Origin of the sequence: Bordetella petrii (genome assembly GCF_000067205.1) — a bacterium.
GTDB classification, from domain to species: Bacteria; Pseudomonadota; Gammaproteobacteria; order Burkholderiales; family Burkholderiaceae_B; genus Bordetella_A; species Bordetella_A petrii.
Map to the genome: position 1 here is coordinate 5,192,234 of NC_010170.1, position 54,581 is coordinate 5,246,814.

Here is a 54,581-nt window from a genome sequence, read left to right on the forward strand (position 1 = left end):
TGTTCCCGGTAATCGACCCCGCCCTCAAGACGCCCGACGGCGCCGAGGCGGCCAATCCCGACGGCCTGATCCCGCGCGTGGTTGCCGCGCTGAAGCAGCGCTTCCCCGAGCTGGGCGTGCTGACCGACGTGGCGCTCGATCCGTACACCAGCCACGGCCAGGACGGCGTCATCGACGCAGACGGCTACGTGCTCAACGAACCCACGGTGCAGATCCTGATTCGCCAGGCCCTGGTGCAGGCCGGCGCCGGCGTCGACATCGTCGCGCCCAGCGACATGATGGATGGCCGCATCGGCGCCATCCGCGAAGCGCTCGAGGCCAACCAGCACATCCATACCCGCATCATGGCCTATTCGGCCAAGTACGCCAGCGCGTTCTATGGTCCGTTCCGCGACGCCGTGGGGTCGGCCTCGAACCTGGGCAAGTCCAACAAAATGGCCTACCAGATGGATCCGGGCAACCTCGACGAAGCCCTGCGCGAAGTGGCGGCCGACCTGCAAGAAGGCGCCGACATGGTCATGGTCAAGCCCGGCATGCCGTACCTGGACGTGCTGCGCCGCGTCAAGGACGCTTTCAGGGTTCCCACTTTTGCGTACCAGGTCAGCGGCGAGTACGCCATGATCAAGGCCGCCGCCGCCAACGGCTGGCTCGACCATGACAAGGTCATGATGGAAGCCCTGCTCGGCTTCAAGCGCGCCGGAGCCGACGGCATCCTGACCTACTTCGCGGTAGAAGCGGCCAAGCTGCTCAAGCAGCAATAAGGCAAGCGCAGGGCGCGTGCCAGACCTGCCAGGGGTGGGGCTCCCGCCCGGGCGCCTGGCTTGGTCTCAGGCTTGCGCTAGCGCGCCAGCACGCGGTCGAGTACCGCCGCGAAACGCGGCGCATCCTGGAAACCGATCACGCGCGCATCGGCGATGGGTGCCCCGCCCGGCGCGAAAAACAGAATGCCCGGTGGGCCGAACAGCCTGAAACGCTTCAATAGCTCGCGGTCGTCGGCATTATTCGCGGTGACGTCGGCCTGCAACAGCAGCATGCGCGACATCCGGCTGGCCACGGCCGGATCGGAAAACGTGAAACGCTCCATTTCACGGCACGACACGCACCAGTCGGCATAGAAGTCCAGCATGACGGGCCGCGTGCTCTGGGCCAGCAGGGCATCCAGCTCGGCGCTGGTGCGCACCCGCTTGAATTCCACCGGCCCCGCCGCCGCGAGCGGGGCCGGGCCGCCGCCACGTTGTGCCAGGTGCGACAAGGGCTGCAAGACATCGCGGCCGCCGCTGGCGGCCCCCACCAACCACACCAGCCCAGCCAAGGCCAGCAGCAGGCCCAGGCCCTTGGCGAACATGCGCGGCGCGCCCGCACCGGCGGGCAAGGCGTCGAAGGCGCGCAACATCACTGCCGCCACGATGGCAAGGAAAGCCCAACCCGCCATTTGCAGCCAGGTCGGCACGACAGGAACCAGCATCCACCAGGCGGTGGCCAATAGCAACATGCCGAACAGGCGCTTGACGCCGTCCATCCACGGCCCCGCCTTGGGCAATAGGGCGCCCGACGAGGCCCCCACCACCAGCAGCGGCACGCCCATGCCCCAGGCCATCGCGAACAACGCTGCGCCCCCCAGCACCACATCGCCTGTTTGCGAGATATACAGCAGCGCGCCCGCCAGTGGCGCCGCCACGCAAGGCCCCAGGATCAGCGCCGACACGGCCCCCATGGCCAGTGCGCCGGTGGCGCGGCCACCGGGTATGCGTGCCGAACGAGCCGACAGCCAGCTTTGCACCGAACCCGGCACCTGAAAATCGAAGGCCCCGAAGGTGGCCAGCGCCAACAGCGCCAGAATGACGGCAAAGGCCGCCAGCACCCAGGGCGTCTGCAACCAGGCGGCCAGGCCCGCGCCGCTCAGGCCTGCGGCCACGCCCAGGGCGGTGTAGACCACCGACATGCCCAGTACATAGGCCGCCGCCAGCCCCAGGCCGCGCCATCGGCCGGGCCGCGCGCCATCCGTGCCGCCCACGACGATGGACGACAGGATGGGAATCATGGGCAACACGCAGGGCGTGAACGCCAGCAGCAACCCCAGCACCCAGAACACGCCCGCGGTCTTGAGCCAGCCCAACCCGCCGATGGCGTCGGCCAACCCCAAGTCGCCCGCGGCCAGCAGCGAACCCAGCCCGGTAGCCGTGGCCGAGGAACCCGCCACGGCCGCGCTGCCCGCATCGGCGCTCGCGAGCGACGCACCGTCGACGGCATAGCCGCCCGCCACGGGCACCAGCCTGACGGTGTGGTCGGCGGGCGGATAACACAGTCCCGCATCCGCGCAGCCCTGGCTGGTGACGGTAAGCGAGAAAGGCTGCTGCCCGGTTACCGGCACGGTAATCGACACCTGCTGGTGATAGACCTCCATGTTTTTTTCAAACGTGGGGTCGTACTTCACGTCGCCCTGCGGATACACGGGCGTACCCAGCGTGGCCGCGCCCAGCGGGCTGATCGACAGGCCAAAACGCTCGCGGTACATGTAATACCCCGGCGCGATGCGATAGCGCAGCTCGATGGTTCCTGGGTCCGCCATGGCGGCGCTGAAGACAAAGGCCTGCTCGGGTGGCAGGAAATCGGCCTCGGTCAGCGCGGCAGCAGGGCGCCAGGCCAGCACGGCCCACGCCAGAAGGGCCAGGCAGCCCAGCCACCAGACTCGCCAGGCGGGCCGCGCATGAACCATGAACTGATGCATCGGATTCTTCTCTTTGTGAAAGCCGCCCCGCCAGGCTGCGGGAACGCTAATGCGCCGCTTTGCCATTTGCCTGCTCGCGCACCCAATCCAGGTAGGGCGCACTGCCGCCAATGACGGGCACAACAATAATCTCGGGAACCTCGTACGGGTGCAGGCGAGCCAATGCCCGCACCACGGCCTGTTGCTGCCCTGCCGTGGTCTTGATCCACATCGGGATCTCGTCGGCCCCTTCGATTTCACCCTGCCAGCGATAGATGGACAGGACAGGCGCGCCAAGGTTCACGCAGGCCGCCAGGCCGTCTTCGACCAGCACATGGGCAATGCGCTTGGCCAGCAACAGATCGGGCGCATTGCTGATGACCAATACGATATCGTCGTCTGACGACATGGCTGCTCCTGGGAAACGGCCGGCAGGGCTGCGGCGATATAGGGTATTTTATCGGGACTGCCCGCGGCGCCGCGCGCCCGCCCCAGCCGAGACCCTTCTGCCATGTCGGACACCTGCCTGTTCTGCCGCATCGCGCGGCGCCAGATCCCCGCCCATGTCGTGCATGAAGACGACGAAATACTGGCTTTCCTCGACATCCAGCCGGTCCGGCCGGGCCATGCGCTCATCATCCCCAAGCAGCACTACCCATACTTCGAAGACCTGCCCCCCACGCTCGCCTACCGCATCCTGGGGCTGGGCCAGCAACTGGCGCGCGCCATGAAAACCCTGTACCGGGTCGAGCGCGTGGGCTTCATGTTCACGGGTATCCATGTGGCCCACGCCCATGCACACCTGGTCCCGATGCATCATCCGCAGGACATCACGTCCACGCAGTACATCGCCCAGAAAGACCTGCAGTTCGTCATGCCGCCGCAATGCCCCGCCGAACAACTCGCCGACACGGCGGCGCAGTTACGCCAGGCGCTGGCAGGTAGCTGACCGGCGGTTTCGGCTGGACCAGGTGCCCCCGGCACCGCCGTGGTACAAAAAACAAGGGCGGGCCATAGGCCCGCCCTTGCGCTTATCCACTGGCCGGATTACTCGGCAGCGTTGTCGGCCTCGGTTTCCTCGACTTCAGGACGATCAACCAGTTCCATGTAGGCCATGGGAGCGTTGTCGCCTTGACGGAAACCCATCTTCAGCACGCGGGTGTAGCCGCCGTTACGGGCCGCGTAGCGCGGGCCGATTTCGGCAAACAGCTTGACCACGGCGGCGCGGTCGCGCAGGCGGGCAAACGCCAGGCGCTTGTTCGCCAGAGTGGGTTCTTTGCCCAGGGTGATCAGAGGCTCGACGACGCGGCGCAGTTCTTTCGCCTTGGGCAGCGTGGTCTTGATCGCTTCGTGGGTGATCAACGAAACGGCCATGTTGCGAAACATGGCAAGACGGTGGCTGCTCGTGCGATTGAGCTTACGCAAACCATTTCCGTGACGCATGATAAGTTCCTTATGAATCTAAAGACGGCGCTTGCGCCGCCAGGTTGCCCGGATCTTCTATCGGCCTGTCGCCAGGCCGCGGTCCGGTGGAAAACGGGCTAGTGATTACGGACGTTCCAGGCCCAGCGGCGGCCAGTTCTCGAGCTTCATGCCCAAGGTCAGGCCACGTGCAGCCAGCACTTCCTTGATTTCGTTGAGCGACTTGCGACCCAGGTTCGGGGTCTTGAGCAGCTCGTTTTCAGTACGCTGGATCAGGTCGCCGATGTAGTAGATGTTTTCGGCCTTCAGGCAGTTGGCCGAACGCACCGTCAGCTCCAGGTCGTCGACCGGGCGCAGCAGCACGGGGTCGATCTGCGGCGTACCGCGCACCGGCGCTTCGTACGAATCGCCCGCGCCTTCCAGGGCGGCGAATACCGAGATCTGGTCCATCAGGATGCGAGCCGACTGGCGCACAGCTTCCTCGGGCGAAATCACGCCGTTGGTTTCGATGTCCAGCACCAGCTTGTCCAGGTCGGTGCGCTGCTCGACGCGGGCGCTTTCAACGGCATAGCTGACACGGCGCACGGGGCTGAACGAGGCGTCCAGCACGATGCGGCCAATGGTGTGCGTGCGGTCTTCGGACAGCGCGCGCACGTTACCCGGCACATAGCCGCGGCCTTTCTCGACCTTGATCTGCATTTCCACCTTGCCGGCTTCGGTCAGGTTGCAGATGAGGTGGTCGGGGTTGATGATCTCGACGTCGTGCGGCAGCTCGATGTCGCTGGCCACGACCGTGCCGGCGCCATTCTTGCGCAGCACCAGGGTTACTTCGTCGCGATTGTGCAGCTTGAAGACCACGCCCTTCAGGTTCAGCAGGATGTCGACGACATCTTCACGCACACCAGGGATGGTCGAGTATTCGTGCACCACGCCGGTCATCTGCACTTCGGTGGGGGCATAACCCGTCATCGACGACAGCAGGATGCGGCGCAGGGCGTTGCCCAGCGTATGGCCGTAGCCGCGCTCGAACGGCTCCATCACGATCTTGGCGTGGTGGGTGCCGACCGGTTCGACTTCAATGGAACGCGGCTTCAGAAAACCTTGAGTGGACATGTACAGTATTCCTTTTCAATACCCTCGGCTCGTTACACCGATAAGGCTGATGGAAACAAGAAAAAAGCACGGCAAAAATGCCGCTTGTTACTTACCGCAAAGCCCGCCCCGCGAAAATTGCGGAAGCGGGCTGTTGCGAGGCCTGCATTCAGGTAGCCGACGCAAGCGGCACGGCCGGGGTGGCCGCGCCTGCGCCAATTAACGCGAGTACAGTTCGACGACCATCGATTCGTTGATGTCGCGAGCGACGTCAGCGCGGTCGGGCATCGATTTGAAGGTGCCAGCCATCTTGTTGGTGTCGACTTCCACCCATTGGGGGATGCCGATGCTCGAAGCCAGGTCGAGCGCTTCGCGGATACGGCCTTGCTTCTTGGCCTTTTCACGCACGGTGATCACGTCGCCGGCCTTCACGATCAGCGAAGCGATGTCGGCGGTATGACCGTTGACTTCGATGGCGCGGTGGCTGACCAGCTGGCGAGCCTCGGCACGCGTCGAGCCGAAGCCCATGCGGTACACGACGTTGTCCAGGCGCGATTCGAGCAGCTGGATCAGCGTTTCGCCGGTGTTGCCACGGCGGCGCTCGGCTTCAGCGAAGTACTTGCGAAATTGCTTTTCCAGCACGCCGTACATGCGCTTGAGCTTCTGCTTTTCGCGCAGCTGCAGGCCGTAGTCGGAAGTGCGGGCACCCGAAGTGCGGCCATGCTGGCCAGGCTTGGAATCCAGCTTGCACTTGGAATCCAGCGAGCGGCGGGCGCTCTTCAGGAACAGGTCGGTGCCCTCGCGGCGCGAGAGCTTGCATTTGGGTCCAGTATAACGAGCCATGTGGATTCCCTTTAGATACGACGACGCTTCGGCGGACGGCAGCCGTTGTGCGGCACGGGCGTGATATCGGCAATGCTCGAAATCTTGATGCCCAGGGCATTCAGAGCACGCACCGACGACTCACGGCCGGGGCCGGGGCCCTTGATGCGCACTTCGAGGGTCTTGATGCCGTATTCCAGCGCGACGCGGCCGGCGGTCTCGGCGGCCACCTGCGCGGCGAACGGCGTCGATTTGCGCGAGCCCTTGAAGCCCGCGCCACCCGAAGTCGCCCACGACAGGGCGTTGCCCTGGCGGTCGGTGATGGTGATGATGGTGTTGTTGAACGACGCGTGAACGTGCGCAATGCCGTCCGAGACGTTCTTCTTGACCTTTTTGCGCACGCGCGAAGCGCCGCTGGTGGAAGCTTTCGCCATAATCCTGTTCCTCGATTATTTCTTCAGGGACGCAGCAGCACGACGCGGTCCCTTGCGGGTGCGGGCGTTGGTGCGAGTGCGCTGGCCGCGCACGGGCAAACCGCGCTTGTGACGCATGCCGCGGTACGTGCCCAGGTCGATCAAGCGCTTGATCGACAGTTGCACTTCGCGGCGCAGGTCACCTTCGACCGTGAACACGCCCACGTGTTCGCGGATGCGTTCCAATTCAGCGTCGGTCAGGTCCTTGACCTTTTTGGAAAGGGGTACATTTGCTGCTTCGCAGATCTTGCGAGCGCGCGTACGACCGATGCCAAAAATGGCGGTCAGGCCGATTTCGGCGTGCTGTTGCGGCGGAATGTTAATGCCAGCAATACGGGCCATGACTGTTCCTTGAATAAATCCGTTGCGTGTCGCTAACCAGGGTTAGCCTTGACGCTGCTTGTGACGCGGGTCGGTGCAGATAACGCGCACCACGCCGTGACGTTTGATAACTTTGCAGTTGCGGCAGATCCGCTTAACCGATGCCATTACTTTCATGGTTGACTCCTAATTTTCCGTAATCCGGTCCGTTCACTTCGAGCGGAAGACAATTCTTGCCCGCGTCAGGTCATAGGGCGTGAGCTCCACAGTGACCTTGTCGCCCGGCAAGATCCGGATGTAATGCATACGCATCTTGCCGGAAATATGGCCTAGCACCACGTGGCCGTTTTCGAGCTTGACGCGAAAAGTCGCGTTGGGAAGGTTCTCGAGAACCTCGCCTTGCATCTGGATGACGTCGTCCTTAGACATTCTCTTTTGCTATCGCATCGGCAAACCCGAGGAACCCTTGAAGTTCGCCTTCTTCAGCAGCGAATCGTACTGGTGCGACATCATGTAGGCCTGAACCTGCGCCATGAAGTCCATCGTCACCACCACGATAATCAACAAGGACGTGCCACCAAAATAAAACGGTACATTCCAGCGCATCACCAGGAATTCCGGCAACAGGCAAACCAGCGTGATGTACAGCGCTCCCACCAGCGTCAAGCGCATCAGGATCCTGTCGATGTAGCGCGCCGTCTGCTCGCCCGGGCGGATGCCAGGGACGAAAGCACCGCTTTTCTTCAAGTTGTCTGCCGTCTCACGGCTGTTGAACACCAGGGCCGTGTAGAAAAAGCAGAAGAAAATGATCGCGGCCGAGTACAGCGTGATGTAGAGCGGCTGGCGCGGCTCGAGCGCCGCAGCCAGGTCACGCAGCCACAGCATGCTGTTGCCCGTCGAGAACCAGCTCGTGATCGTGGCCGGGAACAGAATGATCGACGATGCGAAGATCGGCGGAATCACCCCGGACATGTTCAGCTTCAGCGGCAGGTGCGAACTCTGGCCGCCGTAGATCTTGTTGCCCACCTGACGCTTGGCGTAGTTGACAGTGATCTTGCGCTGTCCACGCTCCACGAACACCACGAAAGCCGTCACCAGCACCACCAGCGCCACGATGAACAGCGCCGACGGCACCGACATCGCATTGGTGCGCACCAGGTCGAGCAACCCGGCCAGCGCCGAGGGCAGGCCGGCCACGATCCCCGCGAAAATCAGGATCGAGATGCCGTTGCCCAGGCCGCGTTCGGTGATCTGCTCGCCCAGCCACATGATGAACATGGTGCCGGTCAGCAGGGTCACGACGGTCGTGAAGCGGAACAACATGCCCGGATCGATCACCAGGCCCGGCTGGGACTCCAGCGCCACCGAAATGCCCACCGCTTGCACCAGCGCCAGCACGACCGTGCCGTAGCGGGTGTATTGGGTGATCTTGCGGCGGCCGGCCTCGCCCTCTTTCTTGAGGGCTTCCAGCGACGGCACCACCACCGACATCAGCTGCATGATGATCGATGCAGAGATGTACGGCATGATGCCCAGGGCGAAGATCGAGAAGCGCGACAGCGCGCCGCCCGAGAACATGTTGAACAGGCCCAGGATCCCGCCCTGGTTCTGGCGGAACAGGTCAGCCAGCGCGTCCGGGTTGATGCCGGGGACGGGAATGTGCGTACCCAAGCGGTAAACCACAAGGGCGAGCACCAGGAACACGAGCCGGCGCTTCAAGTCGCCGTATCGCGCTCCGGTTTTGCCCAGTGCCTGTGCGTTAGCCACGTGTTACCTCGTAATCAGGCAAGCGAGCCGCCCGCGGCTTCGATGGCGGCGCGTGCGCCGGCCGTCGCAGTGAGGCCCTTGAGCGTCACTTTGCGCGAGAGTTCGCCCGACTTGATGACCTTGGCGTAGCGAACCGCCTGGCCCACGACACCGGCAGCCTTCAGCGTTTGCACGTCGATTTCGTCGACGGGCAGGGCTTGCAGGTCCGACAGGCGAACCTCGGCGTACAGGTGCTGGCCCAGCGGCGTGAAGCCGCGCTTGGGCAGGCGACGCTGCAGCGGCATCTGGCCGCCTTCGAAGCCAACCTTGTGGAAGCCGCCCGAACGCGACTTCTGACCCTTGTGGCCACGGCCGGCGGTTTTACCCAGACCGGAGCCGATGCCACGGCCGACGCGGCGCTTGGCGTGCTTGGCGCCCTCGGCGGGCTTCAGCGTATTGAGTTGAATATCCGACATCGTGATTCCTTAGGCTTCCGAGACGGAGACGAGATAATCCACCTTGCGGATCATCCCGCGCACCTCGGGCGTGTCGACCAGAACGCGGCTGCTGTTGATACGGCGCAGGCCCAGGCCGCGCACGGTGTCGCGATGGGACTGCTTGGTGCCGATCACCGAGCGCACGAGGGTAACTTTGATCTGCTTCTGAGCCATGATTTACCCCAGGATCTCTTCGACGGTCTTGCCGCGCTTGGCAGCAACTTCCGACGGAGTCAGGGAAGCGCGCAGGCCATTCAGCGTGGCACGGACCATGTTGTAGGGATTGCTCGAGCCGAGGCTCTTGGCAACCACGTTACGCACACCCATCACTTCGAAGATGGCGCGCATCGGGCCACCGGCGATCACGCCGGTACCTTCGGCGGCGGGCGAAATCAGCACGGTGGAAGCGCCATGCTTGCCCACCACGGTGTGATGCAGCGTACCGTTCTTCAGGGCAACCTTGAACATGCCGCGACGGGCCTGTTCCATGGCTTTCTGGACGGACACCGGCACTTCGCGCGCCTTGCCCTTGCCCATGCCGATACGGCCGTCGCCGTCGCCCACCACGGTCAGCGCGGCGAAGCTCATGGTGCGACCACCCTTGACCACCTTGCTGACGCGGTTGACCGCGATCATCTTTTCGCGCAGGCCGTCGTCGTTCTCTTTTTCCGCGGCGCCTTTGCCTTGTACTTTAGCCATTTGACAGATCCTCGCTTAGAACTTCAGGCCGGCTTCACGCGCGGCATCGGCCAGCGCCTTGACGCGGCCATGGTAACGAAAGCCCGAGCGATCGAAAGCCACCAGTTCGATACCGGCTGCCTTGGCCTTTTCGGCAACGCGCTTGCCCACCAGCGTCGCAGCGGCGGTGTTGCCGCCCTGGCCGCTTTGGCCGGCCAGTTGCGCACGCACTTCGGGTTCCAGCGTGGAAGCGCTGACCAGCACGCGATCGCCTTCCGGCGAAATAATATTGGCGTAGATGTGCAGGTTCGAGCGGAAAATCGAGAGGCGATGAACGCGCAGCTCGGAGATTTTCCGGCGGGTCGGAACCGCACGACGCAAACGGGAAACTTTTTTGTCCATGATTCGTCCTTGCGTGCGCCGTTATTTCTTCTTGGTTTCTTTGATGACGACGCGCTCGTCCGCGTAGCGCACGCCCTTGCCCTTGTAGGGTTCGGGTTCGCGATAGGCGCGGAGTTCTGCGGCCACCTGACCGACGACTTGCTTGTTGGAGCCCTTGATGACGATTTCCGTCTGGGTGGGGCACTCAGCCTTCACGCCGGCGGGCAGCTTGTGCACGATGTCGTGCGAGAAGCCCAGCTGCAGCTTGACGGCGTCGCCTTGAACCTGGGCGCGATAACCCACGCCGACCAGGGTCAGCTTGCGTTCGAAGCCCTTGCTCACGCCGGTGACCATATTGGCCACCAGGGCGCGCACGGTGCCCGACATGGCGCCGGCATGGCGCGATTCGTTGGCGGCGACAAACGTCAGCTTGCCGTTGTCCAGCGCGACGGTAACGTCGCCGGTCAACGCCTGGCTCAGGGTGCCCAGCGGGCCCTTGACGGTGATCTGGTCCTGTTGGATGTTGGCTTCAACACCCTTGGGCAGCTCGACCGGATATTTAGCGATACGTGACATTCGAGTTTCTCCTTAGGCCACGTAGCACAGCACTTCGCCGCCGACGCCGTTGGCACGGGCCTTGCGGTCGGTCATGACGCCGCGCGAGGTCGAAACGATGGCCACGCCCAGGCCGTTCATGACCTGAGGAATGTTGCTGCGGCCCTTGTAGATGCGCAGGCCGGGGCGCGAGACGCGTTCGATGCGCTCGATGACCGGACGGCCGGCGTAGTACTTCAGGGTGATTTCAAGCTCAGGCTTGGCCTGCGTACCCTTGACTTCAAAGCCGTCGATGTAGCCTTCATCCTGCAGCACAGCGGCAATAGCCGCCTTCAGCTTCGAGGAGGGCATGCTCACCGTAACTTTGTCAACTTGCTGCGCATTGCGAATGCGAGTCAGCATATCGGCGATGGGATCGCTCATGCTCATGTTTTTTCTCCTACCAGCTGGCCTTGGTGATGCCGGGGATTTCCCCCTTCATCGCCATTTCACGCAGTTTGTGGCGAGTCAGCCCAAACTTGCGGAAGACGCCGCGCGGACGACCCGTGACGACGCAGCGGTTGCGCTGGCGCGTGGGGTTGGCATTGCGCGGCAGTTGTTGCAGCTTCAGCCGAGCCTGGTAACGTTCTTCGTCGGTCTTCGACTGGTCGTCGATGATCGCCTTCAGTTCGGCGCGCTTGGCGGCGTACTTGTCGGCCAGCTTGGCGCGCTTGATGTCGCGATTGATGAGGGAAAGTTTAGCCACGTCATCAGCCTCTTAGTTACGGAACGGGAAGCTGAAGGCGGTCAGCAGCGCCTTGGCTTCGTCGTCGGTCTTGGCGGTAGTGGTGATGCTGATGTTCAGCCCACGCAGCGCGTCGATCTTGTCGTACTCGATTTCGGGGAAAATGATCTGCTCTTTCACCCCGATGTTGTAGTTGCCACGGCCGTCGAAGGCACGACCCGAGATACCGCGGAAGTCGCGCACGCGGGGCAGCGCAACCGCCACCAGGCGATCCAGGAATTCGTACATGCGCTGGCCGCGCAGCGTGACCATGCAACCGATCGGGTAGTTTTCGCGGATCTTGAAACCGGCGATAGCCTTACGGGTCTTGGTCACGACCGGCTTCTGGCCGGCGATCTTGGTCAGGTCGGACACGGCGTGCTCGATGACCTTCTTGTCGGCAACCGCTTCCGAGACACCCATGTTCAGGGTGACCTTGGTGATGCGCGGCACTTCCATCGTGCTTTTGTAGCCGAACTTGGCCTGCAGGTCGGGAGCAACCTTGCTCTTGTAGAAATCTTGCAAACGAGACATGTCTGTCGCCCCTTACGCCTTGGCGCCGACAACGGCACCATTGGAACGGAACACACGGACCTTGCGGCCGTCGACTTCTTTGACGCCGACGCGATCGCCCTTGCCCGTGGCCGGATTGAACAGCGCCACGTTGGAGATGTGGATCGGCAGGGTCTTCTCGACGATGCCGCCGGGATTATTGGCCATGGGATTGGCCTTGACGTGCTTCTTGACGACGTTGACGCCCTCGACCAGAACGTGGTCGGCGTCGACGCGAGCCAGCACGGTGCCGCGGCGCTTCTTGTCGCGGCCGGTCAGGACGATGACTTCGTCGCCTTTACGGATGTTGTTCATCGAGGGCTCCTTACAGCACTTCGGGGGCCAACGACACGATCTTCATGAAGCGCTCGGTACGCAGTTCGCGCGTAACGGGTCCGAAGATGCGGGTGCCGATGGGCTCCAGCTTGGCGTTGAGCAACACGGCGGCGTTGCCACCGAAACGGATCAGCGAACCGTCTTTGCGGCGCACGCCCTTGGCGGTGCGAACCACCACGGCGTTGTAGATTTCGCCTTTCTTGACGCGCCCGCGCGGGGCCGCATCTTTGACGCTCACCTTGATGATGTCGCCGATACCGGCATAACGGCGCTTGGAGCCACCGAGCACCTTGATGCACATGACTGCACGCGCACCGGTGTTGTCGGCCACGTCCAGCGTGGTCTGCATTTGGATCATGATTTTTCCTGTTCCAACTTAACTGGAATTGCAGCTTTCCACCTGGAAACACCGCGCTTCCCGCCAGTTTTGGTCCCGTCAGGTCCGCCGCCCGCTTCGAAGACGATCTTCAAAGGCAATGCCGCGACCCTGGGTTGAAATCCTGCGGATACTTTTCCCCCGAAACCCTCGTCGACCTCAGCTGCCGGCAACCCCTGCCACACAGGGCAGGCCAGCCAGCGCCGCATTGCGCTGCGCACAATACTTATGCTGTGAAGACCGAAATGCTGCGAAAACCGATGACGGCAATTCGGGAAAGCTGTCAATTCTACCCCGGCTCGCCAAAAGGTGCAAGTGTGATGTGGGCCTGGGTGCATCGGCACCAGGAAAGCCGCTGCCGCGATTGCATCTGGAGGCGCCAAGCGATGCCCTACCGGGGTTTCAGCAATGTGTCACTATTTTTGCTGAATAAGGGTGCCCAGGCGCCGGCTGGCCATGGGTTCCGATTGGCCCCCGCCTGGCGCACCCCGGTGGACCAAGCGTCGGCATCCAAGCTGGTTTAGACTGATAAATATTCGCATGTATTGCGGCTTTCACCTCTTTCGCAAGGAAATCTGGCATGTATGAACAGTTGGCGCTGTATATCGACGGCGAATTCCTGACCGGCGACGGCCGCCGTACCCAGGATGTCATCAACCCGGCCACGCTGGAAGTACTCGGGCAGCTGCCCCACGCCACCGAGGCCGACCTCGATCGCGCCCTGGCGGCCGCGCAGCGCGCTTTTGAATCCTGGAAACACAGCTCGCCCATGGAACGCTCGGCCATCCTGCGCAAGGTGGCTTCGCTGTCGCGCGAGCACGCCAAGGAAATCGGCCGCAACATGACCCTGGACCAGGGCAAGCCCCTGGCGGAATCGGTAGGCGAAATCACCGCCTGCGCCGAACATGCAGACTGGCATGCCGAAGAATGCCGCCGCATTTACGGCCGCGTCATTCCGCCGCGCAACCCCGATGTACGGCAGTTCGTGGTGCGCGAGCCCATCGGCGTGTGCGCTGCCTTCACACCCTGGAACTTCCCGTACAACCAGGCTATCCGCAAGATCGCCGCGGCGCTCGGCGCCGGATGCACGGTCATCCTGAAGGGCCCCGAAGACTCGCCCAGCGCGGTCATGGCAATTGCCCGCATGTTCCACGAAGCCGGCCTGCCCAAGGGTTGCCTGAATATCGTCTGGGGCGAGCCCGGCAAGATTTCCGACTACCTGATTCGCTCGCCCATCGTGCGCAAAGTGTCGTTCACCGGCTCGGTGCCGGTGGGCAAGCAACTAGCCGCACTTGCCGGGGCGCACATGAAACGCGTCACCATGGAACTGGGCGGCCATTCGCCGGTGTTGGTATTCGACGACGCCGACGTGAACCGCGCCGCCGAAATGCTGGCCAAGTTCAAGATCCGCAACGCCGGCCAGGTGTGCGTGTCGCCGACCCGGTTCTACGTGCAAGAAGGCGCGTACGAGCAGTTCCTGGCTCGCTTTACCGAAGTGCTCAAGGGCATCAAGGTTGGCGACGGCCTGGAAGAAGGCACGCAAATGGGCCCGCTGGCGCATGAACGCCGCGTTCCCACCATGACCAAGTTCGTGGAAGATGCCAAGAAGCACGGCGGCAAGATCGCCCTGGGCGGCGAACCGCTTGATCGCAAGGGCTTTTTCTTTTCGCCCACGGTGGTCACCGACCTTCCCGACAATTCCATGCTGATGACCGAAGAACCGTTCGGCCCCGTGGCCCCGGTAGTGCGTTTCAAAGATACCGACGAAGTGCTGCGCCGAGCCAACAGCCTGCCGTTCGGTTTGTCGTCATACGTGTTCACCAACTCGCTGCAGACGGCCACCAAGGTCAGCAACGGGCTGGAGGCGGGCATGGTGAACATCAACCACTTCGGCAGCGCCCTGGCCGAAACCCCGTTCGGTGGTATCAAGGACAGCGGCATTGGCAGCGAAGGCGGCCTGGAAACCTTCGATGGGTACCTGGTCACCAAGTTCATCACCCATGTCTGACCTCCGGAGGCGCTGCGCCACCGCTTTGGCCTAGCTCAGGTGTCTGACTCCGAAGGCGTCAGACACCGAAGATCAAACAGGACGCCTGCACATCACGAAGCCTGGTACAACTTCGGCCAGACTGCCTGACAATCGCGGCAGGCAAAAAAAACGGCAAGGAATGATCCTTGCCGTTTTCACGACAGGGCGGCGGGCCGCCCTGCTTGCATCATTTAGATGATGCGCACCGCTTCGACCAGACGCACCACGTTCCAGGACTTGGAACGCGAGATGGGACGGCCTTCCGCGATTTCGACAGTGTCGCCTTCGTTGTACTGGTTCGACTCGTCGTGCGCCTTGTACTTCGCCGAACGCATGACGATCTTGCCGTAGATGGGGTGCTTGACGCGACGTTCGACCAGAACGACGACAGTCTTGTCCATCTTGTTGCTGACGACCTTGCCGACCAGCGTACGCTGGCGCTTGGTTTGGGTGTTTTGAGTTTCGCTCATGATTATTTCCCTGCCTTCTCGGTCAGCAAGGTACGCACGCGCGCGATGTCGCGGCGCACGTTACGCAGCTGGCTGGTGTTGGCAAGCTGCTGCGTGGCCTTCTGCATACGCAGACCGAATTGTGCCTTCAGCAGGCTCTCGAGCTCTTGGCCGAGCTCGGCGGCGTCTTTCGAACGGAGTTCGCTGGCTTTCATTGTGTACTCCTTAAGCACCGATATGACGCGCGACGAACGTGGTCGAGATCGGCAGCTTGGCGGCAGCCAGGCGGAACGCCTCGCGCGCGAGCTCTTCGCTGACGCCTTCCATTTCGTAGAGCACCTTGCCGGGTTGGATTTCGGCGACCCAGTATTCCGGGTTGCCCTTACCGTTACCCATCCGGACTTCGGCAGGCTTCTGCGAGATCGGCTTATCCGGGAAAATGCGAATCCAGATACGGCCGCCACGCTTGATGTGACGGTTGATGGCACGACGCGCCGCCTCGATCTGGCGAGCGGTCAGGCGGCCACGGCCGGTGGCCTTCAGGCCGAATTCGCCGAACGACACATGCGTGCCGCGCGTGGCCAGACCGGTGTTGCGGCCCTTTTGCTCTTTGCGATATTTTCTGCGAGAGGGTTGCAGCATGGTTATTCTCCTTCAGGCGCCGGAGCTGCGTCCGCCTTGCGGGGACCACGGCCACGGCCACCCGGACGACCGGGACGGCCGCCATCAGGGCGGTCGCCACGCGGCGCGCGACGCGGACGGCGCTCTTCTTCACGCGGGGTAGCGGCTTCGGGCGGCAGTTCGCCGTTGGCCAGCATGTCGCCCTTGTAGACCCAGACCTTGATGCCGATCACACCATAGGTGGTGTGGGCTTCGGAGGTGCCGTAGTCGATATTGGCTTTCAGCGTGTGAAGCGGCACACGACCTTCGCGATACCACTCGGTGCGTGCGATTTCGATACCGTTCAGGCGGCCCGAGCTCATGATCTTGATGCCCTGGGCGCCCAGGCGCATCGCGTTCTGCATGGCGCGCTTCATGGCGCGGCGGAACATGATGCGCTTTTCGAGCTGCTGGGAGATCGAATCGGCGATCAGTTGAGCGTCGGTTTCCGGCTTGCGGATTTCCTCGATGTTGACGTGCACGGGCACGCCCATCAGGCGCTGCAGGTCGGCCTTCAGGCTTTCGATGTCTTCGCCGCGCTTGCCGATCACCACGCCCGGACGAGCCGAGTAGACGGTGATGCGGGCGTTCTTGGCGGGACGCTCGATGATGACTCGGCCAACCGAGGCGCTCTTGAGCTTCTTCTTCAGGTACTCGCGAACGCGGATGTCTTCGGCCAGCATGCTGCCGAAAGCTTTGTCATCGGCGAACCAGCGCGAGGACCAATTACGGGTGACCGCGAGACGGAACCCAGTGGGGTGAATTTTCTGACCCATCGTGACTCCTTAGGCTCCGACCTTGACCGTGATGTGGCAGGTCTGCTTCTCGATGCGGTTACCGCGGCCCTTGGCACGAGCCGAGAAACGCTTCATCGATTGCGCCTTGTCGACGAAGATCGTGGTGATCTTCAGCTCGTCGATGTCGGCGCCGTCGTTGTGTTCGGCATTGGCGATGGCGGACTCGACAGCCTTCTTCAGGATGCCGGCAGCCTTCTTGGGGGAAAAGGTGAGGATGTTCAGCGCCTGAGCAACCGACTTGCCGCGGATCAGGTCCGCAACCAGACGGGTTTTCTGGGCCGAGATGTGAACCCCACGGATAATGGCAGTAGTTTCCATCGCTTACCTCTTCGCCTTCTTGTCCGCGGCGTGGCCCTTGAACGTACGGGTCAGCGCGAACTCGCCGAGCTTGTGACCGACCATGTTCTCGTTGATGTACACGGGAACGTGCTGGCGGCCGTTGTGCACAGCGATCGTGAGGCCGATGAACTCGGGCAGGATCGTGGAACGGCGCGACCAGGTCTTGATCGGCTTCTTGTCTTTGCCCGCGACGGCCGTGTCCACCTTCTTGATGAGGTGGGCGTCGACAAACGGGCCTTTCTTGATCGAACGTGACATAGTGTTCGCCTCTTACTTGCGCTTGCGCCGTTGGACGATCATGTTGTTCGTCCGCTTGTTGCGACGGGTCTTGAAACCCTTCGAGGGCGTGCCCCACGGGCTGACCGGTTCGCGTGCTTCGCCGGTGCGGCCTTCGCCGCCGCCGTGCGGGTGATCGACCGGGTTCATGGCCACGCCACGAACCGTCGGGCGGACACCGCGCCAACGCATTGCACCGGCCTTGCCGATCTGGCGCAGGCTGTGTTCTTCGTTACCGACCTCACCGATGGTGGCACGGCACTCGATGTGGACGCGACGGACTTCGCCCGAACGCAGACGCACTTGAGCGTAGGTGCCTTCGCGAGCCAGCAGCACCGCCGACGCGCCAGCCGAACGCGCCATCTGGGCGCCCTTGCCGGGGATCATTTCGATGCAGTGGATCGTGGTACCCACCGGGATGTTGCGGATAGGCAGCGTGTTGCCGGCGCGGATCGGGGCTTCAATGCCCGAGACCAGCGTGGCGCCCACTTCCAGGCCGCGCGGCGCGATGATGTAGCGACGCTCGCCGTCGGCGTAGCACAGCAGAGCGATGTGCGCCGTACGGTTGGGGTCGTACTCGAGGCGTTCCACCTTGGCCGGGATGCCGTCTTTGTTGCGACGGAAATCAACGACGCGGTAGTGCTGCTTGTGACCACCGCCACGGTGACGGATCGTGATGTGGCCGTTGTTGTTACGGCCCGAACCACGGGTCTTCTTTTCGAGCAGGGCAGCGTGCGGGGCGCCTTTGTGCAGGTTCGGGCTGACAACCTTCACCATGCCACGGCGGCCAGCCGAGGTCGGTTTTACTTTGACGAGGGCCATTTACTTCACCTCCGCAAAGTCGATTTCCTGGCCTTCCTTGAGCGCGACGTAGGCCTTGCGCTCGCTGCGGCGGCGACCCACGAAGCGGCCAAAGCGCTTGACTTTGCCCTTACGGTTGAGGACCTGCACGGACTCGACCTGCACTTTGAACAGCAGTTCGACGGCAGCCTTGATTTCCGGCTTGGTAGCATCAGCCACGACACGGAAAGCGATTTGCTGATTCTTTTCGGCGACGAAGGTGGCCTTTTCGGTCACCACCGGAGCCAGAATGACTTGCATCAAGCGTTCGGCGTTCATCCCAGCATCTCCTCGAGTTGAGCGATGGCCGGCTTGGTGATCAGCACTTTCTTGTAGTGGATCAGCGACAACGGATCGGCATAACGGGGCTCGACCACGGCAACATGCGGCAGGTTGCGGGTGGCGAGGTAGACATTTTCATCGACGGCGTCGGTGATGATCAGCACCGAATCCAGCCCCAGGCTCTTGAGCTTGGCCACGGCCAGCTTGGTCTTGGGCGATTCGAGGCCGAACGTGTCGACGACGGCGATGCGGTCTTCGCGGGCCAACTGCGACAGGATCGAACGGATGCCTGCGCGGTACATCTTCTTGTTGACCTTCTGGCTGAAGTTTTCTTCAGGCGAATTCGGGAAGGTGCGACCACCCCCACGCCACAGCGGCGACGAGGTCATACCGGCGCGAGCGCGGCCGGTACCCTTCTGGCGCCAGGGCTTCTTGGTGGTGTGCTTGACTTCGGCACGGTCTTTCTGGGCGCGGTTGCCACTGCGCGCGTTGGCCTGGTAGGCCACCACGACTTGGTGAACCAGCGCTTCGTTGAAGTCGCGACCGAAGATGGTGTCGGGCGCGCTGAACGTAGCGGCCTGACCTTGGTCGTTCAGGAGCTTGAGATCCATGATGCTTACGCCCCCTTCTTGGCCGGCGCCTTGATGGCCGGACGCACGACGACATCGCCGCCAGCGTGGCCGGGAACAGCGCCCTTGACCAGCAGCAGGCCGCGTTCGGCGTCGACACGAACGACGTCGAGGTTTTGAACGGTACGGGTCACATCGCCCAGGTGGCCGGACATGCGCTTGCCGGGGAAGATGCGGCCCGGGTCTTGCGCCTGGCCGATCGAGCCGGGCACGCGGTGCGAACGCGAGTTACCGTGCGACGCGCGCTGCGAGCCGAAGTGGTGACGCTTGATCGTACCGGCAAAGCCCTTACCGATGGTGGTGCCGGTAACGTCGACCTGCTGGCCGGCTTCGAACACGGATTCCACGGCAATGACGGCGCCCGGGGTGAATTCGGCCAGACGGGCCGGATCCAGGCGGAATTCTTTCAGGATGCTGCCGGCTTCGGTGCCGGCTTTGGCGTAGTGGCCGGTTTGCGGCTGGGCCACACGCGAGGCACGACGGGTGCCATAAGCCACCTGGACCGCGGCGTAGCCGTCGGCTTCCAGCGACTTGATCTGGGTCACGCGGTTGTTCGACACGTCCAGCACGGTCACCGGGATGGATTCACCTTCCTCGGTAAAAATGCGGGTCATGCCGACCTTGCGACCCACCAGACCCAGCCGGTGCGCGGCGGGCGTGGACGTCGAATTCGACATTGTTTTCTCCATTCCCGACTGCGATTGGTCGGGGCTAATCGGGTAGAAGGTAAAGGCATCTACCCTACGGGTTGCTCTCGCCACAAAATGGCAAGCTTCGCATATTAGCACGGTTTTCCCAGGCAGCACAAGCACTTAACTGCTAGGCCCGAAGCAAAATGGCCGCACCCTGGGGATGCGGCCATTTCGTGCGAGCCCGGTGGGCCCGGCAAGCTTATTGCAGCGCGATCTCGACGTCGACACCGGCCGGCAGATCCAGGCGCATCAGGGCGTCCACGGTCTTGTCGGTGGGGTCCACGATGTCCATCAGGCGCTGATGGGTGCGGATCTCGAACTGGTCGCGCGACGACTTGTTCACGTGAGGCGAACGCAGCACATCGTAGCGACGGATACGCGTGGGCAGCGGCACCGGACCGCGAACCACGGCGCCAGTGCGCTTGGCGGTGTCGACGATTTCGGCCGCGGACTGATCGATCAGCTTGTAGTCGAAGGCTTTCAAGCGGATGCGGATCTTCTGGTTTTTCATGGTGTTTCCTAAAGAACGATAAGCGAAGGCGGTGAAAGAGGACCTGCCGCCTTCGCTGGTTGGTGTGCGCCTTAGGCGATGATTTTGGCGACGACGCCGGCGCCGACGGTACGGCCGCCTTCACGGATGGCGAAGCGCAGGCCTTCTTCCATGGCGATCGGCGCCAGCAGCTTGACCGTCATCGACACGTTGTCGCCCGGCAGCACCATTTCCTTGTCCTTGGGCAGCTCGATCGAGCCCGTCACGTCCGTCGTGCGGAAGTAGAACTGCGGACGATACCCGTTGAAGAACGGCGTATGACGACCGCCTTCTTCCTTGGACAGAATGTACACCTCGGCCGTGAACTCCGTGTGCGGCGTGATCGAACCCGGCTTGGCCAGCACCTGGCCACGCTCGACGTCTTCACGCTTGGTGCCGCGCAGCAGAATCCCCACGTTGTCGCCCGCCTGACCTTGGTCCAGCAGCTTGCGGAACATTTCCACGCCCGTGCAGGTCGTCTTCACCGTCGGCTTGATGCCCACGATTTCGATTTCCTCGCCCACCTTGATGATCCCGCGCTCGACGCGGCCCGTCACCACCGTGCCACGACCCGAGATCGAGAACACGTCTTCGACCGGCATCAGGAACGCACCGTCGACCGCGCGCTCAGGCGTCGGGATGTACGTGTCCAGCGCTTCGGCCAGCTTCAGAATCGCCTGCTCGCCCAGCTCGCCCTTGTCGCCTTCGAGCGCCAGCTTGGCCGAACCCTTCACGATCGGCGTGTCGTCGCCCGGGAAGTCGTACTTCGACAGCAGCTCGCGAACTTCCATTTCCACCAGCTCGAGCAGCTCCGCGTCATCGACCATGTCCGCCTTGTTCAGGAACACGATGATGTACGGCACGCCAACCTGGCGGCTCAGCAGAATGTGCTCGCGCGTCTGCGGCATCGGGCCGTCCGCGGCCGACACCACCAGAATCGCGCCGTCCATCTGCGCCGCGCCCGTGATCATGTTCTTCACATAGTCAGCGTGCCCCGGGCAGTCAACGTGCGCATAGTGACGGCTTTCCGTCTCGTATTCCACGTGCGCCGTGTTGATCGTGATGCCGCGCGCCTTCTCTTCCGGCGCCGCGTCGATCTGGTCGTAGCCACGGGCTTCCCCGCCGAACTTCGTCGACAGCACCGTCGTGATCGCCGCCGTCAACGTCGTTTTGCCGTGGTCAACGTGACCAATCGTACCCACGTTCACGTGCGGCTTGGTACGTTCAAACTTGCCTTTTGCCATGATCTCTATCCTTTGACTTTCAAGGAAACTGGGATGATTTGCCGCGCCCCCGGATCACGGAGGCGCGGCGACGGTTATTTACTTGGCCCGAGCGGCGATGACTTCGTCAGCGACGTTCTTGGGAGCCTCGGAGTAATGCTTGAATTCCATCGTGTACGTGGCACGACCTTGCGTCAGCGAGCGCAGGTTGGTGGCGTAACCGAACATCTCGGCCAGGGGAACCTCGGCCTTGATGGTCTTGCCGCCGCCGACCATGTCTTCCATGCCCTGCACCATACCGCGCCGCGAGGACAGGTCGCCCATGACGGTACCAGCGTAGTCTTCGGGCGTCTCGACTTCAACAGCCATCATGGGCTCAAGCAGCACGGGGCTGGCCTTGCGCATGCCTTCCTTGAAGGCCATCGAAGCAGCCATCTTGAAGGCGTTTTCGTTCGAGTCGACGTCGTGGTACGAACCGAAGAACAGCGTGGCCTTGACGTCAACGACCGGGTAGCCAGCCAGAATACCGGCCGGCAGCGTTTCCTGGATACCCTTGTCGACCGCGGGGATGTACTCGCGCGGCACCACGCCACCCTTGATGGCATCCACGAATTCGTAGCCACCGCCCGGCTCGAGCGGTTCGAGCTTGAGCACCACGTGACCGTACTGGCCACGGCCGCCCGACTGCTTGACGAACTTGCCTTCGACTTCTTCGCAGGTCTTGCGGATGGTTTCGCGGTAGGCCACTTGCGGCTTGCCGACGTTGGCTTCCACGCCGAATTCGCGCTTCATGCGATCGACCAGAATTTCCAGGTGCAGCTCGCCCATGCCCGAGATGATGGTCTGGCCGGATTCTTCGTCGCTGCGCACGCGGAACGACGGGTCTTCCTGGGCCAGGCGCGACAGGGCCAGGCCCATTTTTTCCTGGTCAGCCTTCGACTTGGGTTCGACGGCCTGCGAAATCACGGGCTCGGGGAACTCCATGCGCTCGAGCAGGATGTGCGAATCCACATCGCACAGCGTTTCGCCGGTGGTGACGTCTTTCAGGCCCACCACGGCGGCGATGTCGCCCGCCAGAACTTCCTTGATTTCTTCGCGGTTGTTGGCGTGCATCTGCAGCAGACGGCCCACGCGTTCCTTCTTGCCCTTGATGGGGTTGTAGACGGTGTCGCCCGACTTCAGGATGCCCGAATACACGCGCACGAACGTGAGCTGGCCCACGAAGGGGTCGCTCATCAGCTTGAACGCCAGTGCCGACATCTTTTCGCCGTCATCGGCTTTGCGCGAGATCTCGTTGCCTTCGTCATCCTGGCCGGCCACCGGCGGGATGTCGATCGGCGAGGGCAGGTAGTCGATGACCGCGTCGAGCATGCGCTGCACGCCCTTGTTCTTGAAGGCGGTACCGCACAGCATGGGCTGGATTTCGCCGGCGATGGTGCGCTGGCGGATCGCGGTGTTGATCTCGGCTTCGTCGAGCGAACCCGTTTCGAGGTACTTGTTCATCAGTTCCTCGGTGGATTCGGCGGCGGCCTCGACCAGCTTTTCACGCCATTCGTTGGCAGCGCCTTCGAGTTCGGCCGGGATGTCGACGTAATCGAACTTGGTGCCTTGGCTGGCTTCGTCCCAGATGATGGCTTTCATCTTGACCAGGTCGATGACGCCCTTGAAGGAGTCTTCGGCGCCGATCGGGATCACGATGGGCACGGGATTGGCGCGCAGGCGCGTCTTCAGTTGGTCGTAGACCTTGAAGAAGTTGGCGCCGGTGCGGTCCATCTTGTTGACGAAGGCCAGACGCGGCACGCCGTACTTGTTGGCTTGGCGCCACACGGTTTCGGACTGCGGCTGCACGCCGCCCACGGCGCAGTACACCATGCAGGCGCCGTCGAGCACGCGCATGGAACGCTCCACCTCGATGGTGAAGTCCACGTGTCCCGGGGTGTCGATGATGTTGATGCGGTGTTCGGGATAGTTGCCGGCCATGCCGCGCCAAAACGCCGTCGTAGCGGCCGACGTGATGGTAATGCCGCGCTCTTGCTCTTGCTCCATCCAGTCCATGGTGGCAGCGCCATCATGCACTTCGCCAATTTTGTGGTTGACGCCGGTATAGAACAGGATGCGTTCGGTCGTGGTGGTTTTCCCTGCATCGATGTGCGCAGAGATACCAATGTTGCGATAGCGCTCGATCGGGGTTTTGCGGGCCATGGTGGGTTGATCCTTAAATTACCAGCGGAAATGGCTGAAGGCCTTGTTGGCCTCGGCCATCTTGTGCGTGTCTTCGCGTTTCTTCATCGCGGCGCCGCGGCCTTCCGAGGCGTCGATCAGTTCGCCAGCCAGGCGCAGATCCATCGATTTTTCGCCGCGCTTCTTGGCGGCTTCGCGCAGCCAACGCATGGCCAAGGCCAGGCGGCGCACGGGGCGCACTTCAACCGGCACTTGGTAGTTGGCGCCGCCCACGCGGCGGCTTTTCACTTCGACGATCGGCTTGATGTTGTTGATCGCCAGGCTGAAGACTTCGATCGGCTCTTTGCCGGTCTTGGCCTGCACTTGCTCGAGCGCGCCGTAGACGATGCGCTCGGCGACGGCTTTCTTGCCGTCCAGCATGACGACGTTCATGAATTTGGCGAGCTCGACGCTGCCGAACTTGGGATCGGGCAGGATCTCGCGCTTGGGTACTTCGCGACGACGGGGCATGTTGCTTCCTTGTGTCAGTTCAGTTGAACCGCGCCAGGTGGCACGGCCATGGCCGCCCATCGGGACGGCCCCTTACGTACCACGCACGGCTTTTTCGAGAAGGCTGGCGTGGTCGCACTGTGGCCGCGCGGATGCGCGGCCGGGCACTGCAAAAACTACGGTTGAAGAGCCTATCAGGCCTTCTTCGGGCGCTTGGCGCCGTACTTCGAGCGAGCCTGCTTGCGGTCTTTCACGCCTTGCAGGTCGAGCGAGCCACGCACGATGTGGTAGCGCACACCCGGAAGGTCTTTCACACGACCGCCGCGCACCAGAACCACCGAGTGCTCTTGCAGGTTGTGGCCTTCGCCGCCGATATACGAAATGACTTCGTAGCCGTTGGTGAGGCGCACCTTGGCAACCTTACGCAGGGCGGAGTTCGGCTTCTTGGGGGTGGTGGTGTACACACGGGTGCACACGCCGCGACGCTGCGGGCAGTTTTCGAGCGCGGGGCTCTTGCTCTTGATGACGCTGACTTCGCGCGGCTTGCGCACGAGCTGGCTAATGGTAGGCATGACCTTTTAAATCCCTTTTACGTACCACTGGTAAGTACTTTGTGTACTCGTGTCCCTGGCGGCTGCCCTGACAAGGGGCCGGTACACCAGCGAGAGGCAGTTCACGCAAAACCGCCTCAAACGTTCCTTACGTAAAAGAGCGGGTCTTGCAGACAAAACGCACAAAGGCCAGCAGCCGACAGGCTTGGTCGATACGGGGGTTGAGCCCCCGCGGAGGGTTGGACCCCGCCCGCGCCCGTTTTGGCTGGCTTCTTTATGCGCAAATAACGCAGTAAGCCCGTCAGCATAACCCAGAACCCCAGGCATGTCAAAGCAGAAAACGGCGCGAAGGCTGGCGTCCCAAATGCCGTCGCGCGCCGGGGCGGAAGGAGGCGAAAGGGCAACAAGCCGCTCGGCCCGCTGCACGGTTGGGCAAAACTATTGCGCGAGGCTACTGATTGGCGAACAGATAACCGCTGCCGTACACCGTACGGATAGGCAGGATGACGCCGGCCACTTCGGCTTTGCGGCGCAGGCGGCTGACGATGACGTCGATGCTGCGCGCCCCCCCGCTGCGGCCGACATTGCTGTCTGCTTCGAGCTGCTGGTTGAGTTCGGCGCGGCCGACAGCCCGGCCAGCAACATCTAGTAACGTTCGCACGACCAAGCGCTCGTTGGCCGACAGCGAAATGGCCACCCCGGCTGGCGACACCAGGGTCCAGTTTTGGTCGCGCAACTCCCAGCGGCCGGCGTTTTCGGGGGCACTCTCGGCCTGTGCGATTTCTTCGGACGCGCGACCCGGCAGTCGGCGCGCCAACGCCAGCAGCACGCAAGCCAGTTCACGGCTATCGACCGGATCAGGCAGGCAGATATCGGCCCCGCTCTGCAGACAACGCAAACGGTTTTCAATACCGAGCCCGGCGCCGATGACGACGATACCCAACACGGGCGAGGCGCGCAGGCGCGACAGCAACGCATAACCGATTTCGCCGAGTTCTCCGATGTCGAGCACAACCGCGTCGTATTGGTCTTCGCCGAGCAGCTTAAACAGCTCGAGCGGCGTGCCGCATGCTTCTGCAGCGATGCCTGCCTGCAACATCGTCATGACCGAGTGTCCACGGACTGTTGCGTCGGGCACCATGATGAGTACTTTCAATTGCTTCATTGCATTGTCCCGGAAGCTATCACCAAGCGAGCAACGCCTTGTATTTCATGCGTTGTGCATAGCGACATATCTGAGACAGTGTGACTTCATCTTGCACGAAGTCGTAGTCAATCTTTGTCAACTTGACATTGCTTGACGTTCACAATGTTGCGGGATTCAAGAAGTGGCAACCGCGAGTTATTATCGCAGTGCAGTATCGCGTCGCGAGCCTCGCGCGAGGCTTTGAAAATCCGAGCGGCGAGCACTCTATTCAATTAAAGAATTCATTATGCAGATAGCCTCGCTGGAAGACGACCTTGACCAAGCCCGGCATATCAAACAGGTTTTGGATTCCGCCGGTTATACCTGCCACAGCTATCAACGCAGCCGCGATCTGCTGGCTGCCGTGCGCAACCAATCGTTCGATCTCATCATGCTCGATTGGCAATTGCCGGACATGGATGGCGACGAAGTGCTGCGGCGCCTGCGCAGCACACTCGGCATGCAGGTTCCCATTATTTTCCTGACCAGCCGCAGCCAGGAAATTGATCTGGTGCAGGGGCTGCATGCCGGCGCCGACGATTATGTCGTAAAGCCGTTGCGGTCGGCCGAATTGCTGGCGCGGATCGCGGCATTGCTACGCCGCAGCCAGGCGGCGCAACCCGACCATGCACCTTTTTCGGTGGCTGGGTATGACATCGATCCCACCGCGCGCACGATCGCGCTAAACGGCACGGCCATTGCGCTGGCACCCAAAGAATTCGAACTTGCGCAATTATTCTTTCGCAACGCAGGCCGTCTGCTGTCGCGTGACGTGCTGGCTGAAAGCGTATGGAGCCGCGAGATTCCCGCTACCTCACGCACACTGGACACGCATTTGTCCAATATTCGCCAGAAGCTGCAACTACGCCCCGAAAACGGCGTGCGTCTGGCATCCTCGTATGCCCTGGGCTATCGGCTTGAAATCGTGAACAGCGACACGGGCGCAGATAAGACATAACGCTGTTAATACTGGAGACTTCGTAAATGATCCTGCGTTTCGTGCGCAACGTCCTCTGTCTCGGCGCGGCTGTCGCCAGCCCGCTGGTGTCCGCGCAACCGGCGGGCACGCTTGGGGACGATTTCATCTATCGCGTACGCCAGGGGGATACGCTGATCCAACTGGCGGAAACATACACACGCAATGAAGCAAACTGGGGTGTACTGCAGCGCTTGAACGCCATCGACGATCCTTATCGCATGATGATCGGTAAGGAGCTGCGTATTCCTCTCGCCTTGATTCCCGAAGTGCCGGCGCAAACTACGGCGGTGCACGTCAGCGGCGCGGCCAGCATGGATGGCGCGCCGTTGCGCGAGGGCACCCCGGTAGCCGAAGGCGCAACTATCACAACGTCGGCCAACGGCTTTGTCACCCTGCGGTTGGCCGATGGCACCAAGGTCACGCTGCCGCAGAATGGGAGCACGCACCTGGAGCGGCTGCGGCAGTTCGAAGGCACCGCACTGACCGATTCGATCTTGCGCGTGCAGCGCGGCGCCGTCGACTCGCACGTGGCCCCCGACGGGCAAGGCGTGGGCCGCTTCGAAGTGCGTACGCCGGTGGCGGTGACTGGCGTGCGCGGCACCCGTTTCCGTGTGCAGGCCAGTGCGCAGGGATCTCGCAGCGAAGTCATAGAAGGCAGCGTGCGGCTGCAGCCGCATGCGCGAGACAGTGCGCCAGGCCGGCCGGTTGCCGTGGCCACGGGCTATGGGGCCTCGATCGGCGCCGACGGCGTGCTGTCCGGGGTGCGGCCGTTGCTGCCCGCGCCGCAGCTCGGCGCGCCGCAGCGGGCCGGCTCGGGCCAGTGGACCGCGTCTGTTTCGCCGGTGCCCGGCGCGGTGGCCTACCTGGTACAAGTATCGCGCGATGCCGATGGCCTCGAGTTGACCTCGTCCACTCGGTTCGACAGCACGGACATCCACTTTTCTGCGCCGGGAGCCGGCACCTACTATGTGGCGGTACGCGCCATTGACGCCACCGGCCTGGAAGGCCGCGATGGCCGCCTGACCTTCATGGGAGCCAACGTCCTCATGACCGCGTCGGGCCTGCCCGTCTCGCTGTCGGATAGCGGCGTCGTTACGCTGGCTGACTACTGAGCCTGGCTGCGTCCGTCATGGCCGACCGCCGCCGCACCTACCCACACTCGCGGCTGCTGCTGACCATCCTGTTGGCGGCCCTGACGGCCTTGCTGGGGTCGGTCAACGGCCTGGGGCGTATCGACCAGATAGTCTACGACCGCGCCGTCTCGGTGGCGCAACGGCCGGCGCCGGCCGACGTGGTGATCGTCGCGATCGACGACGCCTCGTTGGCCGGACTGGGCCGCTGGCCGTGGCCGCGCGCCATACATGCGGCCCTGCTCGACCACTTGGGTGGCGCGCGCGCCGTGGGGCTGGACATCATTTTTGCTGAGGCCGACCAGGACCGTCCCCAGGGCGACCGCGTCCTGGCCGAAGCCATACGCCGGCAAGGGCATGTCGTGCTGCCGGTAGTGCTGGATAATCTTGAACGGCCCACGCACGCGGACCTGCCCCTGGCGCCGCTGGCCGCCGCGGCCGCGGGCCTGGGTTACATCAATATTGATCTGGACGACGACGGTGTAGCGCGACGCGCCGTCTGGACGCGCGGACTGAATAATGACTCGTGGAGTCATTTTGCGCTGGCCATGCTGCGCACAGGCGGCCAGGAGGCCCAGGTGAGCAGCTTCCTGCAACAGGTGCCGTCCAGTGGGTCGCTTATTCCGTACGCGGGCCCGCCCGGCCATTTCCGGGTGGTGTCTTACCTTTCGGTACTGCGCGGCGACTTTTCCCCCTCGGCCTTCAAGAACAAGTACGTATTGGTGGGTGCCTGGGCAACGGGCATGGGTGATGTGTTCCCCGCACCGGTTTCGCATCGCTCAAGCGGTATTTCGGGCGTGGAAATCATGGGCAACTTGCTGCAGTCGGTCCGAGACGGCCGGGTGCTGCAGACCGCTCCCGCCTGGCAAACCGCGCTGGCCAGCGCCATTCCCGTGCTGCTGCTGTGCCTGGCGCTGCCCCGCCTGTCGCCGCGGCAGGCGATATTGTCCAGCGCGGCGTTGCTGGTGGCGATCATCGCCTTCGCCATCGCGACGCTGTACTGGACCGATACCTGGATGCCGCCAGCCGCCGCCCTGCTGGGGGTGGCGGCCTGCTATCCATTATGGAGCTGGCGCAGCCAGGAAGCGGCATTGCGCTACATGGAAGGCGAAATGGCGCGCCTGCGCAAAGAGTACCCCCCGGTGATGGGCGAAGCCGACCCGCTGGGCGGCCGCGTCAGCCGGTCGCTGGACCAGCACATTGATGAGCTGGACCACACGCTGAGCCGGGTGCGCAACCTGCGGCGGTTCCTGCTCGATGGCCTGGATGGTATGCCCGACGCGACGTTGGTTATCGACCAGGTCGGCAGGCTGCAATTCCGCAATCGCCCAGCCGTGATGTACTTCCTGAACCTCAGCATCCGGCCGCCACGCATTGGCCAGGCGCTGGCGCCCGTACTGGAACAGGCGTTCGGAGACCCATCGACCCGCCAGCTGGTGCGGCAAGCGCTGCGCGCGCCGGCCAATGAAGATGATACCCAAGGCGCCGCCCCACCGCGGGCCAATATCGAAGTGCGCGATCGCGCTGGCCAGGACCTGCTGCTTCGATGCGCGCAGGTCCGCACCGCGCAAGGCGTGCGTGCCGGGCTGGTGGTGACCTTGAGCGACATCACGATGATTCGCCAGGCAGAGCGCCAGCGCGAAGAAACCTTGCGCTTTATCTCGCACGATATGCGGGCCCCGCAGAATTCGATTCTGGCATTAGTGGCCCTGAACCAGTCGGACACCGGCAACAGCCCGCCCAGCGAGGCGCTGTCGCGTATTGCCCACTTGGCCAACCGGACCTTGCTGCTGGTAGACGAGTTCATCCAGCTCACTCGCGCCGAGTCCATGGATATCGCCCATGCCAAGCTGGATCTTGCCGATCTGCTGCGCGAGGCGGCCGATGAGTTCTGGGCGGCCGCCCAACGGCGGAAAATCACGCTGGACGTGCACGCGCCGACAACGCCGGCGCTCGCCTACGGCGACCAGACGCTGATCATGCGCGCCATCTGCAATCTGCTGGACAACGCCATCAAGTACAGCCCGGACGGCAGCCGGATACAGCTGCGCGTACGGGCCGCGGCGGAAATGTGGGATGTCGAGATCGAAGATGCCGGACCCGGCATTGCGCCGCAAGACCAGCAGCGCCTGTTCCAGCCCTTTTTCCGCACCGGCGAGGCGCGCCGTTCCAGCACCGGAGGCGCCGGCCTGGGACTTGCGTTCGTGCGCGCCGTGGCGTTGCGCCACGGCGGCGAGATTACCGTACACAGCGAGCGCGGCTCGGGTACGCGGTTTACCTTGCGTCTGCCGATCGCCCTGGACGACGATGCCTACGATGCATGAGCGCCATATCCCACAAAAAGCGCCGGCTCAGCGGAATATATGGGTAATCATGGCGGGCTTGCCCGGCTTGACTTCCAGGGTGGTCCGATACGGCGGCTGTGCCGTATTGCGGATGGTCACCGAATAGCGGCCCGGTGCCAGGCGCAAGGTTTTCAGGGGCGGCGTCACCCCCCGCGAGACGCCATTGACCACGATTTCACCCCACGGGCGCACATTGATACTGACCCGCACAGGGGCCGGCGGAGCCGCCGGCGAGGCGCCGTCCGGGTCCGAAGGCTCTGTCGGGGCGGCATCCGGCGCTTGCCCAGCCAACTGTGCCACCGCGCCGGTGTCGTCGTCAGGGTAGCCTGTCTGCCATTCGGCCTGGGGCACAGCGGCGACGGGTGCGGTGGAGGAGGGTCCGGGCGCAGGCGCAGGTGCGGGCGACGTGAAAACCGGCACCTCGGCTGGAGTTGGCGCCTGCGCGACCGCCGACTCAGAGTGAGTAATTACTCCATCGGGAGTCGCCGTAAGCCGGCCCCACCAATACGCAGACACCGCCAGCGTGGCGATGCCCAGCAGAATCGCCTGCGCAATAGACCGGAAGCTACCACGCCGCGGCGCACTCGACGCTTCGGCAGCAGGTGTGGGTTCGGGCAGTTCTGTAGCCAAAGGCTCCGGCTGCGAGGGCCATACCGGTGGCGGCAACGCGAGCAACTGGGCGAAGTCCTGTACGGTCTGAGGCCGGTCGGCCGGCATGATCGCCAGGCCGGCGTCAATGGCAGCCAGAAAGCTCGCGTCGTACTTCGCCAGCCCCTGCGCGGTCAGCGGCCGATAGGTCTCGCTAACACGCCGTTCTGAGGCCGCAGGCGGCCGCTGGCCGGCGACCAGCGAATAGGCGACGGCGCTCAAGGCGTAGATGTCTGTCCAGGGCCCGCGCGGCCATTCCGCCGCCTCGGTATACAGTTCGAACGGCACATACCCCGGCGTGAGCGCTGGTGCCTCGCCAGGACGGGAATAGCCAGACAGCGCCATCAGGTGGGCCCGCCCGGACTCGTCCAACCCTACGGAATGAACCGAGATATCGCCGCAGATGCGCCCTTCGCGGTGCAGGTCGTCAAGCACCGGGATGAGTTCCGCAATGAGGCGTTGAATGCGCGCCTGCGGCACCCCACCCGCGGCGGTGGCCGCAATGGCGCTGAGTGGACGGTGAGCAAGAGGCGCGGCACCTGCAAAGGGCCCGCGCGGCGACGAAAAGCCCGCGGAGGAAAACATGGCCAAAATAAGCTGGAATGAGCAGTAGATTATTGCGCCTGCATGACGGCGCTCGATTCTGGCGCAGGCGCGATGCAGAGTTTACTGGAGTTACTTTTAATAACTTAACCTATCAGTAAGACGCATAATTACTGCGGCGCAGCATGCGCTATTGGCGCTTACAACGGATATTATCCGAGCATCCTGTCCTACTTCATTTCATAATGGCTACGCCAGGAACAGGATGTGACTCTTATTCTTCCACAGGCACAGGCTCAACCGCTCATGAAGACTCGCGCTTTCTTGCCCTCTTTGCTTTGCCTTCTGGCCTTCCTTGGCGGCTGCGCCGGGATGGGGTCCGGCTTTGAAGGCCCGCCCTCGCAAGCAGCCCAGGATACGATGGCCCAGGTTCGGCAACAGTATGCCGCCGGCCAGTACGGCACGGTCATCCGCACCGTCGCCACCTCAGGCGATATCGCCTCGGCGCCGAAGTCGATGCGCATCGAGGCCTATAAGCTGCAGGCCTTCAGCTACTGCGTACGCAACTATGCGCAACTGTGCGAAGACACCTTTGTACGGATTTTGCAATTGGATTCAGGGTTCACGCTGGCGCCCAACGAGGCCGGCCACCCGCAATGGGGCCCCGTGTTCAAGGCCGCCCAGGCGCGCGCGGGCAGCTGATGCGCCGGGCCGGCAGGCCCATCCCGCATAAGAAAAAACGGCCGCTGATTGCTCAGCGGCCGTTTTGCATAGGGCCTGCCCGTACTACAGGCAGGCCCTCGCCGGGACATGGAGGTACCGCTTATTCGGCGGAACCCTCCTGGCCGGCGTCGGACTGGGGCGCATCGGCGTCCACGGTAACCGGCGCATCCTCGAACGGGTTCGCCAATTGCCGTGCCGCTTCGCGCTCGGCGGCCTCGAGGGCTTCTTTGTCCTTGCGCGCCATGTGATAGGCCAGGCCGGTACCCGCCGGAATCAGGCGGCCGACGATGACGTTTTCCTTCAGCCCACGCAGGTCGTCGCGCTTGCCCATGATAGCGGCTTCGGTCAGGACACGCGTGGTTTCCTGGAACGAGGCAGCCGAGATGAACGAATCGGTCGACAGCGAAGCCTTCGTGATACCCAACAGCACGTTGTCGTACGTAGCGGGACGCTTGCCTTCGGCAGTGACACGGTCGTTTTCGTTCAACAGCTCGGAACGCTCGACCTGCTCGCCCGGGATGAACTCGGTATCGCCCGCGTCAACGATGTTCACACGGCGCAGCATCTGGCGAACAATCACTTCGATGTGCTTGTCGTTGATCTTCACGCCCTGCAGACGATAGACGTCCTGGACTTCGTCGACGATGTAGGTCGCCAGCTTCTCGATGCCCTGCAGGCGCAGGATATCGTGCGGGTCGGCCGGGCCGTCGACGATCATTTCGCCCTTGTTCACCACCTGGCCGTCGTGCACCAGCACCTGCTTTTCCTTGGGAATCAGGAACTCGTGGCTGACGCCTTCCAGGTCGGTAATGACCAGGCGCTGTTTGCCCTTGGTGTCCTTGCCGAACGACACGGTGCCGGTAACGTCGGCCAGCATGCCGGCGTCCTTCGGCGAGCGCGCTTCGAACAGCTCGGCCACGCGCGGCAGACCGCCGGTAATGTCGCGGGTCTTTTGCGATTCTTGCGGAATACGCGCCAGCACTTCACCCACCGCCACTTGCTGACCATCGCGCACGGTGATCAGCGCGCCCACCGGGAACGAGATATTCACCGAGTGATCGGTGCCGGCGATCTTGACGTCTTCGCCGTTCTCGTTGACCAGTTTGATCTGCGGACGCGTAACGGTCTTGCCGCTGCGGGTCTTGGGGGTGATCACGACCAGGGTCGACAGACCGGTGATCTCGTCGAGCTGCTTGGCGACGGTGACGCCTTCTTCGATGTTCTCGAAGCGCACCGCGCCGCCGTACTCGGACACGATCGGACGAGTCAGCGGATCCCACGTTGCCAGGCGGGTGCCGGCCTTGACGGCTTCGCCGTCGCCGACCAGCACAGTAGCGCCGTACGGGATCTTGTGACGTTCGCGCTCACGACCGTTGTCGTCGAAGATCGCCAGTTCGCCCGAACGCGAGATCGCCACGCGTTCGCCCTTGGCGTTGGTGACATACCGCATCGTGCTGGCAAAGCCCACCTTACCGGTCGACTTGGTTTCGACCGCGCTGGCCAGGGCCGAACGCGATGCCGCGCCACCGATGTGGAACGTACGCATGGTGAGCTGCGTGCCGGGTTCGCCGATGGACTGGGCGGCAATGACGCCGACAGCTTCGCCGACGTTGACGTGCGAGCCGCGGCCGAGGTCGCGGCCATAGCAGTGCGCGCACAGGCCATGACGGGTTTCGCAAGTAAGGGGCGTGCGCACCTTCACTTCGTCGACGCCGATGCGGTCGATCAGGTCGACCAGGTCTTCGTCGAGCAGCGTGCCGGCGGCAATGGCCGTTTCCTGCGTGTCGGGATCGACCACGTCGATGGCAGCCACACGGCCCAGAATGCGGTCGCGCAGCGGCTCGATGACTTCACCGCCTTCGACCAGCGCCTTCATGGCGTAGCCCTGGGTGGTGCCGCAATCGTCTTCGGTAATGACCAGGTCTTGCGTCACGTCGACCAGACGGCGGGTCAGGTAACCCGAGTTCGCCGTCTTCAGCGCGGTGTCGGCCAAGCCCTTGCGCGCGCCGTGGGTCGAAATGAAGTACTGCAGAACGTTCAGGCCTTCGCGGAAGTTCGCGGTAATGGGCGTCTCGATGATGGAGCCGTCAGGCTTGGCCATCAGGCCGCGCATGCCGGCCAGCTGGCGGATCTGGGCCGCGGAACCGCGGGCGCCGGAGTCGGCCATCATGTAGATCGAGTTGAACGATTCCTGGCGCACTTCTTCGCCATGGCGGTTGACCACGGGTTCCGTGGCCAGTTGCTCCATCATGGCTTTGCCGACCTTGTCGCTGGCCTTGCCCCAGATGTCGACCACATTGTTGTAGCGCTCTTGCGAGGTGACCAGACCCGACGAGTACTGCTTGTCGATTTCCTTCACTTCGCGGCTGGCCTCGGCCAGGATGCCTTCCTTGGCCTTGGGAATCAGCATGTCGCCCATGGCGATCGAGATGCCACCGCGGGTGGCCAGGCGGAAGCCCGACTGCATCAGCTTGTCGGCGAAGATCACCGTGTCGCGCAAGCCGCAACGGCGGAACGACTGGTTAATCAGGCGCGAGATTTCCTTCTTCTTCAGCGCCTTGTTCAGCACCGTGAAGGGCAGGCCCTTGGGCAGGATTTCCGACAGCAGCGCGCGGCCGACCGTGGTTTCGTGACGGCGCAGCACCGGCTGGAATTCGCCGTTGTCGTCGCGCTCGTACTCGGTCAGACGCACCGTGATGCGCGACTGCAGCTCGACTTCGCCGTTGTCATAGGCACGCTGCACTTCGGCCACGTCGGTGAAGAAAATGCCTTCGCCCTTGCCGTTGATGCGTTCGCGCGTCGTGTAGTACAGGCCGAGCACGATGTCCTGCGACGGCACGATGGACGGTTCGCCGTTGGCCGGGAACAGCACGTTGTTCGAGGCCAGCATCAGGGTGCGCGCTTCCAGCTGCGCTTCCAGCGACAGCGGCACGTGCACGGCCATCTGGTCGCCGTCGAAGTCGGCGTTGAACGCCGCGCAGACCAGCGGGTGCAGTTGGATGGCCTTGCCTTCGATCAGCACCGGCTCGAACGCCTGGATGCCCAGGCGGTGCAGCGTGGGCGCCCGGTTCAGCATGACCGGGTGTTCGCGGATGACTTCTTCCAGAATGTCCCACACCACCGGTTCCTGGCTTTCGACCAGCTTCTTGGCGGCCTTGATGGTGGTGGCCAGGCCCATCATTTCAAGACGGTTGAAGATGAAGGGCTTGAACAGTTCCAGCGCCATCAGCTTGGGCAGGCCGCACTGGTGCAGCTTGAGTTGCGGGCCCACCACGATGACCGAACGGCCGGAGTAGTCGACGCGCTTGCCCAGCAGGTTCTGGCGGAAGCGGCCGCTCTTACCTTTGATCATGTCGGCCAGCGACTTCAGCTGGCGCTTGTTGGCGCCCGTCATGGCCTTGCCGCGGCGGCCGTTGTCGAGCAGCGAGTCGACGGCTTCCTGCAGCATGCGCTTTTCGTTGCGCAGAATGATTTCCGGCGCCTTGAGTTCGAGCAGGCGCTTCAACCGGTTGTTGCGGTTGATGACGCGGCGGTACAGGTCGTTAAGGTCGGACGTGGCAAAGCGGCCGCCATCGAGCGGCACCAGCGGACGCAGGTCCGGCGGCAGCACGGGCAGCACTTCCATGACCATCCATTCGGCCTTGATGCCCGACTTCTGGAAGCCTTCCAGCACCTTCAGGCGCTTGGAGATTTTCTTGATCTTGGCTTCGGAGCTGGTGGCCTTGAGCTCGCCGCGCAGCGTTTCCACTTCGCGGTCGATGTCGATGGTGCGCAGCAGTTCGCGCACGGCTTCGGCACCCATCAGGGCGCGGAAGTCGTCACCGTACTCTTCGGTCTTGGCCAGGAAGTCGTCGTCGGACATGATCTGGCCGCGCTTGAGCGGCGTCATGCCGGGCTCGATGACGCACCAGGCTTCGAAATACAGCACGCGTTCGATGTCGCGCAGCGTCATGTCGAGCACCATGCCCAGGCGCGACGGCAGGCTCTTCAGGAACCAGATGTGCGCAACCGGGCTGGCCAGCTCGATGTGGCCCATGCGCTCGCGGCGCACCTTGGCCACCGTGACTTCGACGCCGCACTTCTCGCAGATCACGCCACGATGCTTCAGGCGCTTGTATTTTCCGCAAAGGCATTCGTAGTCTTTGATCGGGCCAAAGATCTTCGAGCAGAACAGGCCATCGCGTTCGGGCTTGAACGTACGATAGTTGATGGTTTCGGGCTTGCGGACTTCGCCGTAAGACCACGAACGAATTTTCTCGGGCGAGGCGATGCCGATCTTGATGGCATCGAACTGCTCGTCTTGCGAGACTTGCTTGAAGAGGTCGAGTAGCGCTTTCATTAGTTACGCTCCAGATCCATGTCGAGGGCCAACGAGCGGATTTCCTTGACCAGCACGTTGAACGATTCCGGCATGCCGGCATCGATGACGTGATCGCCCTTGACGATGTTTTCGTAAACCTTGGTGCGGCCGGTGATGTCGTCGGACTTCACCGTCAGCATTTCCTGCAGGGTGTAGGCGGCGCCGTAAGCTTCCAGCGCCCACACTTCCATTTCGCCGAAACGCTGGCCGCCGAACTGCGCCTTGCCGCCCAGCGGTTGCTGGGTCACCAGCGAGTACGGCCCGGTGGAACGCGCGTGCATCTTGTCGTCGACCAAGTGGTGCAGCTTCAGGTAGTGCATGTAGCCGACCGTGACCGGGCGCTCGAATTTCTCGCCGGTGCGGCCGTCGAACAGCCATGCCTGGGTGCGCGAATCGGTAAGCTGCATGCGCTTGGCGACTTCGTCGGGGTACGCCAGCTCGAGCATCTTGCCGATTTCTTCCTCGGTGGCGCCGTCGAACACCGGCGTCGCGAACGGCACGCCGTTCTTGAGGTTCTGCGCCAGCTCCATGACTTCGTCGTCGGTCAGGGTGTCGATCTGCTCGCCAGTGCCGGTGGTGTTGTACACCTTGTCCAGGTAGGCGCGCACGTTCTTCACCTGTGCCGTGCGTTCGTCGCGCAGCATGTCGGCGATGCGATGGCCCACGCCCTTGGCGGCCCAGCCCAGGTGAACTTCGAGCACCTGGCCGACGTTCATCCGTGAAGGCACGCCCAGCGGGTTCAGGACGATGTCGGCAGGCGTGCCGTCGGCCATGTGAGGCATGTCTTCGACCGGAGTGATGCGCGAGACAACGCCCTTGTTGCCGTGGCGGCCGGCCATCTTGTCGCCAGGCTGCAGGCGGCGCTTGACGGCCAGGTACACCTTGATCATCTTGAGCACGCCCGGGGGCAGCTCATCGCCCTGCGTGAGCTTCTTGCGCTTTTCTTCGAACGCCAGGTCGAACTGATGGCGCTTCTGCTCGAGCGATTCCTTGGCCTGCTCCAGCACCACGGCGTGAGGCTCGTCGGCCAGGCGGATGTCGAACCACTGCCAGCGGTCGAGGTCAGCCAGGTACGCCTTGGTAATGGTGGCGCCCTTGGCCAGCTTGCGCGGGCCGCCGTTGACGGTCTTGCCGATCAGCAGCTTCTCGATACGGTCGAACTGGTCGTTCTCGACGATGCGCAGCTGGTCGTTCAGGTCTTGGCGATAGCGGCGCAGTTCGTCGTCGATGATGGACTGAGCGCGCTTGTCGCGCACGATGCCTTCGCGCGTGAACACTTGCACGTCGATGACGGTGCCCACCATGCCCGAGGGCACGCGCAGCGACGTGTCTTTGACGTCGGAGGCCTTCTCGCCGAAGATGGCGCGCAGCAGTTTTTCTTCCGGCGTCAGCTGGGTTTCGCCCTTGGGCGTAACCTTGCCGACCAGCACGTCGTCGGCAGTGACTTCGGCGCCAATGTAGACGATGCCCGAGTCATCCAGGCGATTGAGCTGGGTTTCGGCCAGGTTGCTGATGTCGCGGGTGATTTCCTCGGGTCCGAGCTTGGTGTCGCGTGCAACGACCGTCAGTTCCTCGATGTGGATCGAGGTGTAGCGGTCGTCGGCCACGACTTTTTCCGAGATCAGGATCGAGTCTTCGAAGTTGTAGCCGTTCCAGGGCATGAACGCGATCAGCATGTTCTGCCCCAGCGCCAGCTCGCCCAGGTCGGTGGACGCGCCATCGGCCAGCACATCGCCCTTGGCGACCTTGTCGCCACGCTTGACGATGGGACGCTGGTTGATGTTGGTGTTCTGGTTGGAACGGGTGTACTTGATCAGGTTGTAGATGTCGACGCCCACTTCGCCGGCGACGTTTTCATCGTCGTTGACGCGGATAACGACACGCTCGGCGTCGACGTGGTCGACCACGCCGCCACGCAGCGCCTGCACGGTAGTGCCCGAGTCGACCGCGACAGTGCGCTCGACGCCGGTGCCCACCACGGGCTTTTCAGGACGCAGGCAAGGCACGGCCTGGCGCTGCATGTTGGCACCCATCAGCGCCCGGTTCGCGTCGTCGTGCTCGAGGAACGGGATCAGCGACGCCGCCACCGAGACGATCTGCGACGGAGCCACGTCCATGTAGTGCACGTTGGCCGGCGCGGTCAGCATGGTTTCGCCAGCTTCGCGGCAAGCCACCAGGTCGTCGACGAAACGGCCTTCGTCATCGAGCGCGGCGTTGGCCTGCGCGATGACGTAGTTGCTTTCTTCGATGGCCGAAAGGTAGTCGATCTGGTCGCTGACCTTGCCGTCGATGATTTTGCGGTAAGGCGTTTCCAGGAAGCCGTACTCGTTCAGGCGTGCGTACAGCGCCATGGAGTTGATCAGACCGATGTTCGGGCCTTCCGGCGTTTCGATCGGGCAGACGCGGCCATAGTGCGTGGGATGCACGTCGCGCACTTCGAAGCCGGCGCGTTCGCGCGTCAGGCCACCCGGGCCCAGTGCGGAAACACGACGCTTGTGCGTGATTTCCGACAGCGGGTTGGTCTGGTCCATGAACTGCGACAGCTGGCTCGAACCGAAGAACTCCTTGATGGCAGCCGAGATCGGCTTGGAGTTGATCAGGTCGTGCGGCATCAGGTTTTCGGTCTCGGCCTGACCCAGACGTTCTTTCACGGCGCGCTCGACGCGCACCAGGCCTGCGCGGAACTGGTTCTCGGCCAGTTCGCCCACGCAGCGCACGCGGCGGTTGCCCAGGTGATCGATATCGTCGATCTGGCCACGGCCGTTGCGCAGCTCGACCAGCACCTTGATGGTTTCAAGGATGTCTTCGTTGGTGAGCGTCATGGGGCCGGTGATGTCTTCACCACGGCCCAGGCGGCTGTTGACCTTCATGCGGCCCACGCGCGACAGGTCGTACGTTTCTTCGCTGTAGAACAGGCGCTGGAACAGGGCCTCGACGGCGTCTTCGGTAGGCGGCTCGCCGGGGCGCATCATGCGATAAATGGCCACGCGCGCGGCCATCTGGTCGGCGGTCTCGTCGGTGCGCAGCGTTTGCGAGATGTACGGGCCACGATCCAGGTCGTTGGTGTACAGCGTCTGGATGTCGCGCACGTTGGCCGCGCGCAGGGCGCTCAGGACGCTTTCGGTGATCTCGTCATTGGCATGCGCCACCACTTCGCCGGTGTCGGGATCGACGATGTTCTTGGCCAGCACGCGGCCATACAGGAACTCTTCGGGCACCGAGACGCGCTGAATGTTGGCATTGGCCATGTCGCGCAGATGCTTGGCATTGATGCGCTTGTCTTTCTCGACAATGACGTTGCCGTCACGGCCGGTGATGTCGAAGCGGGCCATCTCGCCCTTCCAGCGCTCGGGCACGAATTCAATCATGCCGCCTTCGCTCTTGAGCTCGAAGTTGTCGAAGTCGAAGAAGTGCGCCAGGATGGACTCCGGCGTCATGCCGATGGCCTTCAGCAGGATCGTCACGGGCATCTTGCGACGACGGTCGACGCGGAAGAACAGCACGTCTTTCGGATCGAACTCGAAGTCCAGCCACGAGCCGCGGTAGGGAATCACGCGGGCCGAGAACAGCAGCTTGCCGGAACTGTGGGTCTTGCCGCGGTCGTGCTCGAAGAACACGCCGGGCGAACGGTGCAGCTGAGACACGATAACGCGCTCAGTACCGTTGATCACGAACGAACCGGTGCCCGTCATGAGCGGAATTTCGCCCATGTAGACTTCCTGTTCTTTCACTTCCTTGATGGTCGGCTTGCTGACTTCGCGGTCGAGCAGCACCAGGCGCACTTTGGCGCGCAGCGGCGATGCGTAGGTCAGGCCACGTTGCTGGCATTCCTTGACATCGAACACCGGCTCGCCCAGCACGTAGCTGACGAACTCCAAGCGCGCCATTCCGTTATGGCTGACAATCGGGAAAATCGACGAAAACGCCGCCTGCAGGCCTTCGCTGGCGCGATCGGACGGGGGAGTATCCGCCTGCAGAAAAGTTAGGTAGGATTGAAGCTGAGTCGCCAGCAGGAAGGGAACGTCTTGAACGTCTTCACGCTTGGCGAAGCTTTTGCGGATGCGCTTTTTTTCGGTGTACGAGTAAGGCATGAGCACTCCGACTCGAGGTTGCATGGGCCGTCAACCACGGCCCCAGGTGATACGACTCCAGAAAACCCCTCTGCAAAGGGCACCCCGGCAGTAGGGGTTTCCTGGAAACGCAAAAGCCCGGGGACGGCAAACTGCGCTGTCCCCGGGCAGTTGACGCAAGGTCTTACTTGACTTCGACCTTGGCGCCAGCTTCTTCCAGCTTCTTCTTGGCGGCTTCGGCGTCAGCCTTGGCGATGCCTTCCTTGACGGGCTTCGGCGCGCCGTCGACCAGGTCCTTGGCTTCCTTCAGACCCAGGCCGGTCAGTTCGCGCACGGCCTTGATGACGCTCACCTTGTTGGCGCCGGCTTCAGCCAGCACCACGGTGAATTCGGTCTGCTCTTCAGCAGCGGCAGCACCGCCACCAGCAGCGGGGGCAGCCACGGCCACAGCGGCGGCAGCAGCCGACACGCCAAATTTCTCTTCCATTTCCTTGATCAGCTCGGACAGCTCGAGCACGGTCATGCCAGCGATGGCGTCAAGGATTTCAGCTTTGCTAAGTGCCATTTTTCAGAACTCCAGAATTGGATAAATGCCAGGTTGGGTGTCGCTCGGTCGTTCAGCGAATTCCACGGGTGGAGGCTTACGCCGCCGCCTTCTGATCGCGCACGGCAGCCAGGCCGCGGGCGAACTTGGTGGGAACTTCGTTGAGCGTACGCACGAATTGCGCGATGGGGGCTTGCATGGTGCCCAGCAGTTTCGACAGCAACTCTTCGCGCGAGGGCATGGTGGCCAGGGCCTTCACGCCTTCTTGGTTCAACAGGTTATTGGGCAGCGAGCCCGCCTTGATGACCAGCTTGTCGTTGCTTTTTGCGAAACCTGCGAGGACCTTGGCCGCCGAAACCGGATCTTCGCTGATGCCATAGATCAGCGGACCGGTCAGTTGCTCGGACAGCGGCTCGAAAGCCGTGCCGGCAACCGCACGACGGGCCAGCGTGTTCTTCAGAACACGGAGGTACACGCCCGATTCACGCGCAGTTTTGCGCAGTACGGTGACAGAGGCGACGTCCAGACCACGATACTCGGCGATAACAATCGATTGCGCCTTGGCAACAGCTGCCGAGACTTCTTCGATCACCACCGCTTTCTCTTGACGATTGAGACTCACGGTTTGAACACTCCATCAAAAGACGCCTGGGGCCTTGCGGCCTTGCGCGTCAACCGAATGCGGCGCCTGGTTGAGTTCTTCGGGTAAAGAAATCTTCCTGGGGACGCCGTCTACGCTGGATTCGGACTGTGCCAGCTCCGGGATTAAGCGGGGCGCCGGCGATACGGCTGCCGATGCCCTGCTCCAGCGGTCTTTGACAGCAGCATCCGGAAATCCGGATGCGGCCCAAAGTTCGTTAATGCTCGCGGCCGATCAGTTGGCCGAAAGCGAAGCTACTTCGATGCGCGCGCCGCCGCCCATGGTGGACGAGACGGCCAGCTTGCGCAGGTAAATGCCCTTGGCGGCAGCGGGACGGGCCTTTTGCAGGGCGTCGACCAGCGCGGCCAGGTTGGTTTGCAGCTGTTCCACGCCGAACGAGGCGCGGCCGATGGTGGCGTGAATGATGCCGGCCTTGTCGGTGCGGTACTGAACCTGACCGGCCTTGGCGTTCTTCACGGCGGTAGCAACGTCGGGCGTGACGGTGCCGACCTTGGGGTTCGGCATCAGGCCACGGGGACCCAGCACCTGACCCAGGGCGCCCACGACACGCATCGTGTCAGGCGAGGCGATGACCACGTCGAAGTCGATCTGGCCACCCTTGATGCGCTCGGCCAGGTCGTCCAGGCCGACGATGTCGGCGCCGGCGGCACGCGCGGCTTCAGCCTTGTCGCCTTGGGCGAACACGGCGACGCGAACGCTCTTGCCGGTGCCGGCGGGCAGGACCACGGAACCACGAACCAGTTGGTCGGATTTCTTGGGGTCGATGCCCAGCTGCACGGCCACGTCGATGGATTCATCGAACTTGGCGGTAGCGGTTTCCTTGACCAGCGTCAGGGCTTCCGACACGGGATACAGCTTCGTGCGGTCGATTTTCTTGGCGATGGCGGCGGCGCGCTTGGACAGTTTTGCCATGATCAGATCCCCTCAACCGTGATGCCCATGCTGCGGGCGCTGCCAGCGATCGTGCGAACGGCGGCTTCCAGATCGGCCGCGGTCAGATCGGGTTCTTTGGTCTTGGCGATTTCCTCGGCCTGGGCGCGCGTGAGCGTGCCGACCTTGTCGGTATGCGGCTTGGCCGAACCCTTCTGGACGCCGGCGGCCTTCTTGATGAGGACCGTCGCGGGCGGGGTCTTCATGATGAAGGTGAAGCTCTTGTCGGCGAAGGCCGTGATCACCACCGGAATCGGCAGACCGGGCTCCATGCCCTGGGTCTTGGCGTTGAACGCCTTGCAGAATTCCATGATGTTCAGGCCACGCTGACCCAGCGCCGGGCCAATCGGGGGGGAGGGGTTTGCCTTACCAGCCGGTACTTGCAGCTTGATAAAGCCGACGATCTTCTTCGCCATGCTTTGCTCCTTGCGGGTTCAAACGCTCGCCGCGCTGTGCGGCGGGCTCCCCGGGGTTGAAAATCAGGTCTTTTCGACCTGGCTGAAATCGAGCTCGACGGGGGTGGCGCGACCAAAAATGGTGACCGACACACGCACCTTGCTCTTTTCGTAATTGACTTCTTCGACGTTGCCGTTGAAGTCTGCAAACGGACCTTCTTTCACACGCACCATCTCGCCCACTTCGAACAGGATCTTGGGGCGGGGTTTCTCGACCCCCTCTTCCATCTGGGAGAGGATCTTCTCGACTTCTTTTTCGGAAATCGGGGTGGGGCGGTTGCCCGAGCCACCCAGGAAGCCGGTGACGCGGTTGGTGTTCTTGACCAGATGCCAGGTTTCGTCGGTGAGATCCATCTCGACCAGGACGTAACCCGGGAAAATGCGGCGCTCACTGATGGACTTCTGGCCGCCCTTCATTTCGACGACTTCTTCCGAAGGCACCAGGATGCGGCCGAACGACGTCTGCAGGCCCGCGCGCTCGATGCGCTCGTTCAAGGCCTTGTGGACGCTTTTTTCCATGCCCGAGTACACATGGACGACATACCAGCGTTTACTCATTCGGCGTCCTTATTTCCAGCCCAGCAGCAGGCCGTAGAGTATCCATTCGATGCCCTTGTCGAGCACCCACATCAGCAGGCCCATGATCGCAACGAAGGCGAACACGATGCCCGTCATCTGGGTGGTTTCCTTGCGGGTGGGCCAGGAAACCCGCTTGGCTTCGTTGTACGATTCGTTGGCGAAGCTCAGGGTGCGGCGGCCGGGCTCGCTGAACCAGGCAATCAGGGCGGCAATGACCAGCCCGCCGACGAACACGCCGACGCGGGCGGCCATGGGTTGGGCGCTGAGCATCGAAAAGCCCACGATGCCAGCAATGACAACAAGCACAGCCAACCCGAGCTTGATCCGGTCGGCGGTGCTGGTTACGGTTTCTACGCTGGTATTAGACATTTTGCGACGCGAGCCGACCTAAACTGCACGGCTTGCGGTGATCTCCCGGCGAATTTAAGTGCGAGCGGGGTTGACAACGAACTGGGCCTGGTTGGCCATGACCTTGGCCGCCATATCGACCATGCCGGCCCTGGATATTTTGGCCACTAATGTGGCAGGGGCAGTAGGAATCGAACCTACAACCTTCGGTTTTGGAGACCGACGCTCTGCCAATTGAGCTATACCCCTAAAACGCTTGCAAGCGATGCATGGTGACTTGCGGAACCATACATAGTACTACTTTTTTGACAAACATGGGAAGCGGGCCCGAAAAGGGCCGGCTTCCCGTGCAAAGTGCCTGACTTAAGCGATGATTTTGGCGACGACGCCGGCGCCGACGGTGCGGCCGCCTTCACGGATGGCGAAGCGCAGGCCTTCTTCCATGGCGATCGGCGCCAGCAGCTTGACCGTCATCGACACGTTGTCGCCCGGCAGCACCATTTCCTTGTCCTTGGGCAGCTCGATCGAGCCCGTCACGTCCGTCGTGCGGAAGTAGAACTGCGGACGATACCCGTTGAAGAACGGCGTATGACGACCGCCTTCTTCCTTGGACAGAATGTACACCTCGGCCGTGAACTCCGTGTGCGGCGTGATCGAACCCGGCTTGGCCAGCACCTGGCCACGCTCGACGTCTTCACGCTTGGTGCCGCGCAGCAGAATCCCCACGTTGTCGCCCGCCTGACCTTGGTCCAGCAGCTTGCGGAACATTTCCACGCCCGTGCAGGTCGTCTTCACCGTCGGCTTGATGCCCACGATTTCGATTTCCTCGCCCACCTTGATGATCCCGCGCTCGACGCGGCCCGTCACCACCGTGCCACGACCCGAGATCGAGAACACGTCTTCGACCGGCATCAGGAACGCACCGTCGACCGCGCGCTCAGGCGTCGGGATGTACGTGTCCAGCGCTTCGGCCAGCTTCAGAATCGCCTGCTCGCCCAGCTCGCCCTTGTCGCCTTCGAGCGCCAGCTTGGCCGAACCCTTCACGATCGGCGTGTCGTCGCCCGGGAAGTCGTACTTCGACAGCAGCTCGCGAACTTCCATTTCCACCAGCTCGAGCAGCTCCGCGTCATCGACCATGTCCGCCTTGTTCAGGAACACGATGATGTACGGCACGCCAACCTGGCGGCTCAGCAGAATGTGCTCGCGCGTCTGCGGCATCGGGCCGTCCGCGGCCGACACCACCAGGATCGCGCCGTCCATCTGCGCCGCGCCCGTGATCATGTTCTTCACATAGTCAGCGTGCCCCGGGCAGTCAACGTGCGCATAGTGACGGCTTTCCGTCTCGTATTCCACGTGCGCCGTGTTGATCGTGATGCCGCGCGCCTTCTCTTCCGGCGCCGCGTCGATCTGGTCGTAGCCACGGGCTTCCCCGCCGAACTTCGTCGACAGCACCGTCGTGATCGCCGCCGTCAACGTCGTTTTGCCGTGGTCAACGTGACCAATCGTACCCACGTTCACGTGCGGCTTGGTACGTTCAAACTTGCCTTTTGCCATGGCTGACTCCTGACCTGGATTGAAGCTTCTGACTAAGAAGAGAACAAAAAAAAGTGGTGCCCATGACGCGGATCGAACGCGTGACCTCTCCCTTACCAAGGGAGTGCTCTACCACTGAGCCACATGGGCAAATTCTGGAGCGGGTGAAGGGAATCGAACCCTCGTCGTAAGCTTGGAAGGCTTCTGCTCTACCATTGAGCTACACCCGCAGGCTACCCTTTCACCGCTCGCCCGTATTCTGCAGTACCCGCCGCACAGCGAACCGTGCGGAAAAACCTGGGGCCTTACATTGAGAATCCAGGCGGCATGCCTGGATTCGGAATATGGGTCTCTGGTGGAGGAGGTTGGATTCGAACCAACGTAGGCGCAAGGCCAACAGATTTACAGTCTGCCCCCTTTAACCACTCGGGCACCCCTCCAGCGGAGAACTAGGGATTATGGACACTTTTGAATTGGAAGTCAAATCGGTCTGCAGCCAAGAACATGCGACGGCTTAGTAACGATCAAAAAAATCCTGCAGGCTGGCCGGATCGCGGGTAAGCGACAGGCCCAGCATCAGCAGGATGCGGGCCTTCTGGGGACTGAGCTCGCCGGCGGCGATGAAGCCGGCAGCGTCGTCATCGACTTCGACGTTGCGGCCGACCCGGCCGCTTCCCGTGCGGCTGGCGCGCACCACGGCTACGCCGCCAGCGGCCGCGCGCTGCAGCGCCTGCAGGGCGGCATCGGTGGCATTGCCATCGCCTACCCCGGCCAGCACTATGCCGCGCGCGCGCTCCGCCAGGAAATCGATCAGATCCGCGCCCAGGTCGACCCCGGCGTGTACGACGTCAACCCTGGGCCAGCCAGCAGTCTCGAGAGCCCCGAGGGAAAACGCGCTGGCTTTGGAGTGCACCGTATCGTTGCGCGAGAAGAAATTGGTTTGCGCGCCGCGCATGACCCCTGCCCTGCCGCGATTGGGCGAGGCAAAGGCATTGATGCCTGCGCAGGCGGTTTTCTGTACTTCGCGCGCGTAGTGGATGTCTTCGTTCATGACCACCAGCGGCCCGCGCCCGCGCGCGTCGGCGCATCCGGCCAGGGCCACGGCGTGAAACACGTTGGCCGGCCCATCGGCGCCCGGCGCGGTGGCCGGCCGCATGGCGCCGGTCAGCACCAGCGGTTTGTCGTGGCGAATGACCAGGCTGAGGAAATATGCGGTTTCTTCGAGCGTATCGGTGCCATGGGTGACCACGATACCGTCTACCGCGGGATCGTCGCACAACGCCTCGATGCGGCGCGCCAGGCTTGCCCACACGGCGTGCGACATGTTCTGGCTGCCGATGCTGGCCACCTGCTCGGCCTGGATGCGCGCCAGGCGGGCCAGGCCCGGCACCGCGTCGAGCAGTTGGCCGACCTGCAATGCGCCGGCGCGATAGGCATGTGATGCGCTCTCGGCCTGGGCGCCGGCGATAGTGCCTCCCGTCGCCAGCACGGCAATTGCCGGCAGGCGGGCCTCAGGCATCCAGCACTCCGGACAGGCCCTGGCGCTCGAGCAGCGAATTGAGGTGTTCCCAGCCATGGAAATCGATGACGATCTGGCCCTTTTCGCGCGCCCCCACCTTGAGGGCTACCCGCGTGCCTAATTGGTCGGACAGGGCTTCTTCGAGACGCGCCACATCGCGCGAGGCGCCATTGCTTTTCTTGCGAGGCGCCGCTTCGGATTCTTTGGCGGTTTTGGCGACGAGCTTTTCGGCTTCGCGCACCGAGAGGCGCTTGGCGATGATCTGGTTGGCCAGCTGGATTTGCATGGCGGCATCGACCGCCAACAGCGCACGGGCGTGGCCCATGTCGATATCGCCGGCCAGCAGCATGGTTTGTACCGGTGCGGCGAGGTTCATGAGCCGCAACAGGTTGCTGGTGGCCGAGCGCGATCGGCCGATAGCCTGGGCAGCCTGTTCGTGCGTCAGGCCGAATTCGTCGAGCAGACGGCGCACGCCCTGGGCTTCTTCGAGGGGGTTGAGGTCTTCGCGCTGTATGTTTTCTATGAGCGCCATGACGGCGGCGTTTTCATCCGCGACATCGCGCACCAGCACGGGCACTTCTTTCAGGCCGGCCAACTGTGCGGCCCGGAACCGGCGCTCACCGGCGATGATTTCGTAGTGGCCCGGATCGTCGCTGAGCGCGCGCACCAGAATGGGCTGCATGATGCCCTGGGTGCGGATAGACTCGGCCAGCTCGTTCAGGGCGCCTTCGTCCATGCGAGTGCGCGGCTGATACTTGCCGGCCCGCATCTTGACGACGGGCAGCGTCGCGGGCGGCCCTTCGGCTTTAGCGGGGGCTTTGCCGATGGTATCGATAGCGGGCCCGTCTGCGCCCAGCAGGGCATCCAGCCCGCGGCCCAGACCCTTGGGTTTTTTGGTGGCCATGTCGAATGATCCTTTTACAACTTTCAGTTCTTGGCGGGGCTGCGTTGCGAGCCGCCTGCCAGGGCGCCGACCACGGCAACGCCTCCTTCAGGCACAAGCTGGAACAATACGCCCGGCCGCGAATGCGGTGAACGTGTGGATAACCCCAGCATGGCGAGCAAAGCGTTCATGATGCAGCATCAGTCCATTGTTTCGACGCGCTTGACCATCTCGGCGCCGAACGAAATATAGGCCTGCGCCCCGCGCGAAGACTGGTCGTACACCACGCCGGGCAAGCCATAGCTGGGCGCTTCGGCCAGCCGCACATTGCGAGGAATGACCGTGGAAAACACCTTGTCGCCGAAGTGCGACTCGAGCTGCGCCGACACCTGCTGCTGCAGGGTCATGCGCGGGTCGAACATGACGCGCAGCAGGCCGATCAGGCGCAGTTCGCCGTTGATATTGCGATGCACGCGCTTGATAGTGTTAACCAGATCGGATAATCCTTCGAGGGCGAAGTATTCACACTGCATGGGAATAATGACCCCATGCGCCGCCGCCAGGCCGTTGAGTGTAAGCAGCGACAGGGTGGGCGGGCAGTCGATGAGCACGAAGTCGTATTGGTCGACGATCGCGTCGATGGCGGCCTTCAGTTGGCGCTCGCGCTCGTCCATGTTGACCAGGTCGATTTCGGCGCCAGCAAGCTCGCGGTTGGCTGGCAGCACATCGTAGCCCCCTGCTTCTGACCGCACCCGCGCCTGTGCGATAGACGCGTCTCCTATCAGCACCTGGTACAGATTGGATTCCAGGCTGCTTTTGTCGATGCCGCTGCCCATGGTGGCGTTGCCTTGGGGATCGAGATCTATCAGCAACACTCGCTTGCCGTGTTTGGCCAGGCCCGCCGCCAGGTTGATGGCGGTGGTAGTCTTGCCAACGCCGCCTTTCTGATTTGCGATGCAGAATACGCGGGCGCCGTTCGGGCTGGACGATGTGGTGTTCATAGAGTTCCTTGACTGCGACGCATCCAGATCAGGCAGCGTTGCGCATCCAGCGCCGGGACTTGCAGCGCCTGGATTTCTTGCACCTGCCATTCGCCCTGCTGGTGCAGGGTTTGAATCTCGTCTTCCGGGACCTTCCCTTTCATGGCGACGAGCGTACCATCGTTGCGCACGTGGCGACCCGCCAGCGACGCGAAATCATTGAGCGAAGCGAATGCGCGAGAGATCACGACATCGCACCCGGCCGGCGGCAGTTCTTCGACCCGTGCATGCAGCGCCCGCAAGTTGGGCAGAGCAAGCACGCCAGACATCTGCCGCACGAAAGCCATTTTCTTTTCCACTGCATCGACGCAGCCTATTTGCCAGGTGGGCCTCATGATGGCTAGCACAACGCCGGGCAACCCGCCGCCTGAGCCAATGTCATACACAGTCGCGGCCGTATCTGCGCCTACGACCCGGCTGAGGGGATCGACGACACTCAGGCTGTCGAACAGGTGCTGCACCAGCATCTGCTCCGGGTCGCGGATGGCAGTCAGGTTGTAGGTGCGGTTCCAGCGCTGCATTTGCGCCAGATACGCCAGCAGTTTGTCGGCTTGGGCGGCTTCCACCCGCAGGCCCAGGCTGTCACAGGCCTGCCGCAAGCGGCCGTTCGGGTCGGCACCGGATGAACCCCGATGTTCGCCGTCGGGGCGGCCTGGCGGGCCGGCCACAGCGCCTGCGTGCTGCGCACTCCGGTATTCGCCCTTGGGGCGGCCCGGCGAGCTCATGGTGGAGCCTGCGTGCTGCGCACTCCGGTATTCGCCCTTGGGGCGGCCCGGCGGGCTCATGGTGGAGCCTGCGTGCTGCGCACTCCGGTATTCGCCCTTGGGGCGGCCCGGCGGGCTCATGCCGCCTGCTTGCGCGAGCCGTAGTGCAGGCGCTTGAGGTGGATGAGCAGCAAGGAGATGGCTGCGGGGGTGACGCCGGAGATGCGGGCGGCCTGGCCGATGGTTTCCGGCCGATGAGTCTTGAGTTTTTGGCGCACTTCGAACGACAGGCTGCTGACTGCGTCGTAATCGATGTCGGCCGGAATGCGTTGCTGCTCGTGCGCCAGGTGTTTCTGCACTTCGTCCTGCTGGCGGGCAATGTAGCCGGCATACTTGACCTGAATTTCCACCTGCTCGGCCAGAATGTCATCGTCAGTGACGCCCGGGCCGGCCAGCAAGCTGCCATCTGCATTTCGAGCCCGCATCAGCGCGGCATAAGAAACGGCAGGCCGCTTCAGTAAATCTGATAGTGAGTACTCACGCTCAATTGCCTTGCCGAGCAAAGGCTCCGCCGTCTCGGCGGGGAAATTACGCGGATTGACCCAAGTCGATTTAAGGCGCTCGACTTCCGCGGCAACGGCATCCCGCTTGCGGCTAAAGGCATCCCAGCGTGCATCGTCGACTAAGCCCAGCTTGCGCCCTATTTCGGTCAGCCGCAAATCGGCATTGTCCTCACGCAGGCTTAACCGGTATTCCGCGCGCGATGTGAACATGCGATAGGGTTCGGTAACGCCGCGCGTGACCAAGTCATCGACCAACACGCCCAGGTATGCCTCGTCGCGGCGCGGCGTCCAGGTGTCGCGATCCAGTGCCTGCAGCGCGGCGTTGGCACCCGCCAGCAAGCCTTGCGCTGCGGCCTCTTCGTAGCCGGTAGTGCCGTTGATCTGACCTGCGAAATACAGGCCGCCGATCGCCTTGGTTTCCAAAGTACTCTTGAGCGCGCGAGGGTCGAAGTAGTCGTACTCGATAGCGTAGCCCGGGCGCAGGATGTGCGCATTTTCAAGCCCTGGCAAGGAGTGGATCAAGTCCCACTGCACATCGAACGGCAGGCTAGTGGATACGCCATTGGGGTAGACCTCGTGTGTGTCCAGTCCCTCTGGCTCCAGGAACACCTGATGCGAGGCCTTGTCGGCAAAGCGATGAATCTTGTCTTCGATAGACGGGCAATAGCGTGGACCGACGCCTTCGATGACTCCGCTGTACATGGGCGAACGATCAAGTCCGCCGCGGATGATGTCGTGAGTGCGTGCGTTGGTATGGGTAATCCAGCAGGGCAACTGCCGGGGATGCATGGCGGCGTTGCCCAGGAACGAGAACACTGGCACAGGATCTAGGTCGCCGGGCTGCTCTTCGAGCACGCTGTAATCGATAGTGCGCCCATCGATACGAGGCGGAGTGCCCGTTTTCAGGCGTCCTTGCGGCAACTGTAGCTCTTTCAGTCGCTGACCCAAGGAAGTTGCCGGAGGATCGCCCGCGCGGCCGCCGGAATAATTCTGCAAGCCCACGTGAATCAGGCCATTCAAGAACGTCCCGGCCGTAAGCACAACAGTGCGGCCGCGAAATTTCAGGCCGATCTGTGTGACTGCGCCAACCACCCGGTCGCCTTCGACCATGAGGTCATCTACGGCCTGCTGGAAAATCCAAAGCCCCGGCTGGTTTTCCAGCCGGCTACGAATGGCCTTGCGGTACAACACCCGGTCGGCCTGGGCACGCGTGGCCCGCACAGCCGGCCCCTTCGAACCGTTCAAGATGCGAAACTGGATCCCTGCTTCATCGGTGGCCAGCGCCATTGCCCCACCCAAAGCATCCACCTCTTTAACCAGATGCCCCTTACCGATGCCGCCAATCGACGGATTGCAGGACATCTGACCCAGTGTTTCGATGTTGTGCGTCAATAACAGCGTCTTGGCGCCGATGCGGGCTGCGGCTAACGCGGCCTCGGTGCCAGCGTGGCCGCCACCGACAACTATCACGTCAAATTCGCGCGGGTAATCCATGATGAAAAGCAGAGAAAAGAGCTAGTTAGGCTCCATTATAGAGGTGACCCGACTAATGTTTCACGTGAAACCTTGAGCGGAGTTGCAACCGCTGACGTCACAGGTCGGGCGCCAATGTTTCACGTGGAACATCCCTCGCGGGGAAGGAAAACCAAGAACGTATGGTTTCACGTGAAACATACCCCGTACTGCCTTATTGCAGCGCACCGTTCGCACCGTGGATTCGCGTCCATCAAGACGCCCGGCGGAGGTTGTGCCAGATAGCTATCCACAATATACCCACAGAGAAGCCCGCCCAAATTGACCCATCAAATGAGATGGCGCCCCTGGGGATATCTTTGTGAACAACTCCGACGGCCTTGCCGCGCTGCAGCAGCAAGACGCTCTGCACGCTCGGCGAAAGCCCTTCAACAATTACGGCCTCCCGAACGGAAGCTGGGCCTTAAGCACTGGAAAACATACAGCTTTTTGCGACTATTTGTCCGTCTCATGCCCGTAGTACATGCGCGATAGCTTTCTTCCTATGAACAAGCCAGAGCTTATAACTCCGCTGTGCAAAACTATCGTCAGCACACGTTGGCACGCGGCCGCCAACAAGGATGTAGGCCACGCTTGCCTAACCTATCCACAGAGTTATGCCCGTACTTACTCACACGGTGCTGACCCACGTCGCGGCCGGGGCCGGCGCGCGCATCGGCTGCCCAGACGTAACAACGCCCCGGGAGCCTGGAGGCTGCGGGGCGTTGCACCAGGGGCGGGCCCCTGGTTTACGGGAAAGCGGGATTTCCCGATTTAAAGCGGCCGGATATCGGCCGCTTGAGGCCCTTTCGGGCCATCTTTGACTTCAAACTCGACTTCCTGGCCTTCGTTAAGGCTGCGGTAACCGCGACCCTGAATAGCCGAGAAATGCGCGAAAACGTCGGTACCGCCAGCGTCCGGCGTGATGAAGCCGAAACCTTTATCGGCGTTGAACCACTTGACCTTGCCCTTCTGAACCATTTGTATAGCGTCCTGGTAATAAAAACGAATGCAAGTGAATCAAGGACGCCAACGCCTGAGAGATGCCTTTGCAACACTTGAATCAACTGCGAAAGTCAGCATACTCACGCATCTTGGACAAAACAAATAGTTGTTTACCCCTATGTGGCGTTTTCCCAATGGCGGCGGCGGTGCACGCCCCTGCCACCGTCGGGCCATGTTGGTGGGATACTTACGCGGTTTCTTTCCTCATTATTCCTTCCACGCTGCTTCATTGCCATGATCCGATCCAAGTTGCCAGACGTCGGCACGACCATTTTTACCGTCATGAGCCGGCTGGCCATTGAGCATCAAGCCATCAACCTGGGGCAGGGCTTCCCCGATTTCGATCCCGATCCAAAACTGTGTGAGCTCGTTGCGAAGGCCATGAGCGCCGGTCACAACCAGTATCCCTACATGCCCGGCGTAGCACCGCTGCGCCAGGCCATCGCGGAAAAGACGCAGGCGCTATATGGCCGGGCCTACGATCCCGAAACCGAGATCACCGTAACCAGCGGGGCAACCGAAGCCCTGATGGCTACTGTGCTTGCCGCCGTTAACAGTGGCGACGAAGTGGTCGTGATCGAGCCATGCTATGACTCGTACTTGCCCGCCATTCGCCTGGCCGGGGGTACGGCGGTACCCGTGCCGCTGCGCGCGCCCACCCTGGAAGACCCTTACTACCGTATCGATTGGCTACGCGTGCGCGACGCGATTACGTCTCGCACCCGCCTGCTGATGCTGAATTTTCCGCACAACCCGACCGGCGCCGTTTTGAACGACAGCGATCTGGATGCGCTGGAAAGCATCGTGCGGGACACCGGCATACTGTTATTGTCCGACGAGGTCTACGAACACATCGTATTCGATGGCAAGCCGCACGCCAGCCTGGCGCGTCGGCCCTTGCTCGCCGAGCATGCTTTCGTGATTTCTTCGTTCGGCAAGACCTACCACACGACCGGCTGGAAAGTGGGCTATTGCTGCGCGCCGCGCCAGCTTAGCGCCGAGCTGCGCAAGGTGCACCAGTTCATGGTGTTCACAGTGTCTTCGCCCATGCAGTTTGCGCTGGCCGAGTATATGCGCAACCCGCAGCCCTACAACGACTTGCCGGCGTTCTACCAGGCCAAGCGCGACCGCCTGGCCGCCGGCCTGGCACGTACGCGCTTCAAACCTTTGCCCAGCCCCGGCACGTTTTTCATGCTGGCCGATTACAGCGCCATCTCGAAACAGTCCGAAGCCGATTTTGCCCGCGACCTGACTGTGCAGCATGGGGTCACGGTGATTCCGGTATCAGCGTTCTATCAACATCCCGACGCCGAATCGTCCAATCACCAACTGGTGCGCTTCTGCTTTGCCAAGAAGGACGCCACGCTGGACGCGGCCATCGAGCGCCTGGTAAACGTGTAGAAAAAAAAATGGGGCCGGATGACTGCTCATCCGGCCCCGCAAAAGCAGCAGGTGGTCAGACCGCGGCGTCGCGCGCCCGCCGATTCTGACGAATCCGGCGCAGCAACTGCGGAACAATGACCACGGCTGCGGCGGCAATCCACAGGCCCACCGATACCGAGCTGCTGTACAGCACGGATACATCGCCGTTGGTAATGGACAAAGCCCGGCGCAGGTTCTGTTCCATCATGTCG

The 54,581-nt window shown here is 62.6% G+C and carries 62 protein-coding genes and 4 tRNA genes (2 of these 66 running past the window's edge); 8 read left to right on the top strand and 58 right to left on the bottom strand.

Annotation, left to right across the window (positions count from 1 at the left end):
- Positions 1-761, top strand: the 3' portion of a protein-coding gene (hemB, locus tag BPET_RS24890) for a porphobilinogen synthase (protein WP_012251741.1). It extends 253 nt beyond the left edge of the window; the window shows 761 of its 1,014 coding nt (coding positions 254-1,014); the start codon falls outside the window, past its left edge; its stop codon occupies positions 759-761.
- Positions 762-838: 77 nt separating this feature from the next.
- On the opposite strand, the gene dsbD is transcribed toward hemB, so the two are convergent.
- Both dsbD and cutA read right to left on the bottom strand, forming a co-directional pair.
- On the bottom strand, positions 839-2,728 hold the full coding sequence (gene dsbD / locus BPET_RS24895) for a protein-disulfide reductase DsbD (RefSeq protein WP_151209002.1): 1,890 nt from the start codon (positions 2,726-2,728) through the stop codon (positions 839-841).
- Positions 2,729-2,774: 46 nt separating this feature from the next.
- The gene (gene cutA / locus BPET_RS24900) at positions 2,775-3,116 is read right to left on the bottom strand and encodes a divalent-cation tolerance protein CutA (RefSeq protein ID WP_012251743.1); all 342 of its coding nucleotides are present in this window, start codon (positions 3,114-3,116) and stop codon (positions 2,775-2,777) included.
- 102 nt (positions 3,117-3,218) lie between these two features.
- Here cutA and BPET_RS24905 point away from each other — a divergent pair, with 102 nt between their 5' ends.
- Positions 3,219-3,656: an HIT family protein gene (locus tag BPET_RS24905; protein WP_012251744.1), complete on the top strand. Its 438-nt coding sequence runs from the start codon at positions 3,219-3,221 to the stop codon at positions 3,654-3,656.
- A 98-nt stretch (positions 3,657-3,754) separates the two neighbouring features.
- Here BPET_RS24905 and rplQ read toward each other — a convergent pair whose 3' ends face one another.
- The 18 genes from rplQ to rplN form a co-directional block, all read right to left on the bottom strand.
- Positions 3,755-4,150, bottom strand: coding sequence for a 50S ribosomal protein L17 (gene rplQ / locus BPET_RS24910; RefSeq protein WP_012251745.1), 396 nt, complete (start codon positions 4,148-4,150; stop codon positions 3,755-3,757).
- A gap of 105 nt (positions 4,151-4,255) precedes the next feature.
- On the bottom strand, positions 4,256-5,242 hold the full coding sequence (locus tag BPET_RS24915; protein ID WP_012251746.1) for a DNA-directed RNA polymerase subunit alpha: 987 nt from the start codon (positions 5,240-5,242) through the stop codon (positions 4,256-4,258).
- Between the two features lie 198 nt (positions 5,243-5,440).
- On the bottom strand, positions 5,441-6,064 hold the full coding sequence (gene rpsD, locus BPET_RS24920; RefSeq protein WP_012251747.1) for a 30S ribosomal protein S4: 624 nt from the start codon (positions 6,062-6,064) through the stop codon (positions 5,441-5,443).
- 11 nt (positions 6,065-6,075) lie between these two features.
- A complete protein-coding gene (gene rpsK / locus BPET_RS24925; protein ID WP_006216516.1) occupies positions 6,076-6,477 on the bottom strand; it encodes a 30S ribosomal protein S11 in 402 nt (133 codons plus the stop codon).
- 15 nt (positions 6,478-6,492) lie between these two features.
- On the bottom strand, positions 6,493-6,858 hold the full coding sequence (gene rpsM, locus BPET_RS24930; RefSeq protein WP_012251748.1) for a 30S ribosomal protein S13: 366 nt from the start codon (positions 6,856-6,858) through the stop codon (positions 6,493-6,495).
- 42 nt (positions 6,859-6,900) lie between these two features.
- Positions 6,901-7,014, bottom strand: coding sequence for a 50S ribosomal protein L36 (rpmJ, locus tag BPET_RS26300; RefSeq protein ID WP_003806928.1), 114 nt, complete (start codon positions 7,012-7,014; stop codon positions 6,901-6,903).
- 33 nt (positions 7,015-7,047) lie between these two features.
- On the bottom strand, positions 7,048-7,266 hold the full coding sequence (infA, locus tag BPET_RS24935) for a translation initiation factor IF-1 (protein WP_003806927.1): 219 nt from the start codon (positions 7,264-7,266) through the stop codon (positions 7,048-7,050).
- Positions 7,267-7,275: 9 nt separating this feature from the next.
- Positions 7,276-8,604 carry a preprotein translocase subunit SecY gene (secY, locus tag BPET_RS24940; RefSeq protein ID WP_012251749.1) on the bottom strand — a complete coding sequence of 443 codons (1,329 nt, stop codon included), beginning with the start codon at positions 8,602-8,604 and terminating at the stop codon, positions 7,276-7,278.
- Between the two features lie 14 nt (positions 8,605-8,618).
- The gene (gene rplO, locus BPET_RS24945) at positions 8,619-9,059 is read right to left on the bottom strand and encodes a 50S ribosomal protein L15 (RefSeq protein WP_012251750.1); all 441 of its coding nucleotides are present in this window, start codon (positions 9,057-9,059) and stop codon (positions 8,619-8,621) included.
- Positions 9,060-9,068: 9 nt separating this feature from the next.
- Positions 9,069-9,254: a 50S ribosomal protein L30 gene (rpmD, locus tag BPET_RS24950; RefSeq protein ID WP_012251751.1), complete on the bottom strand. Its 186-nt coding sequence runs from the start codon at positions 9,252-9,254 to the stop codon at positions 9,069-9,071.
- 3 nt (positions 9,255-9,257) lie between these two features.
- Entirely contained in the window at positions 9,258-9,779 is a 522-nt protein-coding gene (rpsE, locus tag BPET_RS24955) for a 30S ribosomal protein S5 (RefSeq protein ID WP_012251752.1), read from the bottom strand.
- Between the two features lie 15 nt (positions 9,780-9,794).
- Positions 9,795-10,160, bottom strand: coding sequence for a 50S ribosomal protein L18 (gene rplR, locus BPET_RS24960; protein WP_012251753.1), 366 nt, complete (start codon positions 10,158-10,160; stop codon positions 9,795-9,797).
- Between the two features lie 21 nt (positions 10,161-10,181).
- Positions 10,182-10,715, bottom strand: coding sequence for a 50S ribosomal protein L6 (gene rplF / locus BPET_RS24965; protein WP_012251754.1), 534 nt, complete (start codon positions 10,713-10,715; stop codon positions 10,182-10,184).
- 12 nt (positions 10,716-10,727) lie between these two features.
- Positions 10,728-11,123 (bottom strand): 30S ribosomal protein S8, encoded by a 396-nt coding sequence (rpsH, locus tag BPET_RS24970; protein ID WP_012251755.1) that lies wholly within the window; start codon positions 11,121-11,123, stop codon positions 10,728-10,730.
- A gap of 10 nt (positions 11,124-11,133) precedes the next feature.
- The gene (rpsN, locus tag BPET_RS24975) at positions 11,134-11,439 is read right to left on the bottom strand and encodes a 30S ribosomal protein S14 (protein WP_012251756.1); all 306 of its coding nucleotides are present in this window, start codon (positions 11,437-11,439) and stop codon (positions 11,134-11,136) included.
- A gap of 12 nt (positions 11,440-11,451) precedes the next feature.
- Positions 11,452-11,991, bottom strand: a complete 540-nt coding sequence (gene rplE, locus BPET_RS24980) for a 50S ribosomal protein L5 (protein ID WP_012251757.1) — start codon at positions 11,989-11,991, stop codon at positions 11,452-11,454.
- A 12-nt stretch (positions 11,992-12,003) separates the two neighbouring features.
- Positions 12,004-12,324, bottom strand: a complete 321-nt coding sequence (gene rplX, locus BPET_RS24985) for a 50S ribosomal protein L24 (RefSeq protein WP_012251758.1) — start codon at positions 12,322-12,324, stop codon at positions 12,004-12,006.
- A gap of 10 nt (positions 12,325-12,334) precedes the next feature.
- Positions 12,335-12,703: a 50S ribosomal protein L14 gene (gene rplN, locus BPET_RS24990; RefSeq protein ID WP_003806916.1), complete on the bottom strand. Its 369-nt coding sequence runs from the start codon at positions 12,701-12,703 to the stop codon at positions 12,335-12,337.
- Positions 12,704-13,301: 598 nt separating this feature from the next.
- On the opposite strand from rplN, the gene BPET_RS24995 reads away from it, so the two are divergent.
- Complete coding sequence (locus BPET_RS24995; protein WP_012251760.1) at positions 13,302-14,729, top strand: NAD-dependent succinate-semialdehyde dehydrogenase; 1,428 nt, start codon at positions 13,302-13,304, stop codon at positions 14,727-14,729.
- A gap of 212 nt (positions 14,730-14,941) precedes the next feature.
- On the opposite strand, the gene rpsQ is transcribed toward BPET_RS24995, so the two are convergent.
- The 16 genes from rpsQ to BPET_RS25075 form a co-directional block, all read right to left on the bottom strand.
- On the bottom strand, positions 14,942-15,220 hold the full coding sequence (gene rpsQ / locus BPET_RS25000) for a 30S ribosomal protein S17 (protein WP_012251761.1): 279 nt from the start codon (positions 15,218-15,220) through the stop codon (positions 14,942-14,944).
- 2 nt (positions 15,221-15,222) lie between these two features.
- Entirely contained in the window at positions 15,223-15,414 is a 192-nt protein-coding gene (gene rpmC, locus BPET_RS25005) for a 50S ribosomal protein L29 (RefSeq protein WP_012251762.1), read from the bottom strand.
- 10 nt (positions 15,415-15,424) lie between these two features.
- Positions 15,425-15,841, bottom strand: a complete 417-nt coding sequence (gene rplP / locus BPET_RS25010; RefSeq protein WP_006389610.1) for a 50S ribosomal protein L16 — start codon at positions 15,839-15,841, stop codon at positions 15,425-15,427.
- A 2-nt stretch (positions 15,842-15,843) separates the two neighbouring features.
- The gene (gene rpsC, locus BPET_RS25015; protein ID WP_012251763.1) at positions 15,844-16,635 is read right to left on the bottom strand and encodes a 30S ribosomal protein S3; all 792 of its coding nucleotides are present in this window, start codon (positions 16,633-16,635) and stop codon (positions 15,844-15,846) included.
- Positions 16,636-16,644: 9 nt separating this feature from the next.
- The gene (gene rplV / locus BPET_RS25020) at positions 16,645-16,974 is read right to left on the bottom strand and encodes a 50S ribosomal protein L22 (RefSeq protein ID WP_012251764.1); all 330 of its coding nucleotides are present in this window, start codon (positions 16,972-16,974) and stop codon (positions 16,645-16,647) included.
- 3 nt (positions 16,975-16,977) lie between these two features.
- On the bottom strand, positions 16,978-17,253 hold the full coding sequence (gene rpsS / locus BPET_RS25025) for a 30S ribosomal protein S19 (RefSeq protein ID WP_012251765.1): 276 nt from the start codon (positions 17,251-17,253) through the stop codon (positions 16,978-16,980).
- A gap of 12 nt (positions 17,254-17,265) precedes the next feature.
- Positions 17,266-18,093: a 50S ribosomal protein L2 gene (rplB, locus tag BPET_RS25030; RefSeq protein WP_012251766.1), complete on the bottom strand. Its 828-nt coding sequence runs from the start codon at positions 18,091-18,093 to the stop codon at positions 17,266-17,268.
- Positions 18,094-18,390: a 50S ribosomal protein L23 gene (gene rplW / locus BPET_RS25035; protein WP_012251767.1), complete on the bottom strand. Its 297-nt coding sequence runs from the start codon at positions 18,388-18,390 to the stop codon at positions 18,094-18,096.
- Positions 18,387-19,004: a 50S ribosomal protein L4 gene (rplD, locus tag BPET_RS25040; RefSeq protein ID WP_012251768.1), complete on the bottom strand. Its 618-nt coding sequence runs from the start codon at positions 19,002-19,004 to the stop codon at positions 18,387-18,389. Before rplD ends, rplW begins: the two co-directional genes overlap by 4 nt.
- A 5-nt stretch (positions 19,005-19,009) precedes the next feature.
- Positions 19,010-19,699, bottom strand: a complete 690-nt coding sequence (gene rplC / locus BPET_RS25045; RefSeq protein WP_162098136.1) for a 50S ribosomal protein L3 — start codon at positions 19,697-19,699, stop codon at positions 19,010-19,012.
- Between the two features lie 214 nt (positions 19,700-19,913).
- A complete protein-coding gene (gene rpsJ / locus BPET_RS25050; RefSeq protein ID WP_012251770.1) occupies positions 19,914-20,225 on the bottom strand; it encodes a 30S ribosomal protein S10 in 312 nt (103 codons plus the stop codon).
- 71 nt (positions 20,226-20,296) lie between these two features.
- Positions 20,297-21,487, bottom strand: coding sequence for an elongation factor Tu (gene tuf, locus BPET_RS25055; RefSeq protein WP_012251771.1), 1,191 nt, complete (start codon positions 21,485-21,487; stop codon positions 20,297-20,299).
- 78 nt (positions 21,488-21,565) lie between these two features.
- Positions 21,566-23,668: an elongation factor G gene (fusA, locus tag BPET_RS25060; RefSeq protein ID WP_012251772.1), complete on the bottom strand. Its 2,103-nt coding sequence runs from the start codon at positions 23,666-23,668 to the stop codon at positions 21,566-21,568.
- Positions 23,669-23,686: 18 nt separating this feature from the next.
- On the bottom strand, positions 23,687-24,157 hold the full coding sequence (rpsG, locus tag BPET_RS25065; protein ID WP_012251773.1) for a 30S ribosomal protein S7: 471 nt from the start codon (positions 24,155-24,157) through the stop codon (positions 23,687-23,689).
- 173 nt (positions 24,158-24,330) lie between these two features.
- Positions 24,331-24,708, bottom strand: coding sequence for a 30S ribosomal protein S12 (gene rpsL, locus BPET_RS25070; protein WP_012251774.1), 378 nt, complete (start codon positions 24,706-24,708; stop codon positions 24,331-24,333).
- Between the two features lie 430 nt (positions 24,709-25,138).
- Positions 25,139-25,852, bottom strand: a complete 714-nt coding sequence (locus BPET_RS25075) for a response regulator transcription factor (protein WP_012251775.1) — start codon at positions 25,850-25,852, stop codon at positions 25,139-25,141.
- Between the two features lie 268 nt (positions 25,853-26,120).
- Here BPET_RS25075 and BPET_RS25080 point away from each other — a divergent pair, with 268 nt between their 5' ends.
- From BPET_RS25080 to BPET_RS25090, 3 genes are read left to right on the top strand one after another with little or no spacing between them, the layout of a single operon-like run.
- Entirely contained in the window at positions 26,121-26,831 is a 711-nt protein-coding gene (locus BPET_RS25080) for a response regulator transcription factor (protein WP_012251776.1), read from the top strand.
- A gap of 26 nt (positions 26,832-26,857) precedes the next feature.
- Positions 26,858-27,964, top strand: coding sequence for a FecR domain-containing protein (locus BPET_RS25085; RefSeq protein ID WP_012251777.1), 1,107 nt, complete (start codon positions 26,858-26,860; stop codon positions 27,962-27,964).
- Positions 27,965-27,981: 17 nt separating this feature from the next.
- Complete coding sequence (locus BPET_RS25090) at positions 27,982-30,306, top strand: CHASE2 domain-containing protein (RefSeq protein WP_012251778.1); 2,325 nt, start codon at positions 27,982-27,984, stop codon at positions 30,304-30,306.
- 27 nt (positions 30,307-30,333) lie between these two features.
- Here the strand turns inward: BPET_RS25090 and BPET_RS25095 are convergent, their stop codons facing one another.
- The gene (locus BPET_RS25095) at positions 30,334-31,560 is read right to left on the bottom strand and encodes a serine/threonine-protein kinase (protein ID WP_012251779.1); all 1,227 of its coding nucleotides are present in this window, start codon (positions 31,558-31,560) and stop codon (positions 30,334-30,336) included.
- 264 nt (positions 31,561-31,824) lie between these two features.
- On the opposite strand from BPET_RS25095, the gene BPET_RS25100 reads away from it, so the two are divergent.
- The gene (locus tag BPET_RS25100) at positions 31,825-32,220 is read left to right on the top strand and encodes a TssQ family T6SS-associated lipoprotein (RefSeq protein ID WP_041863312.1); all 396 of its coding nucleotides are present in this window, start codon (positions 31,825-31,827) and stop codon (positions 32,218-32,220) included.
- A gap of 121 nt (positions 32,221-32,341) precedes the next feature.
- On the opposite strand, the gene rpoC is transcribed toward BPET_RS25100, so the two are convergent.
- The 20 genes from rpoC to BPET_RS25195 all read right to left on the bottom strand — a co-directional run bounded on the left by rpoC (position 32,342) and on the right by BPET_RS25195 (position 52,923).
- Positions 32,342-36,580 (bottom strand): DNA-directed RNA polymerase subunit beta', encoded by a 4,239-nt coding sequence (gene rpoC / locus BPET_RS25105; RefSeq protein ID WP_012251781.1) that lies wholly within the window; start codon positions 36,578-36,580, stop codon positions 32,342-32,344.
- Entirely contained in the window at positions 36,580-40,692 is a 4,113-nt protein-coding gene (rpoB, locus tag BPET_RS25110; RefSeq protein ID WP_012251782.1) for a DNA-directed RNA polymerase subunit beta, read from the bottom strand. Before rpoB ends, rpoC begins: the two co-directional genes overlap by 1 nt.
- A gap of 163 nt (positions 40,693-40,855) precedes the next feature.
- Positions 40,856-41,236, bottom strand: coding sequence for a 50S ribosomal protein L7/L12 (gene rplL / locus BPET_RS25115; RefSeq protein WP_012251783.1), 381 nt, complete (start codon positions 41,234-41,236; stop codon positions 40,856-40,858).
- 76 nt (positions 41,237-41,312) lie between these two features.
- Positions 41,313-41,837 (bottom strand): 50S ribosomal protein L10, encoded by a 525-nt coding sequence (gene rplJ, locus BPET_RS25120; protein WP_012251784.1) that lies wholly within the window; start codon positions 41,835-41,837, stop codon positions 41,313-41,315.
- Positions 41,838-42,089: 252 nt separating this feature from the next.
- Complete coding sequence (gene rplA, locus BPET_RS25125; protein WP_012251785.1) at positions 42,090-42,788, bottom strand: 50S ribosomal protein L1; 699 nt, start codon at positions 42,786-42,788, stop codon at positions 42,090-42,092.
- Positions 42,789-42,790: 2 nt separating this feature from the next.
- On the bottom strand, positions 42,791-43,222 hold the full coding sequence (rplK, locus tag BPET_RS25130) for a 50S ribosomal protein L11 (RefSeq protein ID WP_012251786.1): 432 nt from the start codon (positions 43,220-43,222) through the stop codon (positions 42,791-42,793).
- A 63-nt stretch (positions 43,223-43,285) separates the two neighbouring features.
- Positions 43,286-43,819 carry a transcription termination/antitermination protein NusG gene (gene nusG, locus BPET_RS25135; protein WP_012251787.1) on the bottom strand — a complete coding sequence of 178 codons (534 nt, stop codon included), beginning with the start codon at positions 43,817-43,819 and terminating at the stop codon, positions 43,286-43,288.
- Between the two features lie 9 nt (positions 43,820-43,828).
- Positions 43,829-44,209 (bottom strand): preprotein translocase subunit SecE, encoded by a 381-nt coding sequence (secE, locus tag BPET_RS25140; protein ID WP_012251788.1) that lies wholly within the window; start codon positions 44,207-44,209, stop codon positions 43,829-43,831.
- Between the two features lie 152 nt (positions 44,210-44,361).
- Positions 44,362-44,437, bottom strand: a tRNA-Trp gene (locus BPET_RS25145).
- Positions 44,438-44,551: 114 nt separating this feature from the next.
- The gene (tuf, locus tag BPET_RS25150) at positions 44,552-45,742 is read right to left on the bottom strand and encodes an elongation factor Tu (RefSeq protein WP_012251771.1); all 1,191 of its coding nucleotides are present in this window, start codon (positions 45,740-45,742) and stop codon (positions 44,552-44,554) included.
- Between the two features lie 54 nt (positions 45,743-45,796).
- Positions 45,797-45,871: transfer RNA gene (locus BPET_RS25155), tRNA-Thr, on the bottom strand.
- Between the two features lie 6 nt (positions 45,872-45,877).
- Positions 45,878-45,951 (bottom strand) — tRNA-Gly (locus BPET_RS25160).
- A 123-nt stretch (positions 45,952-46,074) separates the two neighbouring features.
- Positions 46,075-46,161: transfer RNA gene (locus tag BPET_RS25165), tRNA-Tyr, on the bottom strand.
- A 74-nt stretch (positions 46,162-46,235) separates the two neighbouring features.
- Positions 46,236-47,240 (bottom strand): asparaginase, encoded by a 1,005-nt coding sequence (locus BPET_RS25170; RefSeq protein WP_012251789.1) that lies wholly within the window; start codon positions 47,238-47,240, stop codon positions 46,236-46,238.
- Positions 47,233-48,144, bottom strand: coding sequence for a ParB/RepB/Spo0J family partition protein (locus tag BPET_RS25175; protein ID WP_012251790.1), 912 nt, complete (start codon positions 48,142-48,144; stop codon positions 47,233-47,235). The genes BPET_RS25170 and BPET_RS25175 overlap by 8 nt, the downstream gene beginning before the upstream one ends.
- A gap of 23 nt (positions 48,145-48,167) precedes the next feature.
- On the bottom strand, positions 48,168-48,314 hold the full coding sequence (locus tag BPET_RS26990; protein WP_158310103.1) for a hypothetical protein: 147 nt from the start codon (positions 48,312-48,314) through the stop codon (positions 48,168-48,170).
- 9 nt (positions 48,315-48,323) lie between these two features.
- Positions 48,324-49,124, bottom strand: coding sequence for a ParA family protein (locus tag BPET_RS25180; protein ID WP_012251791.1), 801 nt, complete (start codon positions 49,122-49,124; stop codon positions 48,324-48,326).
- Entirely contained in the window at positions 49,121-49,762 is a 642-nt protein-coding gene (rsmG, locus tag BPET_RS25185) for a 16S rRNA (guanine(527)-N(7))-methyltransferase RsmG (protein ID WP_041864447.1), read from the bottom strand. Before rsmG ends, BPET_RS25180 begins: the two co-directional genes overlap by 4 nt.
- Before the next feature lie 242 nt (positions 49,763-50,004).
- On the bottom strand, positions 50,005-51,924 hold the full coding sequence (gene mnmG / locus BPET_RS25190) for a tRNA uridine-5-carboxymethylaminomethyl(34) synthesis enzyme MnmG (protein WP_012251793.1): 1,920 nt from the start codon (positions 51,922-51,924) through the stop codon (positions 50,005-50,007).
- A 792-nt stretch (positions 51,925-52,716) separates the two neighbouring features.
- Positions 52,717-52,923 (bottom strand): cold-shock protein, encoded by a 207-nt coding sequence (locus BPET_RS25195; RefSeq protein ID WP_012251794.1) that lies wholly within the window; start codon positions 52,921-52,923, stop codon positions 52,717-52,719.
- Positions 52,924-53,181: 258 nt separating this feature from the next.
- Between BPET_RS25195 and BPET_RS25200 the strand changes: the two genes are divergently transcribed.
- Positions 53,182-54,348 (top strand): pyridoxal phosphate-dependent aminotransferase, encoded by a 1,167-nt coding sequence (locus BPET_RS25200; RefSeq protein WP_012251795.1) that lies wholly within the window; start codon positions 53,182-53,184, stop codon positions 54,346-54,348.
- Between the two features lie 55 nt (positions 54,349-54,403).
- Here BPET_RS25200 and BPET_RS25205 read toward each other — a convergent pair whose 3' ends face one another.
- Positions 54,404-54,581: the 3' portion of a tripartite tricarboxylate transporter permease gene (locus tag BPET_RS25205; RefSeq protein ID WP_012251796.1), read on the bottom strand. The gene runs 1,349 nt beyond the window's last position; the window shows 178 of its 1,527 coding nt (coding positions 1,350-1,527); its start codon lies off the right edge, out of view; the stop codon is at positions 54,404-54,406.

Excerpts from the sequence above, each read along its gene's own strand:
- dsbD (WP_151209002.1), bottom strand. The coding sequence starts at position 2,728 with ATGCATCAGTTCATGGTTCATGCGCGGCCCGCCTGGCGAGTCTGGTGG.
- cutA (WP_012251743.1), bottom strand. The coding sequence starts at position 3,116 with ATGTCGTCAGACGACGATATCGTATTGGTCATCAGCAATGCGCCCGAT.
- BPET_RS24905 (WP_012251744.1), top strand. The coding sequence starts at position 3,219 with ATGTCGGACACCTGCCTGTTCTGCCGCATCGCGCGGCGCCAGATCCCC.
- rplQ (WP_012251745.1), bottom strand. The coding sequence starts at position 4,150 with ATGCGTCACGGAAATGGTTTGCGTAAGCTCAATCGCACGAGCAGCCAC.
- BPET_RS24915 (WP_012251746.1), bottom strand. The coding sequence starts at position 5,242 with ATGTCCACTCAAGGTTTTCTGAAGCCGCGTTCCATTGAAGTCGAACCG.
- rpsD (WP_012251747.1), bottom strand. The coding sequence starts at position 6,064 with ATGGCTCGTTATACTGGACCCAAATGCAAGCTCTCGCGCCGCGAGGGC.
- rpsK (WP_006216516.1), bottom strand. The coding sequence starts at position 6,477 with ATGGCGAAAGCTTCCACCAGCGGCGCTTCGCGCGTGCGCAAAAAGGTC.
- rpsM (WP_012251748.1), bottom strand. The coding sequence starts at position 6,858 with ATGGCCCGTATTGCTGGCATTAACATTCCGCCGCAACAGCACGCCGAA.
- rpmJ (WP_003806928.1), bottom strand. The coding sequence starts at position 7,014 with ATGAAAGTAATGGCATCGGTTAAGCGGATCTGCCGCAACTGCAAAGTT.
- infA (WP_003806927.1), bottom strand. The coding sequence starts at position 7,266 with ATGTCTAAGGACGACGTCATCCAGATGCAAGGCGAGGTTCTCGAGAAC.
- rplO (WP_012251750.1), bottom strand. The coding sequence starts at position 9,059 with ATGTCGGATATTCAACTCAATACGCTGAAGCCCGCCGAGGGCGCCAAG.
- rpmD (WP_012251751.1), bottom strand. The coding sequence starts at position 9,254 with ATGGCTCAGAAGCAGATCAAAGTTACCCTCGTGCGCTCGGTGATCGGC.
- rpsE (WP_012251752.1), bottom strand. The coding sequence starts at position 9,779 with ATGGCTAAAGTACAAGGCAAAGGCGCCGCGGAAAAAGAGAACGACGAC.
- rplR (WP_012251753.1), bottom strand. The coding sequence starts at position 10,160 with ATGGACAAAAAAGTTTCCCGTTTGCGTCGTGCGGTTCCGACCCGCCGG.
- rplF (WP_012251754.1), bottom strand. The coding sequence starts at position 10,715 with ATGTCACGTATCGCTAAATATCCGGTCGAGCTGCCCAAGGGTGTTGAA.
- rpsH (WP_012251755.1), bottom strand. The coding sequence starts at position 11,123 with ATGAGCATGAGCGATCCCATCGCCGATATGCTGACTCGCATTCGCAAT.
- rplE (WP_012251757.1), bottom strand. The coding sequence starts at position 11,991 with ATGTCTCGTTTGCAAGATTTCTACAAGAGCAAGGTTGCTCCCGACCTG.
- rplX (WP_012251758.1), bottom strand. The coding sequence starts at position 12,324 with ATGAACAACATCCGTAAAGGCGACGAAGTCATCGTCCTGACCGGCCGC.
- rplN (WP_003806916.1), bottom strand. The coding sequence starts at position 12,703 with ATGATCCAAATGCAGACCACGCTGGACGTGGCCGACAACACCGGTGCG.
- BPET_RS24995 (WP_012251760.1), top strand. The coding sequence starts at position 13,302 with ATGTATGAACAGTTGGCGCTGTATATCGACGGCGAATTCCTGACCGGC.
- rpsQ (WP_012251761.1), bottom strand. The coding sequence starts at position 15,220 with ATGAGCGAAACTCAAAACACCCAAACCAAGCGCCAGCGTACGCTGGTC.
- rpmC (WP_012251762.1), bottom strand. The coding sequence starts at position 15,414 with ATGAAAGCCAGCGAACTCCGTTCGAAAGACGCCGCCGAGCTCGGCCAA.
- rplP (WP_006389610.1), bottom strand. The coding sequence starts at position 15,841 with ATGCTGCAACCCTCTCGCAGAAAATATCGCAAAGAGCAAAAGGGCCGC.
- rpsC (WP_012251763.1), bottom strand. The coding sequence starts at position 16,635 with ATGGGTCAGAAAATTCACCCCACTGGGTTCCGTCTCGCGGTCACCCGT.
- rplV (WP_012251764.1), bottom strand. The coding sequence starts at position 16,974 with ATGGAAACTACTGCCATTATCCGTGGGGTTCACATCTCGGCCCAGAAA.
- rpsS (WP_012251765.1), bottom strand. The coding sequence starts at position 17,253 with ATGTCACGTTCGATCAAGAAAGGCCCGTTTGTCGACGCCCACCTCATC.
- rplB (WP_012251766.1), bottom strand. The coding sequence starts at position 18,093 with ATGGCCCTCGTCAAAGTAAAACCGACCTCGGCTGGCCGCCGTGGCATG.
- rplW (WP_012251767.1), bottom strand. The coding sequence starts at position 18,390 with ATGAACGCCGAACGCTTGATGCAAGTCATTCTGGCTCCGGTGGTGACC.
- rplD (WP_012251768.1), bottom strand. The coding sequence starts at position 19,004 with ATGGATCTCAAGCTCCTGAACGACCAAGGTCAGGCCGCTACGTTCAGC.
- rplC (WP_162098136.1), bottom strand. The coding sequence starts at position 19,699 with ATGTCGAATTCGACGTCCACGCCCGCCGCGCACCGGCTGGGTCTGGTG.
- rpsJ (WP_012251770.1), bottom strand. The coding sequence starts at position 20,225 with ATGAAAAACCAGAAGATCCGCATCCGCTTGAAAGCCTTCGACTACAAG.
- tuf (WP_012251771.1), bottom strand. The coding sequence starts at position 21,487 with ATGGCAAAAGGCAAGTTTGAACGTACCAAGCCGCACGTGAACGTGGGT.
- fusA (WP_012251772.1), bottom strand. The coding sequence starts at position 23,668 with ATGGCCCGCAAAACCCCGATCGAGCGCTATCGCAACATTGGTATCTCT.
- rpsG (WP_012251773.1), bottom strand. The coding sequence starts at position 24,157 with ATGCCCCGTCGTCGCGAAGTACCCAAGCGCGAGATCCTGCCCGATCCC.
- rpsL (WP_012251774.1), bottom strand. The coding sequence starts at position 24,708 with ATGCCTACCATTAGCCAGCTCGTGCGCAAGCCGCGCGAAGTCAGCGTC.
- BPET_RS25075 (WP_012251775.1), bottom strand. The coding sequence starts at position 25,852 with ATGAAGCAATTGAAAGTACTCATCATGGTGCCCGACGCAACAGTCCGT.
- BPET_RS25080 (WP_012251776.1), top strand. The coding sequence starts at position 26,121 with ATGCAGATAGCCTCGCTGGAAGACGACCTTGACCAAGCCCGGCATATC.
- BPET_RS25085 (WP_012251777.1), top strand. The coding sequence starts at position 26,858 with ATGATCCTGCGTTTCGTGCGCAACGTCCTCTGTCTCGGCGCGGCTGTC.
- BPET_RS25090 (WP_012251778.1), top strand. The coding sequence starts at position 27,982 with ATGGCCGACCGCCGCCGCACCTACCCACACTCGCGGCTGCTGCTGACC.
- BPET_RS25095 (WP_012251779.1), bottom strand. The coding sequence starts at position 31,560 with ATGTTTTCCTCCGCGGGCTTTTCGTCGCCGCGCGGGCCCTTTGCAGGT.
- BPET_RS25100 (WP_041863312.1), top strand. The coding sequence starts at position 31,825 with ATGAAGACTCGCGCTTTCTTGCCCTCTTTGCTTTGCCTTCTGGCCTTC.
- rpoC (WP_012251781.1), bottom strand. The coding sequence starts at position 36,580 with ATGAAAGCGCTACTCGACCTCTTCAAGCAAGTCTCGCAAGACGAGCAG.
- rpoB (WP_012251782.1), bottom strand. The coding sequence starts at position 40,692 with ATGCCTTACTCGTACACCGAAAAAAAGCGCATCCGCAAAAGCTTCGCC.
- rplL (WP_012251783.1), bottom strand. The coding sequence starts at position 41,236 with ATGGCACTTAGCAAAGCTGAAATCCTTGACGCCATCGCTGGCATGACC.
- rplA (WP_012251785.1), bottom strand. The coding sequence starts at position 42,788 with ATGGCAAAACTGTCCAAGCGCGCCGCCGCCATCGCCAAGAAAATCGAC.
- rplK (WP_012251786.1), bottom strand. The coding sequence starts at position 43,222 with ATGGCGAAGAAGATCGTCGGCTTTATCAAGCTGCAAGTACCGGCTGGT.
- nusG (WP_012251787.1), bottom strand. The coding sequence starts at position 43,819 with ATGAGTAAACGCTGGTATGTCGTCCATGTGTACTCGGGCATGGAAAAA.
- secE (WP_012251788.1), bottom strand. The coding sequence starts at position 44,209 with ATGTCTAATACCAGCGTAGAAACCGTAACCAGCACCGCCGACCGGATC.
- tuf (WP_012251771.1), bottom strand. The coding sequence starts at position 45,742 with ATGGCAAAAGGCAAGTTTGAACGTACCAAGCCGCACGTGAACGTGGGT.
- BPET_RS25170 (WP_012251789.1), bottom strand. The coding sequence starts at position 47,240 with ATGCCTGAGGCCCGCCTGCCGGCAATTGCCGTGCTGGCGACGGGAGGC.
- BPET_RS25175 (WP_012251790.1), bottom strand. The coding sequence starts at position 48,144 with ATGGCCACCAAAAAACCCAAGGGTCTGGGCCGCGGGCTGGATGCCCTG.
- BPET_RS26990 (WP_158310103.1), bottom strand. The coding sequence starts at position 48,314 with ATGAACGCTTTGCTCGCCATGCTGGGGTTATCCACACGTTCACCGCAT.
- BPET_RS25180 (WP_012251791.1), bottom strand. The coding sequence starts at position 49,124 with ATGAACACCACATCGTCCAGCCCGAACGGCGCCCGCGTATTCTGCATC.
- mnmG (WP_012251793.1), bottom strand. The coding sequence starts at position 51,924 with ATGGATTACCCGCGCGAATTTGACGTGATAGTTGTCGGTGGCGGCCAC.
- BPET_RS25195 (WP_012251794.1), bottom strand. The coding sequence starts at position 52,923 with ATGGTTCAGAAGGGCAAGGTCAAGTGGTTCAACGCCGATAAAGGTTTC.
- BPET_RS25200 (WP_012251795.1), top strand. The coding sequence starts at position 53,182 with ATGATCCGATCCAAGTTGCCAGACGTCGGCACGACCATTTTTACCGTC.